Genomic DNA, 55,173 nt, shown 5'->3' with positions numbered 1-55,173 from the left:
AGCCAACAGCCTGGCAGTCAACACCGCAGCAGGCCCAAATCCGGCGAAACCCTCCGGGCCGGGTCGATTTTTGGGGCATGGCGTTGTTAGGGTTCGCTTATTTAGCCCGCTAAACCACGCTTACCCTACCTAGCCCTGCCCCAAAACTCGGCCCGGCGCGACCGGAAACAAAACGTCAACAGAGCCTAGGCTCTGTTGACATGGGATGGGTGCCTTGCGCTCACCGTGTCACAGGGGTTTCACCAATCAGCACGATATGTACACGATACGGCCCGTGCGCGCCCAGGGTGATGGTCTGCTCGATATCGCCGGTCCGCGACGGCCCGGACACCACATTGCAGGCACGCGGTAACTGGCCGTGTTCGGCGCGCAGCAAGGCAAAGCCCTCATCCATGGTCGCCACCACCCGCTCGACAGGTACCAGTGCGATATGGGTCTCCGGCAGCAGGCTGGTAGCTGCTGCGGTGCCAGCACCAGACAGCAGCATCAGGCTGCCGGTTTCAGCCAACGCGCAGAAAACCCCCGTCACGCCTACTCCATCTTCCCCTCGCGCCGGTCGGGCTTCGGCGGTCAGCCCGGCGAGGGGCCACGGCAGAGCTGCCAAACTCGGCCAGCAGACAAGCCGACGCGGCAGCCCCGCCTGGTCCAGATAACGGCAAATGGCGGCCGGTACGGCATCCCCGCTACGCACCTGATCAATCGTGGAGGACAGCGCCTCCGCCCGCTGGCAGAAGCGCTGAACCAGGTCAGCCCCGCGCAATCCCTGACTATGCGGGCCGGGTTGCCGCGCGTTTACACGGGCTTCGACCCGACTGGTATCGCCAGGGCGCCCTTGTCGCTGCCGGATTCGGGCAAGGATCGCCTCACGGGCACTCATCGACGCCCTCCTTTTCCGGTGCGTCGGGCATAGAGCTCGCGGAAAGTCTGGCCTGTTGGTGCCGGCAAGTCGCGCCCATCGGTCCAGGCTCCGGCAAAAGGCAGGTGCCGCAACTTGCCATCAACCGCCCGCCAGCCCAGCAGCCGCACCGCAATCCGGCTTGCCCAGTCGTAATAGCGAGGCCGCATAGCGAGCCAGGCCCAGGCCCGGTAGCTCCAGCGTTCTCGCCAGCTCTTTTGTCCCCGGTTCGCCTGCCGTTCACGCCAGTGACGCATCAGATCGGGCAAGGGAATCTTTACCGGGCAGACCACCGAACACTGGCCGCATAAGGTGGCGGCGTGTGGCAGTTCCGGCGCCCGTTCCAGACCCCGGTAGGCTGGCGTCAGAATCGCCCCCATCGGCCCCGGATACACCCAGCCATAAGCATGCCCACCCACCGCCTGATATACCGGGCAGTGATTCATGCAGGCGCCACAGCGAATGCAACGCAGCATGGCCTGCAGTTCGGTGCCCAGCAGGCCACTACGGCCATTGTCGAGCAGGATGATGTGCATTTCCTGAGGACCATCACTCGCTCCGGCATCCTGCCGCCCGGTGAGCAAGGAAACGTAATTGCTGATCGACTGCCCGGTGGCAGACCGGGTCAGCAGCCTAACCAGCGTGGCCGCGTCTTCCAGCGTCGGCACGACTTTCTCGATGCCGGTAATCGCCACATGGATGCGCGGCAGCGTGGTACACAGACGGCCATTGCCCTCGTTGGTCACCAGCAGGGCCGAGCCGGTCTCGGCGACCAGAAAATTGGCACCGGAGATTCCCATATCTGCCTGTAGAAACTGCGGGCGCAGCATCTGGCGCGCTTCCCGGGTCAGCCCTTCAATATCCTCACGCCAGGCGCTGCCCTGCCTGGGTACGGCGTGGTGCTGTGCAAACAGATCGGCGACTTCTTCCTTATTCTTGTGGATGATGGGCGCAACAATGTGCGAAGGCTTTTCGTTGGCGAGCTGCAGCACATACTCACCAAGATCGGTTTCGACAACCTTGACACCCGCCGCCTCAAGTGCGGGATTCAGCTCGCATTCCTCGCTGACCATCGACTTGGATTTGACCGCCAGCCGTACGCCGCCAGCCTGGGCGATGTCAACCACGATGCGGTTGGCATCGGCTGCCGATTCTGCCCAATGCACCACCGCACCTCGCCGCGTGGCTTCAGCCTCAAACCGTAGTAGCCAGGCATCAAGGTCGCTGAGTACGGTATCCCGAATTGCCTGCCCGGCCGTGCGCAGGGCTTCGAAATCGCCAAAGTCCTCAACCGCCGCTGCACGTTTGCTGACAAATTTGATCGGAATCCGCGCCAGTGAACGCTGTAGTTGTGAATTAGCCAGCGCCGCGCCGGCACGGTGGGCAAAATCATCACGCATTCGATTCATCCTGATTACCTGCCAGGATCTCGGCAAAGTGCATCACCTTGGTTGACTTGCCCAAGCGCCGCAGGCGCCCCTCCAGCTGTAGCAGGCAGCCCAGATCACCGCCGATCAGCATCTCCACCCCGCAGGATTCGATACCCTGACATTTACGGTCGGCCAGCTCGGTGGAAAGCTCGCCAAACTTGACCGCGAACGCGCCCCCAAAGCCACAGCACTGTTCAGCCCCCTCCATTTCCCTCAAGGCCAGGCCCTCGATGCCGGCCAGCAACTGCCGTGGCTGCTGCTTGACGCCCAGCTCACGCAAGCCGGAACAGGAATCGTGGTAACAGGCCGTCACCGGCAAATGCCCTTCGGCCTGGAAATGCAGGACATTCAACAGGAAGTCGGACAACTCGTAGACTTTGCCGGCAAAGGCAGAAATCGCCACGGCATGCTCGGGAAACTCCTTGAGCAGCTCGGGGTAGTGGACTTTCATCATCCCCGCACAGGAACCCGAGGGCACGACGATGTAGTCGCAATCGGCAAACTCCGCCATGACCTTGAGCGCCAGCCTTTGGGCCAGCACTCTTTCGCCACCGTTATAGGCGGGCTGACCACAGCAGGTTTGATTCGGCGGCACGATCACCAGACGGCCATCCCGCTCCAGCAGGTCAAGCGCCGCCAAAGCGATGGAAGGACGCATCAAGTCGGCCAGACAAGTGGCAAACAAGCCTATGCGCATGAAGACCCCCTGGTTGTGGGCAGTCGGAAGAATAAGAGCAGCGGAAGGAAAAAAAGGCAGGGCGACCCGGGCTGGCAAGCTTCGGAGGAGCTACGCCGTCCCCCGTGATTGGCAGGGGGTCGCCCCAATTTCGGAGTATTGGGCTGACAGCGGCCACCTGCCCAGCCTAGTAAGGCAGATACCGTAGTCACTGCGAAGTGTAGATTCTCGTGAAGTATCAACAATCCGGGTTATCCCTTACGGCATTTTGAATGTTTGACAATCTGTCATGTAAAAACCTGACAGAGACTCTGTGCAAGATTTGCATAAGCCGTTGTTTTAAATCGGCTTTCCTGCAGCGGATTTTCATGAAAAACCCGAGCAGCGCCTTATCCGCTACGATGAAAAATCCCTGTAAAAAACTATGTCATGCCTAACAGCCAATTTCTATCCGATCTTGCTGCAACTGTCGATGCACAAGGGCTGCTGACCTCGGCCGAACAGCTGCGTGTTTATGAATGCGATGGTCTGGCGGCGTACCGCCAGTTACCGCTGGCCGTCGTGCTGCCGACCACCGAGCAACAGGTGATTGCGGTACTGCGCTGCTGCCACCGTCATCAGGTAGCCGTCGTCGCCAGAGGATCAGGCACCGGGCTGTCCGGCGGTGCGCTACCGGTTGAAGGGGGCATAGTGCTGTCGCTGACGCGCATGAATGCCATCCTGAACATCAACCCGCTGGGCCGTAGCGCCAGGGTTCAGCCGGGCGTTCGTAACGCCGCGATTTCAGAAGCCGCTGCATCGCATGGCCTTTACTATGCCCCCGACCCATCCAGTCAGATCGCCTGCAGCATTGGTGGCAATGTCGCGGAAAATGCCGGTGGCGTTCATTGCCTTAAATATGGACTGACCGTCAACAACCTGCTGGCGGTCCGTGCGATCACCAGCGAAGGTGAACTGCTGATCGCTGGCGGCGAAGCGCCAGACCAGCCAGGGCTGGATCTGTTGATGGCCCTGACCGGCAGTGAGGGCCTGCTGGCAGTCATTACTGAAATCACCGTACGTCTCTTGCCCAAGCCACAGGTGGCCCAAGTGATCCTCGCCGCGTTTCCGACCGTAGGCGCTGCCGGCACCGCTGTCGCCAATCTGATCGGCCAGGGCATCATCCCGGCTGGCCTGGAGCTGATGGATCAGGCGACCACCCGCGCCGTCGAATCGTTTGTGCAGGCCGGCTATCCGACCGATGCAGCCGCCATTCTGCTCTGTGAAGCCGATGGCACCGCCGAGGAGGTCCGTGCCGACATCGAGGCCATGAGCCAGGTGCTGCGGGAAGCGGGCGCCACTGCATTGCGCGTTTCCTGCAGCGAAGCGGAGCGGCTGACTTTCTGGGCTGGTCGTAAAGCTGCCTTCCCGGCGGCAGCCAAGCTGGCGCCGGATTACTACTGCATGGATGGCACCATTCCGCGCCATCGTCTGGCCGAAGTGCTGGATGGCATTGCAGGACTGGCGGCCGAGCACGGTCTGGCCTGCATCAACGTCTTTCACGCGGGCGACGGCAACCTGCACCCGCTTATCCTGTTTGACGCGAATGAGGGCGACCAACTGCATCGCGCCGAAGCCCTGGGTGCCCGCATTCTGGAACTGTGCGTGGCCGTGGGCGGCGCCATCACGGGCGAACACGGCGTCGGCCTGGAGAAAATCAATCAGATGTGTGTGCAGTTTGGTGAAGCCGAGCTGCGGCAATTTCAGGCTTTGAAGGCCGCCTTCGACCCCGCCTTGCTCCTCAACCCCGGCAAAGCCATTCCCAGTCTGCATCGATGTGCCGAATACGGGCGGATGCATGTGCATCAGGGCCAGCTGCCATTTTCCAACCTGCCGCGCTTTTGACGATGCTCAAAACCTTACAACAACAGATTGCTGACGCTACCGCCAGCGCTCGTCCCCTGCAGATTCGAGGCGGTGGCAGCAAGGCTGCGTGGTTACGGCCCCTTGCCGGCGAGCCACTGGCGTCACTGGACATTGGCGGCTGGCGTGGCATCGTCGATTACGCACCAACCGAGCTGGTCATCACTGTCAAAGCCGGCACCCCGCTGGCCGAGCTGTATGCGGTGCTGGCCGCCGAACGACAGATGCTGGCCTGTGAATCCCCTTGCCTGAACGCACAAGCCACCGTAGGAGGAACCCTTGCCACCGCCTGGGCCGGCCCACGCCGGCCTTATGCCGGCGGCGTTCGGGATCAGGTTCTGGGCATCAGCATGATCAACGGCAACGGCGAGCTGCTGCGCTTTGGTGGCCGTGTCATGAAGAACGTCGCCGGCTTTGATGTGTCGCGGCTGATGGTGGGCAGCCACGGCAGCCTGGGCCTGATTGTCGAAGCCTCGCTGAAGGTCTGGCCCTGCCCGGCTGCAGAGCTGACCCTGCAGTTTGAAATGCACGAGGCCGACGCCATTCTGCAACTCAACCGCTGGGCCGGCCTGCCGCTGCCCCTTTCGGCCAGTCATTGGCGATCCGGCGTGCTGCATATACGGCTGTCCGGCGCCGAAGCGGCAATTCAGGCGGCACGGCGCCAGCTTGGCGGCGAGGTTTGCCAGGATGGCGCTCGACTCTGGCAAACCCTAAGCGAGGAAATCGGCCCGCCAGCCAGCCATCTGAATGCCAATCAGGATCTGTGGCGCCTGAGCCTGCCGCCCCACACCCCACCCTGGCCCGAGCTGCCCTGCATGCAGGTCGAATGGGGCGGAGGCCTACGCTGGCTAGGGTTACGGCCGGATCAATCGCACCGACTGATCACCCTCGCTTCGGCCGCCAACGGCCATGCCAGATTGTGGCAGGCGACCGACTCCGGCCCGCGCCCTGGCCAGCCCCCCTCGGCGGCCAGCCTGGCACTGCATCGGCGCATCAAATCAGCGTTTGACCCGGCCGGGATTTTCAATCCAGGCATCCTGTTCGAGGGAGTCTGAACCATGCAAACCCGACTGGCCGCGCCTTACCGCAATACCGCTGAAGGGATAGAAGCTGAAAGCATCCTGCGCAGCTGTGTGCATTGTGGATTCTGTCTGGCCACCTGCCCGACCTATCAGCTGCTGGGCAACGAGCTGGATAGCCCACGCGGGCGGATTTACCTGATCAAGCAGGTGCTGGAGGGGGCCACCCCCAGCGCACAGACCTTGCTGCATCTCGACCGCTGCCTGTCGTGCCGCGCCTGCGAAACCACCTGCCCTTCAGGCGTACGTTATGGGCGTTTGCTCGACATCGGTCGCGAGCTGGTCGCCCGGCAAACAGGCCGGCCCAGCCTGAAGCGGTGGCAGCGCCAGTTGCTGATCGCAGGCTTGCGCCGCCCGAGGCTGTTCAAGCTAGGGCTGGCCATTGGTCAGCATAGCCGCCCGATCCTGCAAGGTCTGGCGCCAGCGCTGGCCGAGAAAATACCCTTGCCTGTCGCCACGATAAACTGGCAACCGCGCAGCCATCCTCGCAAGATGATCCTGCATGAAGGCTGCGTGCAGCCGGGTCTGGCGCCATCCATCCATCTCGCCACCCGGCGCCTGCTGGATGCCTGCGGGATCGAAGCCATCAGCCCACCACCGCAGTGCTGCGGGGCGCTGGCCCATCATCTGGGCGACAGCCACTGCAGCCATGACGATATGCGACGGCTGATCGACACCGTATGGCCACTGATCGAGGCCGGTGCCGAAGCGCTTGTCTCGACGGCCTCCGGCTGCGGCGCGATGCTTGCCGACTATGCCACGCTACTCCAGGACGACCCTGCCTACGCCGACAAGGCGCGCCGCCTCCACGCACTGTTTCGCGACATCAGCGATGTCCTCCGCCAGGAACTGCCAACCCTGCAAGCCCGGCTGACCCCCAGCAGACCTGGGCCGATCGTCTTTCAGGCCCCCTGCAGCCTGCAGCACGCGCTACGCCGCAAGGGCAAAGTCGAAGCCCTGCTGACCGAGTTGGGGTACACCTTGCTGCCCGTTGCCGACGCCCACCTGTGCTGTGGCTCGGCCGGGACGTATTCGCTGCTGCAACCAGAGATCGCCACCGCCCTGCGCCGCAATAAACTCGGACATCTGCTGGCAAACCAGCCATGCTGCATTGCTACAGCCAATATCGGCTGCATGCAGCATCTGCAAGCGGCCAGCCCCATCCCGGTGCGGCATTGGGTCGAATTGGTGGCAGAAGCTCTATAATCCGGCGCATGCCAATACATCTGATACCCCAAACCTTCCCCGCCAGACGAGGCCGCCCATGAGCCGCAGCCTGTTCTGGCACGATTACGAAACCTTCGGCATCGACCCACGGCGCGCCCGACCGGCCCAGGTTGGCGGTATCCGCACCGATGAGGAACTGAATATCATCGGCGAGCCGCTGATGTGGTATTGCCAGCCGGCAGACGATTTCCTGCCTGAGCCGGAATCGTGCCTGATTACCGGTATCACCCCCTTGCAAGCGCTGCAGCATGGTGTACCCGAACCGGAATTTGCCCACCTGTTGCACCGTGAACTCTCGCAGACCGGTACCTGCGGGGTCGGTTACAACTCGATCCGCTTTGATGATGAAGTCACGCGCTTTATGCTCTGGCGCAATTTCTACGATCCTTATGGCCGCGAGTGGCAGAACGATTGCTCGCGCTGGGACTTACTCGATGTGGTTCGCGCCTGCCATGCGCTGCGGCCGGAAGGCATCGAGTGGCCACGCCATGACGACGGCAGCCCCAGCTTCCGCCTGGAACATCTGACTCAGGCCAACGGTCTGGAACACGCCCAGGCCCACGATGCCCTGTCAGACGTCATGGCCACCCTCAACGTGGCCCGCCTGCTGCGCCAGCACCAGCCACGGCTTTACGAGTTCTGCTACGGCCTGCGCAAAAAGGATGCCGTGATCGACCAGATTGATCTGGCCAATCAGCAGCCCTTCCTGCACGTCTCCGGCATGTTTCCGGCCTCGCGCGGTTGCCTCGCGCTCATGCAGCCGATCGGCTGGCACCCGGTCAATCGCAATGAATTGATCGCGTTTGATTTATCCGCCGACCCGACACCGCTGTTCGATCTGTCGATCGAGGCGATTCAACAACGCGTCTTCACCCGCAGCACCGAACTGCCGGAAGGCATGGAGCGACTGCCGATCAAGACTATCCATATCAACAAGAGCCCGATTGTGGTCCGCAACCTGAAGGCCTTGAGCGGCGAACGAGCCGAACAATGGGGGCTGGATGTAGACACCTGCCTGCAACGCAGCCGGCAATTCCTCGGACAAAGCGAAATCAGCGACAAACTGGCGCAGGTCTTCACCCGTAACCAGGAAAACACCGGCCGCAGCGATGTGGATGAAGCGCTCTACCAAGGCTTTATTTCAAAGCGCGACGATGCCCGCCGAATTCGCGTGCGTGAGCTGTCGCCGCAGATGCTGGCTACCGAGCGCTTTGGCTTTGACGACCCGCGTCTGGCCGAGCTGTTGCTGCGCTATCGCGCCCGCAACTGGCCGGATAGCCTGAATGCCGAAGAACAAACCCTCTGGCAGGAGCAACGCTACCGATGGCTGCGCGATGGCGAAGACGGCCACTTGAGTGTCGTGGACTGCCGCAACCGCATTGCCGCCCTGCGTACGCAGCATGCCGCCAACGAGGCTGCGCTAGCGATTCTGGATTCCCTTGAGCAATATCTGGATCACATTACCCAAAGTCTGGGGACTGCCAACGGGCCTCCCTTCAGGCCCTGAAGACACCACCACGAGGAGTTGATGACGAATATGAAGACCATTCTGGTAACTGGCGTGAATGGCCAAGTCGGCTGGGAGTTACAACGTAGCCTGCAGGGGTTGGGCCGTATCGTCGCCCTGAGCCGCAATGAGATGGACTTATCGAACCCAGACTCGATCCGCACGGCAGTGCGGCAGCACAACCCCGGCTTGATCATCAACCCGGCGGCCTACACGGCTGTCGATCAAGCCGAGAAAGAAGTAGAGCTGGCCCACGCAATCAACGGCATCGCCCCTGGCGTTCTGGCTGAGGAAGCCAAGCGCCTGAATGCGCCGCTGATCCACTTTTCCACCGACTATGTCTACGACGGCGACAAAGCCGGTCGCTGGCTCGAAACCGATGCCACCAACCCGCAATCCGCCTACGGCCGCAGCAAGCTGGCGGGTGAAGAGGCCATCCGTGCGGTGCAAGCCCAGCACCTGATCCTCAGAACCTCCTGGGTTTATGCCGCACGCGGTAAAAACTTCCTGCTGACGATGCTGCGCCTGGCCAAGGACAAAGACACGCTGGGGATTGTGGCCGACCAGTTTGGCGCCCCGACCTGGTGCCGCACACTGGCCGACATGACTGCCCATATCGTGGCCTCGCGGCCCGATTGGCATGAAGTAAGTGGTACCTACCACTTCACCTGTAGCGGTGAAACCTCGTGGCACGGTTTCGCCACCGCGATATTTGCCGAATCGGCAAAGCGGGGGAACAAAGTTCCGGCGACGCTTAACACCCTGACCACCGATCAATACCCGCTGCCGGCCAAGCGGCCCAAGAACTCGCGGCTATCGCTGGACAAGCTCGACCAGACTTTCGGCATCACCCCACCCAGCTGGGAGCAGGCATTGGCACTCTGCTTCGAGGACATCCGGTAACCCCCGTCGATTGCCCGATCGCAAGGTATAGCCAACAAAAAGCCCCACTTCACCGAAGTGGGGCTTTTGCAATTCAAGGAGGTCCCTCTACAGCGCCGCAACGATCTTGATCTCGACTTTATATTCCGGCATTGCCAGCTTGGACTCGACCGTGGCACGGGCTGGGGTGTGGCCTTGTGGTACCCACGCCGACCAGGCTTCGTTCATTGCATCGTAATCAGCCATATCGGCCAACCAGATCTGGGCGGTCAGGATTCGCGTCTTGTCGCTGCCCACCTCACCCAACAAGCGGTCGATCATTTCCAGAACTTCCTCGGTCTGCTGCTTGGCGCCCTGATTCAAGGTTTCCTCGGCAACCTGCCCTGCCAGATAAACCGTGTTGTTATGCACCACAATCTCACACAAACGCGGACCAACGTGATAACGCTGAATAGACATGGATTTTCTTCCCAAAAAAATGGCTTGTTATCAACCAGACATGGCAGGAGTCTTGATTGTCAGAGGTCATGGCCTCGCCGCCGCAGAGTCTGCTGTACCAACACAAAGGGCGGACCTCGGCCCGCCCTTCATTAACGAATCAACTTACCTCAGGCCACCGTGCGCAGTCTGAGTGAAAACTCCTGCAAAGCCTCAATACCACTGGCTTCGGCACGATTACACCAGTCCTGCAATTCTTTGAGCAGCTGCTCTTTCGAGGCCGACGAACGCTCCCACAGCGTCGCCAACTCCTGGCGCATCTTGTAAACCGTATCCAGAACCTTGCTGTGTGCCAGCAGCTCTTCAAGCCGTTTGCGTTCGGCCAGAGGGGTATCCTTGGCATCCTGCTTCAACCACTTGCGCATCTTGCGCTTCGGGTTGAAATCCAGCTGCGGCAGGCGAGCGTTCGACACCAGCTTGTCAATCTCGCCACTGACCGTCGCCTTCACGGTACGAGCGTATTTCGAAGCAATCTCATAGCGGTTGGCAATCACCGCCTGCAACGTCTCCAGATCGCACATCGGCTTGGGCTCGATATGCTTTACGGTCGGGGCAACCCGTCTGACCGTTGCCAGACCCAGCGTCTCCAGAATACGGATATACATCCAGCCAATATCGAACTCCCACCACTTGTTCGACAGCTTGGCCGAAGTACCGAAGGTGTGGTGGTTGTTATGCAACTCCTCACCACCAATCAAAATCCCCCAGGGTACGATATTGGTCGAAGCATCCTGACACTCGAAATTACGGTAACCCCAGTAGTGACCAATGCCGTTGATGATGCCGGCCGCAGTCACCGGAATCCAGACCATCTGCACCGCCCACATCCAGATGCCGTGCACCCCGAACAGCAACAGATAGGCCACCGCCGTCACCACGACCCCCATTGCACTGTGCTTGGTATAGACGTTGCGCTCCATCCAGTCATCCGGCGTGCCATGCCCATACTTCTCCATGGTTTCCTTGTTCTTGGCTTCGGCGCGATACAGCTCCGAGCCTTCCCAGAAAACCTTCTTCAGCCCTCTTGTCTGTGGGCTGTGCGGATCTTCTTCGGTTTCGCATTTGGCATGATGCTTACGATGAATCGCCGCCCATTCCTTGGTCACCATTCCAGTTGTCAGCCAAAGCCATAAACGGAAGAAATGACTCGGAATCGGGTGTAAATCAAGCGCTCGGTGGGCTTGGTGCCGATGCAGGAAAATAGTGACCGAAGCAATGGTGATGTGGGTCAGGAAAAGAATAGCGATGATGGCTCCCCACCAGGGAAGATCGGTAATTCCAAATAGCCAGGAAGACATGTTTGTTAACCTTTGGTGTGTGGTGAAGTTATGTTTGTACCGCGAATTCTACGCCAAATAACTCAATCCGGTTTGTACAAAATCAAATCCCCCGCTCCCCACCCAGTATCCTTACATCCCGCTTGGGTGACGGAATCTCTATCCCCTGCTCCCCAAAAGCCTTCCAGATTTTCAAGTTGATTGCCGATTTGATTCCCGCCGTGCCATTTTCAGGATCACCAATCCAGAAACATAGTTCCAGCTCAATTCCATTCTCAGCGAATTTGGCGAAATTCACCTGAGGGGGAGGATCAATCAAAACCCGTGCCTCACCCACGCAAGCCTCCTGAATAATTGCCATGGCATGCTCGACATCGGTATCTCCTGCCACGGTTACATTCAGGGTAATACGTAAATTTCGGTCATGGTAAGACTGGTTGACCACGGTTCCTGTAATCAACGCCTCATTGGGGATAATTACCTCAGTTCCATCCGACGATTTCAACACCGTATATCGGGCAGTAATATTTGAAATCTGGCCCTGCCGATTATCAATCGTCACCACATCACCAATACGAACTGCCCGGTCAATTAAAATAATAAAACCCGACACATAATTACTGGCAACCTTTTGCAAACCAAAACCCAGACCAACACCTAACGCACCACCAAACACCGACAAAACGGTCGGGTCAATTCCCACGATCGGCAAGGCCACCACCGCTGCCAAAACTACCAGAATGGTCCTGATCACTTTGGTCACAACAACCCTGGCGCTCAAATCCACGCCGTCGGCTTTCATCACCTGCCGCTCAATCAGTTTGCCCAGCCACAAGGCCGCCAGCACCGCAATCGCAATTGAGGTCGCACCATTCAGGATCATCAAAACGGAAATTCGCTGCTTTCCGACATGCAGATCGACCTCATCCAATCCATCCAGAATGGTCGGCAATAAACCCGTAATATGCGAAGCCACAACCCCCCAAATCAAATAAGCAGCAAATCGCTCGAATTTACCCACCCAATGTGATTGGGCAAAAACATAGCGAACACAGTAAATCACACAGCGAATCGCCACCAGCGCCTCAGCAAGGCTCGATGCAAGATGCAGGATATTCTGGCTTTTATGGGCGCCCATAAAAACCGTCGCCAGCTGAATTCCTATATAAAACAAGAGTGGCGTCAATACCCGCGACAAACCCTCAGACCCGAATCGCCACGAAGCCTGCCGCAAGCCGATTCTTGGCCGTAAACTACGGGCAATCAAATAACTAAATCCAGCACACAATAATACAATGACTACCTGTTGCCAGACTTCAGTCCGAATCACCCCTAAAGTCTGGAATTCGTCATATAGATCAACCAACAAATTCGACTGCTTTTGCATGAATTGTACTCTCGAATTCAGCTACGGATTTTCTTAATCGTAGCCGTCGTGGATGTATTGAACAAAAATGGAATCGAATGCACCTTCCCGCCCCAGGCAATCACCTCAGCACTTCCGACAATATCCTGTACTTTCCAATCGCCGCCTTTTACCAGAATCTGTGGCTTGATCGTCAAAATTAACTCCAGTGGCGTATCCTGATCAAACCAGGTAACCAGATCCACCGACGCCAGCGCAGCCATTACTGCAGCACGGTTCTCTGTACTATTAATAGGCCGGTCATCGCCTTTTCCCAAACGTCTGACCGAGGCATCGGTATTCACGGCCACAATTAAAGACTTCCCCAGCGTTTTTGCCTGAGCCAGATAAGAAACGTGGCCACGATGCAAAATATCAAAACAGCCATTGGTAAAAACAATTGGTTGCGGCAATTGTGCCACCTTTTGGGCCAATAATTCCGGCGGGCAGAGTTTTGATTCAAAATCTGGTTTTAAATAATCCATTTCAACAAATCCTTTCCTGAATAAAACAGTCACTCTTAAAAATCCAGGCCAACCCGCAACGTTTTCCGAACAACGCCACAACAGAGCCCAGCCACATTGATCACATGACTGGCATTTTAATGACCAAAGGTCACATCATTACTGCTCAATTGCAGCGCCGATAGCAGGTTTATGGCTTGGTAATTCAGCGTACGCAAAAGATCCCGTAGCGGGAAGGCATGGCCGCGACAAATGAAGTACAAGAAACGCAGGAAAGGATTGCGATGGCACACCATCACTCAGCAATGCCGGGCCGCGACCCAGCTCGGGCCACGCAAGACGCGCAGCCAGCCAGAAAGAGAACGTGAGCAGGCAATCCACGAGGAAAAACCCTTGGCAACAACGTCAGCAAAAGGGAATAACAAGAGAGAAGCGCGACCAGTAAGAACACCAATCCGCAGACGTAGATCATCGACCAAAACCAAAGCCGACAATTTCAAAGCAGGAAAGAAAAAAGCCGCTGAAAATCAGCGGCTTTTCTCAGGTATGTGGCGGAAAGGGCGGGATTCGAACCCGCGGTAGGGTATTACCCTACACACGCTTTCCAGGCGTGCGACTTAAACCACTCATCCACCTTTCCGAAGAGGGAAGATTATAGCGCGGTAATTTCTCACAATGCAAGCCCTCTGGCATGACCTTTGCCATGCTGCGTTGCGGCAACAGTGTGCATCGGTTAGATTAAGCCTTCGGCCGCTGGTTGTTACGACCTTGAGCGGCGCGATTTTTTACCCGTTGAATCATTATTTTCGCCATTTAAACCCTTTCTCGCCGGAGTCAGACATGCCTTGCCCCGTACTCGCTGTGCCATCCCCGTTGCTATTGACGGCGCTTGCCGCCCGCACCTGGATCGCCCGAGCCGCGACGGCGGCCATCTAAATTCTCTTCTGATTGCCGTTTTCGGCACCCGGCGCGCCAGTTACTCCTATTCGCAAATACTGGCGCGAAACGTTCTACCCCGTTTCGAGTAAATCACTATGCAACCTATTCTCAAGTCTTCCAAGCTTCTCAACGTCTGCTACGACATCCGTGGCCCTGTGCTGGCACGCGCCAAGCAGATGGAGGATGAAGGCCATCGCATCATCAAACTGAATATCGGCAACCCGCAACCCTTTGGCTTTGATGCCCCGGAAGAGCTGATCCTTGATGTCATCCACAATCTGCCGGCAGCTTCGGGCTACTGTGATTCGAAGGGCCTGTTTGCCGCTCGCAAGGCTGTCATGCACTACTCGCAGCAAAAGCACATCAAGGGCGTGACGCTGGAAGATATATATATTGGCAATGGTGTATCCGAGCTGATCGTGATGTCGATGAATGCGCTATTGAATAATGGCGATGAGGTGCTGGTGCCTGCTCCAGACTATCCGTTGTGGACAGCGGCAGTGTCTTTGTCCGGAGGCACCGCCCGCCACTACCGCTGCGATGAGGAAAGCGGTTGGATGCCGGATCTTGACGATATGCGTGGCAAGATCGGCCCCAACACCCGCGCCATTGTGGTGATCAACCCGAATAATCCAACAGGGGCGCTCTATCCCGAGTCGATCCTGAAAGAAATTGTCGAGATTGCCCGTCAGCACCAGTTGATCATTTATGCCGATGAAATCTACGACAAAGTGCTGTATGACGGCGCCAAGCATACCTCGATTGCCGCGTTGGCCGACGACGTCATGGTGGTGACTTTCAACGGACTTTCGAAGAATTACCGTGCCTGTGGCTACCGTGCCGGCTGGATGATCCTGTCTGGCGAAAAGCGGCACGCCCAGGACTATATCGAGGGGCTGAATATGCTGGCCTCGATGCGCCTTTGCGCCAATGTGCCCGCACAGTTCGCCATCCAGACGGCCTTGGGTGGTTATCAGAGTATTGATGATCTGGTTGCGCCAGGCGGACGCCTGGCCCGGCAGCGTGATATGGCCTGGGAGATGCTGACGGCGATTCCCGGCGTCAGCTGCGTCAAGCCGCAGGGTGCGCTATATCTATTCCCGCGACTTGACCCAAAGATCTACCCGATTGCTGACGATCAGCAGTTCATTCTGGAGCTGTTGCTGGAAGAAAAAGTCTTGCTGGTTCAGGGTAGCGGCTTTAACTGGAGCCAACCGGACCACTTCCGGGTGGTCTTCCTGCCGCACGAGGAAGATCTGAAAGAAGCGCTCACCCGCATTACCCGCTTCCTTGAAACCTATCGCCGCCGGCACGGACACCACCAATGAACCTTCCACTGCAGATCATTCCGCTCACCGACCGCCAGCGCCAGCTGGTTGCTGCCGAGTGGCTACCACGAGCAGAAGCCGTGCATCGCGAGCTGCGGCCGCAATTACCGGCTGACTATACTGCAGCGTTAGCAGGCATCGTGGCGGATGGTGGCGAGCTTGTCATCGCAGCATGCGAAGACACCGTGCTGGGGATTGCGCTTTTCCACTGCTATCGCAATACCTGTGATGGCGTATTTTTTTATGTCGATGATCTTGTCACCACGTCCGCCCAGCGCTCAACAGGCGTTGGTCGGGCGCTGCTGGACTGGCTGGAAAACGAGGCCAGGCAACGCGGCGCGCGGTCATTCCATCTCGACTCGGGCACACACCGGCTCGACGCTCATCGGTTTTATTTCAGACAGCGTCTGGCAGTTACTGCCTTCCACTTTTCGAAATCATTGGATCAACCGTCATGAAACCTATCAATGTAGGCTTACTGGGCCTGGGCACTGTAGGCGGTGGCGTCGCCAAGGTCTTGGCCCGCAATGCGGAAGAGATCAGCCGGAGAGCCGGCCGGGCGATTGAGGTCAAAATTGCTGCCGTACGCGATCTAGACAAAGCACGCGCCACTGCGCCTGCGGGCTTGGCGCTGACGACTGACCCTTACGCCGTGGTCGATCATCCTGATATCGACATCGTTGTCGAGCTGATCGGGGGAACCTCCATCGCACGGGACCTCGTCCTGCGCGCCATTGCCAATGGCAAACATGTCGTCACTGCAAACAAGGCGCTATTGGCCATTCACGGCAACGAGGTGTTTGCCGACGCGCAGAAGCAGGGTGTGATGGTGGCATTTGAGGCTGCAGTGGCAGGTGGCATTCCCATCATCAAGGCTTTGCGCGAAGGCCTGAGTGCCAACCGGATTGAGTGGATTGCCGGCATCATCAATGGCACCTCCAACTACATCCTGTCGGAAATGCGCGATCGTGGCGCGGAATTCGGTACGGTACTGGCAGAAGCCCAGAAGCTGGGATACGCCGAAGCAGACCCGACTTTCGATATTGAGGGCGTTGATGCGGCCCATAAGCTGACGATTCTGGCTGCGCTGGCATTCGGCATTCCGATGCAGTTCGACAAAGCCTATCTGGAAGGCATTTCGAAGCTGACGCAGGAAGACATCGGCTACGCCGAGCAGCTGGGTTACCGCATCAAATTGCTGGGTATCACCAAGCGCAAGGCGGATGGCATTGAGCTGCGGGTACACCCCACCCTGGTTCCCGAGCGGCAGATCATCGCCAACGTCAATGGCGTGATGAATGCCGTGATGATCAAGGGCGATGCCGTCGGGCAAACCCTTTACTCCGGTCGCGGAGCAGGGGCCGAGCCGACGGCATCGGCCGTGGTGGCCGATCTGGTTGACGTCACCCGTCTTCTGACAGCCGACCCTGAGCATCGGGTGCCGCATCTGGCATTCCAGCCAGACCGGCTCGCCGATCTGAAAATCCTGCCGATCGAAGAAGTCGAAACCAGCTACTACCTGCGCTTGCGCGCGCATGATCGACCCGGCGTGATGGCTGACATCACACGTATTCTGGCCGACCTCAGTATTTCGATTGACGCGATGATGCAAAAGGAACCCGCCGAAGGCGAACAGATCGTCGATATCATCATCCTGACTCATCAGGCGGTTGAGCGCTCGGTCGATACCGCCATCATGCTGATCGAATCTTTGCCGACCATCGCCGGCAAGATCACCAAGCTCAGGCTGGAAAACCTCAACAAGTAAGCTGCCATGTCGATTGATTTTCGTCTTGCCAACCAGACCGATCTGCCCGCGATTGTTGCGATCTACAACTCGACCATCGCCTCACGCATGGTGACGGCAGATCTGACCCCCGTCAGCGTCGAATCACGCCAGGCGTGGTTTGACGCCCACCAGCCGCAACGTCATCCGCTCTGGGTGATGCTGGAGCATGGCAAGATCATCGGCTGGCTCAGCCTCTCCGCGTTTTATGGCCGTCCGGCCTACGATGCAACGGTCGAGATCAGTGTCTATCTGGCCGAGTCCGTGCGGGGCCGGGGACTGGGTCAGCTAGCTATCGACTATGCAGTCGCTGCCTCGCCGGCATTGGGCATCCGCACCCTGCTGGGCTTCATCTTTGCCCACAATCAACCCAGCATGCGGCTGTTTACCCGCTGCGGCTTCGCTCAATGGGGTCTACTACCGGACGTGGCGGAGCTGGATGGTCAGGAACGGTCTCTGGTCATTCTGGGACGCAGGCTGCAGTTGTCTTAAGGCGCACAAACAAGACGCCTGCCACACCAGATCGCGGTTGCGCCTGAAAGGAAACTCGATGCAATACATCAGCACCCGTGGCGGCATGCCACCCAAATCTTTCACCGATATTCTGCTGGGCGGCCTGGCACCGGATGGCGGGCTGGTTGTACCAGACCGGTATCCAACCATCGACCTCGCCACCCTGGAAGGCTGGCGCGGCCACACCTACCCCCAACTGGCCTTCGAAATCATTTCACGCTTTGCCACCGATATTCCGGCCGCCGACCTTGGCCGGATCATTGATTGCACCTACACCCGCCAGGCATTTGGCAGCGACGACATCACCCCGATAACCGAACTGGAACCCGGTCTGCATCTGCTGGGCCTCTCCAATGGCCCCACACTGGCCTTCAAGGATGTCGCCATGCAGTTGCTGGGCAATCTGTTTGAGTACGTGCTCGAACAGCGAGGGGAACAGATCAACATTATCGGCGCCACATCCGGCGATACCGGCTCGGCTGCGGAATACGCCATGCGGGGCAAGCATGGCGTGCGGGTATTCATGCTATCGCCCCACGGCAAGATGAGCCCGTTCCAGCGTGCGCAGATGTTCAGCCTGACCGACAGCAATATCTACAACCTGGCCGTCGAGGGCATGTTCGATGACTGCCAGGACATCGTCAAAACCATTTCAGCCGACGCCGGGTTCAAATCGCGCTACAAGATTGGTGCCGTCAACTCGATCAACTGGGGCCGGGTGGTGGCTCAGGTGGTCTATTACTTCCGCGCCTATCTCGCCGTCGTCAAGCGGATCGGCGACAAGGTGTCGTTCGTTGTGCCCTCGGGCAATTTCGGCAATATCTGTGCCGGCCATATCGCCCGCCAGATGGGCCTGCCAATTGGTCGTTTGATCGTCGCCACCAACGAAAACGATGTATTGGACGAATTTTTCCGCACCGGCCACTACAAGGTACGACAGGAAGCCAAGCCCACCTCCAGCCCGTCCATGGATATCTCGAAAGCCTCGAATCTGGAACGATTCATTTTCGATCTGGTAGGCCGCGATGCCAACGAACTGGCAAGGCTCTGGCGTGAGCTTGACCAAACAGGCGGCTTTGATCTGAGCCAGACGCACTACTTTGACAAGATGGATGAGCATTACGGATTTGATTCGGGCCGATCAACTCACGAAGACCGGATCAACACCATCCAGCTGGCCAAGCAGCGCTTTGGCATCGTCATCGACCCGCACACTGCAGATGGTGTAAAGGTGGCGTTGGAACGGCGACAGGCCGGCGAAACCGTGGTCTGCCTGGAAACCGCCTTACCGGTAAAATTCGAGTCCACCATTATCGAAGCCCTGGGTGAAGCCCCGCCCCGCCCTGCCGGCTTTGATACGCTGGAGAGCCAGCCACAGCGCTTTACCCAGATGCCCAACGACGCCGAAGCAGTGAAACAGTTTGTGGTGAATGCCATCAACGCCTGAAGCCGGTTCTGCTGGCAATAAAACAAACAAGGACAGCCAATGCTGTCCTTGTTTGTTTGAAAAGCCCTTCGATGCGCTGCCAAATTATGGGCGGCAGTCCATTTCATTCGGCGACTCGATATGCTGGCGAGAGCTATCACCAATATATTCAACAGGCGTGCTCCAGGCCCCATTCGTCTGGCAGGTTGTGCGGCTCCAGATGTGGTCAGTCACCTTATCGCAGATGTAGTAAACCACACCATTTCTGATCTGCCGGTTAATAAATCCGCCAATGGCAGGCGGGCGTCTGACGCCGGTATCCCAAGCGCGTCGGTGACCCGCAGTGTAGGTTTGCCCGTTATAACTGCAGGATTTGGGGTCAGTTACCACTACCGGTGGCCACGTTGTGGTCGGATCAGGCCGGCAGTAACCTTCAAGGTGTTGGTTGGTGAACTCGGATGACTTGGCAAATTCAGCAGCCAGCTGCGCAATCGTCAATTCATTCGCAACCAATTTGGGGTACCAGTAAGTGTAGCCCTCAAGATCCCAGTTACGATTGAAAACTGCCCGATATGCCTTCATCAACTGCGCATCAAGCGAGAAGTATTTGTCGGTGAATTCTTTGGAGCTGAAGAAACTCGCAGCCAGGTCAGCCGCCTGCTGCTGGGTGCAGACCTGATTATTCAACGCATTGAGGTAGTACTGCATCCCCTCGGCATCAGCAGCCCGGTCCAGCACCTGACTATATAAACGCTCCAGATAAGCCTTCTGCCCACTGGTAACCGCCGCCTCCGCCTGCAATGCCAGCCCCGCCATGGCCAGAGTGGCCGCGCACATCATCCGAAATTTCATATTTAGTCCGTTAATTCTCAGGCTCTGCTGACCCATTTTTCGGTCGCCAAACAGATCAACAAAACCTATTTAGTTTATCAATTTTCTTGTCCACCCATCACTCGGGGGAGGTGTATGCTAGCACGGACAATCCGGCTGCTCTACAAACAACCAAAGGCGATTTTTCAGTCTTTTGACCTAAGTCATACCGATGCAACTCATTCACCATATTCAATAGTCATTGAAAATAATTAAACCATTGAATATCAACAATCTTTGCGACTGAGTTGTACTACTGAATTTGCCAGAACCACCGGGCAAAAGCCGTCTGAACCCCCGCAGAGGATGACGTTACGGGAGCCATCCTGTTCAAGGTGGCCTGGACTCTGAACGCTGAAGACGAAAGTGGAATACGCATGACACAGCCCTGCAATCGCACACGCGCCAACCAACCTTGACCAGACTTTGCCGCGAATCGCGGTAAGTCGTTATCGCTATCTGGCTGGAGGGAAAATTCCCAGCCCATCCCTCACATCATTGGTAGTGGCTTCCCACCCAGCGCCTGCTGCAAGTAGCGCCTGGGCTTGAGAGGGGGTGATGACAGAAATAGCCAGTGGCCCTTCAGCCGGGTAGTAAGCGGTGCGGCAGGGCAGATACCAAGGGCCTCCCTCTTCTTTGCAGCGAGGGAACTGCGCCGTCGCAAACCGTCCGGGTTCCGGCACACCGTCAAACAGATTGCTGCGCGCCCATAAATTTGCGTCGTTCGGGTCAATATAAATCCAAGGATCAGTAACACGCTGGGCCGTATTGGCCAGAAAGGCATTCTGCTCAACTAAAACCCGCGAATGAGAAGAAGCGGCTGCGCCATAAATAGACCAGCCTTGATACAGGTTATTGAATACATGCGCGTAGCCATTTTCGACCCGAGGTGAGCGCTGGCGGACATGGTCGAAATGATTCCGGTAGTAACTCACCGCCACACCAAATGGTGTATCCATTGTCCGACCTTGAATAATTGCCTTATTGGCATTCAAAAAGAGATTCGCCGAAACCGTGGCATAGCTGCGATGATGGATATTTGCATTGGTAAAGGCAATGCATTCATCCCCACACTCCTGAAAAGTCGAGCGATTAATCCAGATCTGGTCGAAATACTTTTCGGCAGTAGCATCAAGATTCACGGCTGTAATAATGTCCGCAAAACACTGCGCATCGAGCAAGGGGCTTTCCACGCCAAAATCGGGCGGGGTTCCCATATATTCCTTCCGGAAATCAAGATGCGTCAGCACTACCTGATTCACCGCATGCAGCCGAATAATGGGGCCAAGCATGCGCGATGGATGAGTCTTGGCCGTGCATTCATACACCTTGCCGATTTTTTCCCATTTTTCCACATCGTCCCACCGGTACTGGCGACGGATGGATACTTTCGATCCGCGACCATCCACCGTCGTCTGGCTATTGATATTCAGCGGCTTTTCAAGGTAAATCGGCACCTCTCTATCTGCCGGAAAAACCACCGGGTCAAACAATATCCATCTTGGCCCAGCTTGCTTTTCTATCGCATGACGCAAAGTGCCTTCCACTGGCTCCCATCTTCCCGGCCGAATTTCCTGCATCGCGTCGTCGCCACGCGTAACCAGATAAATATCCCCGCCAATGCCGCCCCGGGTATTGCGTCCAAATCCATGCAGAGATTCAAATAATTGACTATTGACAACAGACTGCTCAATGACACCCGCCATGACGCAAGGTGCCAGCATTCCAAGCCATCCGATTAAAATAAATGTGTATTTAGACATTCTGCCAAACAGACTTTCCATTCCATTTCCTTTTATTGAATGGCACGATTTCTCGATATTCCAGCTGGAATCCATTATCTGCGTTACGAATGACCAGACAATTTAATTATCAGGCGACGCAGTCTCTGGAAACTCGGCCACAACACGCATGCCAAAATCCTGCTTTAATCTGTTTGCGCCATACCAGGGCGTTAATTGTGGTTTCTGGCCGGTAAAATGCGCCATTGCCAAAGAAAACAGGGGATGAGGGCGAAATTTCAGCGCGAAGCCCTTGCGATCCAGGCCCGCGCCTTGCGCAGCCAGAGCCGCTACTTCCTGTTCCAGCAGGCGCAATTGCTGATGCAAACGCGCCTCCGTTGCCAGCACCTCGGTCAAATCCACACCGGCCTGTGCCAAGGCCGCCTTGACGTCATCCAGCTTCTGCTCCAGCGCCAGTATGGCGACATCACGTTCACGCAAGACCGAGCTGGCGCCGTGGCGACGCAAATACCAGGGGCACTTCACTTTCAGCATGTCGCCATTTTGAAACTGGATCACAAAGCCTTCGCTGTCAGCCATTTCCGGTAGCGCATCCAGCGCCATGCGCAAAGTCCAGGCATCGAAACGAGGCGCCAGGGGAATGGCATACTCGGCGATCCAGTCATGCACCGGGTGCTGCGGGTTCAGCATCAGGTATTCGCCGCTCAGATTGTCCCGGACATGCAGCAGGCGTAAATCCACCTTGTCAGGTGGAATAACGATGGGTAAATCCGGGTGCTGTAATTCAAATACTGCGGTCATCCCCTGGCTCGCTGCCAGCTGCGCAAACTGTTGCAGGCGCTGATTTTCTGATTTCGCCAAAAATGTTTCGGTGTAGCTCACCACCGGGGACGAAAATGACTTCATTGAGCGCCACAGGAGTTTGTCGTCTACCCAGGCAGTCGCGACCATGCTGCCGTCGATTTTCTCGAAAATACATGCGATATCGTCGCGCGCCATCAGCTTTTCCAGGCTGTAGGCTGGAAATTCACCCAGATTGAAAAACTTATGCAAAGGGCGCGACACCAAGGCACCGGTGCGATCGAACACAATGCCGCGACATTCCAGCGCCGCAGCCGTGTCGAAAGTCTGCTCATCATAGGCTTCATAGCAAACCACCGTCAGGCCATCCGCCTGTTGCTGCACGCGGATTTCCTTTTTCTCGGAAATAAAGGGTAAAACATCGTTGATATGTTGAATCTTATTAAACATTTTTCTTACCAAATCGTGAGCACCGTTGCAGCTCAGGCGTAGAAACCCATTACAGACCACTTTAAAAATCAGTGCTTTAGCCTGGGCTGAATGATGGGGAGTTTATCCCCATCCAAGATAAGCAGGGCAAGCAATCAACCGTTTGTACGCGCTGATAGCCAAGCCCTGCCCGTCAGGCATTGGACCGATGCACTATCAGAATAAGGGGGAGGAGCAGGTAGCGCCTGTCATGGCAGGCATCGGTGCAGGCACAGCCCTTCAGGCCACGGGGCGTAACTGGGTGAGAATGCGAATGGCCTCGTTTTTTTCCACCCAGTCACCATCCAGCAGCATGTGTTCAAGCAGGTCGATGGCCGCATCGCGCTGACCACCGTTGAGCAGGAGACGCGCTTCGCGCAGACGAGGGCGATTGATGGTTTCGGGAGACTCCGCCAACGCCAGCTCTATCGACGCCGGCACGAAGCCGCCCGGCATCTGTGGCTTGGCCGCCTGCGGGACGGGATCGGGAAAGTCCAGCTCCGGAATCTCCGGCACGCTTTCGCTCAGCGGTCGCGGTGCTTCGGTCAGCGCTGGCAACGGGCTGGGTGGTTCGAATTCCAGTGCAAAAGATGAGTCCCCCGGAGCGCCGCCCGGCACGGTCATGGCAATTTCGATCGGTTGTACTGCCTCATCAGCCAATGGCAGTGGTTTGTCGGCCAGAGGAAATTCCTCATTCGACGCCAGCGCCGGACGTACCCATTCCAGTTGCTCATCTGCGGGTCGCGCATCCGCCAGGGCCGTCTCACCTGCAGGCAAGCCCGTCGGTTGAGAAGGCGCATACAGGGGGTCTTCCGGATCCAGCTGTTCGCCCATGATCCGCACGCGCTCCCACAGGCTGGCGCTAGAATAGTGGGCCCGATAAGCCTGCGCCAGGCGCCGGAATTCAGCGCTCATATTGTTGTCACGGAACAAGGTGAAGAGCTGCATCCACAGCACCACCTTGCTGGGGAAGGTGGCAATTTCGTCGCGCAGCAATTCGATCGCCTGATCATGCAGACCGGCCTCGACCAGCATCGCCGCTTCTTCGGCCACGTTCTGGGGCTGCACCACGTCCAGATCGTTGTCGTGACTGCCGTCGTCTTCAGCCTCATCCTCCGGCTGCACACGCGGCGCTTGGGATGCCACCATTTCTTTGGCATCGACCTTGATGGTACGGCTATGCGGTTCATCAGCCGGAGGGGGACGACGGCTTGGCTTGTGCGGTTTTTCCAGCAGCAGGTCCAGCTCTTCGAGCCCATCCCGGCGCGAGGCTTTGGCTTGGGTAGGTTTGCCAGGGAACAGTTGCTCGGCCGTCACGCTCGGTTCACGCCGCCGCCGACGCTCGTAGATCCACAGGGCCGCCATGATCGTGCTGAGGGCTAGCAGCCCGTACAGCAGAGTGTTGGATCGATGACTGGCGGTGGGCGCGCTGGCAGGATTGGCTTGCAAAGCATTCTGCCGGGCCACTTCCATTGCCAGGAATTTCACCTGCTGTTCAAGCTGCCAGGTGCGATGCTTGAGTTCGAGCAGCTCGGCGGTGCGATCGTCGGCATCAATCAGCAACAGCTTTTCGCGCAGCTTGAGGCGTTGATCTTCGGTGATCTTTTCAGGCGGCCACTTGAGGCCCGTGGTTGGCAATTTCAGCTGCAGCGGGTCACCAGACCCCATATTGCTGTCGCCGCCTTCACTCAGAATCAACCGCGCCCCCGCCTCTGACTTCTGCCCCCCATTGGGTTGGGATGCTTTAGGCAACACCGTGGGCAGCGTCATTTTCAGTGGCGGCATTACCTGCGTTTTGCCACTACTCGCAACCGATGGCTCGGGCGGCAATGAGGCCACGATATTGGCCACTTGTTGACGGTCGGGGAGTTGTAGGGTCTGCCCGGCCGGCAGCGGCGTATTTGCCTGAAATTGCGGGTAAGCACCAAGCAGCGCCTGCAACACCGCCTGCCGGCGCCTTTTGTTGTGGTAGACCTGCCGCGACAGCTTGTCGAAGGTCTCCCCTCCCACGGTGACAAGGGTATCGCCAGGCCGAGGGCGGGGCGGCACCACCGGTACAGCCGCGCTCGCAGCAAGCGCCGGTTGCCGGTTTTCCGGCACCGTGGCAACACGCACGACCGGGCTTTCCCCCCCGGCGTTATCGCTGTGAGGGGCCGGATCCAGCAAGGCCGAGTAATCGCGACTGACTACCGTGGCGTTATCGCAGGACAGACGAAGTGAAAAGCGGAGGATCGGTTCATTGAGGCTGGCGTCGCCGACAATCTGCACATGCCCGGCAGATTTGCCCTGCCGATGGTAGATAAGGCGAGCCCGCCGCAAAGCGAACACCGCCTCGTCATCGCCCTCAGCCGGGCGCAGCTTGAAACAGGCAGATTCGATGGCGTCATCGACCTCCCCCTTGACCGGCACCATGGCGTCAAAGCGTTCCCCCAAATGCGAACGCAACTGCAACTCACCCAGCACAGCGGCGTCTGCCATGCCGGCAAGCAGAGCAATCGCCAGGACCAGCGGTCGGCGCGGCCAATTCGGGAAGGCATTGTGGTGAAAGCGAATCAAAGGGCAACAATCCAAAGAGTCTGTCTGGCTTCCGAATCGGTCAGCTTCCATAGCCCAACCCGAGCGAACCTCCCAAACCCGGTATCCGCCGCAACACTGCACGCCCCCAGCAGAATTTCTCTTCACGTATCAGGCATCTGCCGCATCGAAATTCTTCTGGCGCACCTTGTCTTGCTCAGAAAATCGCGGTTTTTCGGGATTCGCTATCCGGCCCATCCAAGCAGATCATGCTTTTCTTAAACAGAACCGCTTACCTCAGGTAAACGGCCCCCTCCCTTCGTTCATAGCCGACTTTGCCGCCATTTGCTGAATAAATACGCACCCTGTTGCGAATTTCCGACTGGCGATTGGTTCTCCGGGCATGGGGGCACGGATTGGTATCGCGCAGTTAAAAATTCAACGCATCCCCATTTCGCAGACCCGATTTTTTCCATGCAGCAAGGCCGGCCTTGCCTTGCCAAAAAACTGTCATCTATCGCCAAAGTGCCGGTAATACAAGGGCCGTAGAGTGCGCCAGCTTTTGCGGCAGGCCGCACCCCTCCAAATGGACAATATAAGAGTAATTACTCTTTTAAGTAATTGCTCTAGACGAACAAACCGAGGTTGACTACACTCGCCAGCGCTCGGAACAGCGTCGCCCGGTTTGATCAGCCATGCCGCAGTCGCCCCTTCACGAGCCCCGATAACGAGAGGAGAAACGAAATGAAGCAATTGAGCAGATCCGCCCTGGCGCTAGCCGTGCTTTCCACGCTATGTGCCAGCGGTGCCCAGGCATTTACCCAGGAAACCCATCGCCGCATCGCAATGGATGCCGTGACTTTCATGAAGGCCAACCCAGGCAGCACCAATTACAACAAGCTGGTTGCCGGGCTGACTCGTGCGGGATACACGGTGGAGCAATTCGCCCAGGCCATCGGGCAAGGAGCTTACGATGTGGATGACTTCGCCGACACCTATCTGTGCGGCGCCACCACGGGTGATTGCCAGATGGCGCCGGTGTGGGGGCTGGGTGCCAGCATCGTCAAGTACACGTCCTACTTCCACTTCCAGAACCATACAGCCGGCCCGGACGTCCACGGCAATGACATCGGCGGCTACAACTATCACAAGCTGACGGTATGGGGCGACATCGACAAGATGGCCGCCGGCTGGCTGTATGGCGACCATATGGATGACGGTGCTGGCGGCATGAAGGGCTGGTTTGGCGATGGTTCGAAGTACAACACCTATGGCATTACCGAGGCGCACTATCGCTTGGGTGGCAAGTCCACGCCCGATATGTATGCCGATTTCGAGAAGATGCCCTTCCAGCCTATCGACAACCTGGCGCAATACTGGTGGCAGCAGTTCCTGGCCCAACCCACGGCACAGACGCTGGGCTTTGTCATGCACTCCACCGATCTGCTGCAACCCCACCACACCTGGACCACCTCGGCCAAAAATCACTCGGGCTGGGAAAGCTGGGTCAACGACTACTACTACAGCGAGGGTTTCAACGATCAGGCACTGGTCAAGGCGGCAATGACCAGCTTCACCCCGCTCGCCCCTAACGCCGTCGATATTCGGCCGTTACTGACCCAGGGTGGTGCGTTCTCCTACAGCCAGGGCGGCATTGTGCTGTCCTCCACCGACCATAACGACCGCAAGGTGGTTGCCCGCAAAGTGGTGCCGCACGCCATCGCCATGGTGGTCCACCTGCTCAACCGCGCAGCGGAGCGCTTCTAAACCATGCGCCGCCCATTGATAGTTGCGGCTGTCAGCTTGCTGGCAGCCGTGGGCGGTCAGGCTGCCGTGCGCTACGACCTCGCCGCGAATGGCGTGGTGGCCACCATTGATGGCGAGCCGATGTCTGCGGCCAGCCTGGGCGTGCTGCACAAAATTGCTGCCCGCCGTGACATCCGCACCCCCTTGTCAAAAGTGCTGGCCTCGGTCATCGACAACCGGCTGCTTGGCGACTATGCGCGCCAGAATTTCCGGGCGGATCAGCTATACCCCTCCACACACGTTGGCTTTCCGTTCGACGTGCAGATTGAAGATCAGCTGGTCGCCACGCTGCGGCGGGTATACGGACGTGAGATTGAAACGGCCTTGGCTGCCGAGCCAACCGGCTCGCTGACAGGCACCATCACCCGACCATTCAGTCTCAAGCGCGAAATCCTCGCTGGCATCGTGCAAAGCCCTGGCGGCCTGCAACTGAGCGATCAGCTGAGCCAGGCCCAGGAACAGCAAGCCAGGGCCACTGAATTGCTGCGCTACCGGTTTGGCGATGAAAAGGAAGCGTCGCTAAGCCTGTGGGACGTCTACCGTCGCTTGAATGTGCAGGCCCGGCAGGCGGTACGGGGCCTGGATCTGGCACAACTTGAGCAATTCACGCGGGAGGCACTTTCGGCCCGCTATGTGCAGTATTGGGTCCGTCAGAACAGTGGACTGAGCCCATCCGACCTCAGGCAGCTGCGTCGCTACATCGAAGATCGCAGCCGGCGGGGTGAATATCTGCGGCTGGTCGGGCTCGAAGCGGACATGCACTACGACAGTGCCCACATCAAGCAGCTGGCGGCCGAAGTCACGCCCGCCGAGATCCGTGCCTACTACGATGCCAACAAGCCGGAATTCCGGCGCATCGAGAAAGTCCGCGCCCGCCATCTGCACGTCGCCGATGAAACGACGGCCCAGAAGCTGTACGAAGCGCTGAATGCCGGCGCAGACTTTGGCGGACTGGCCAAACAGCATTCGCTGGCCAGTGACCGCGACACGGGTGGCGATCTGGGCTGGATCACCCATCGAGAAGGATTGAACTGGTTGGAGCAAACGGCGTACGCCTTGCCGCAAGGCTTGGGCAAGCCAATCCGACGGCCGCAGTTGCCCGGAATGGCCGACGGCTGGGAGATCGTATTGGTCGAGGAAAAAGTCGAAGGCTATCAGGCACCGGAAAGCGAATCGGTACGCTATGTTGCCTCGCAGGCCATCGCCCGCAAGAAAGCACTCGGCCAGTTCAAGACCTTGCGCGAGCAGCTTTATAAAACCGCCGATATCCGCCTCAACCCGACCTACATCAGCGGCAAGCTCGACACGCCCTGAATCAACAACCTGATCCGGCCACGCCGCATTCCGGCGTAGCCGGAGCCCGTTTCGGAATCCCCTGCATGAAACCCGTCTATCGCATAGTGGGCGTCCTGTTGGTCGTTGGTGGTGGAGTCCTGGGCTGGCGGATGCTGGCAGATCGCCCGGATGCAGCCATGCCAATGACACCTGCCGCCAGCGCCCCTCCGATGCCCCTCCCCTCCGCAAAGACCGATTGGCCGGCCGTTGCGTCCAGCCCCGCCAGCCAAGACAGCCCGTTACTGCCGCTCGACCGCCCCGAACTGGCCGCCCATACCCTGGCCGCCGCTCGGGAGCAGGGCGATAGCCGCAGCCCGCCAATTCTGCGAAGCGAAGCTTTGCCCGGCCCGACCGAAGCCGAGCTCGCCGACCCCAAGCAATACGCGCAATATGAAACCCGCCAGCACGAACGTCTGGTCAGCAACTACATAAAAGCCGCCAATCAGGCCCTACCCGGCCTGCGCAAAGACATCGCGCGCGCCCGGGCGGAGGGCATGGCCGAAGCAGACATCGCTGTCGGCATCGAAAAGTCCCGCCGCATCGCCGCCATGCAAAAGGAGTTGATGGAGAAATACCCGCATCTGGTAACACGGGATGACTGACCGGCCATTGCCGGTCAGTCGATCAGGCTGCGATCAAGGCAGCGGCGTGCCTACATCGCCGTCACGCACCGGCCAGGGCAGGAATCTCACTCCACTATTCCCCGGCTTGTAGGCCTCGAACCCTGGGTGGGCGAGCATAGCGAAATACATGTAGTACGCCGAATTCGGGAAGCTCGCTGGCCCCTCGTTTTCGTACCATACCCCATCGGCGAACGCAAAATGCGTCCGCATCGGGTGATCCGCTCTCAGCCCGTCCAGTGTTACGAACCAGAGATGGAGCAGCTCGTTTGTTTTGGCGTAAGGCCCCTTGGCACAGTCTTGTGCGCTGACCCAGATCGGGTCACAAACATTCGGGTTCAGTCGTGGCAGGCGCCAACCTGCAACGCCATTCACCTGAAAGCCGGCCACCAACCCCTTGGCGTCCTGCCAGTTTCGATACGCCGGCCCCGGCATCCACAAACTGGGGTTATACAACCAGGTGATATTGAGCTGCGTGTCGTAATAGGCGTCGACCACCCCGTCGCCATTCAGATCACGCTTTTGCAGGCTCCAGCTGGCAGTGCCTGCTGCCAGCGCCGGACTGGTGGCGAGTGTCATGCCCAAGCCGACGAGGCCCGCCAGCACAGCGCCGATCAGTTTCTTTGATTTATGCATTGTGTTGCCCTCCAATTTGAAATAGCTCCAGATGGAGCCCAAGGAGGGTAACAATCGGGGTGCCCGTCCTCTACCCACAAACGGACAGGTTTTGCGGCCCAAGCCTCATTGCGCTGACAACAACCTCGCAAAAAATACGTCTTTCAGCGTATAAAATCCCCCGCTGGTCGCCAGTAGCGCGGCGATTGCTCACGCCAAACGGTGATTTGCGGCCCCTCGCGCCGGAAGTCGATACGCACGGCACCATCCAGATCGGTACGGTAGACCTCGACCTGTTTGTCGCGATAGCGGCCAATAATGTCGGCCTTGGGATGACCGAAGCGGTTGAGATATCCCGCCGTGGCAATCGCCCAGCGCGGTTGCACCGCCGCGATGAATTCCGGAATCGACGAAGTGCGGCTGCCGTGATGCGGCATGATCAGCAGATCTGCGCGCAAAGCAGTGGCCGATTGGTCGAGCAACCAGAGTTCCCCTTCGCGTTCGAGATCGGCAGGGATCAGCACGCTGCCGGCTGCACTGTCGATCTTGAGCACACAACTGAGGGCGTTGTCATTTTTCACCGGCTGCGTATACAGCGCGACCGGAGGATGCAGGATACGAAAGGTCACGCCTTCCCATTGCCAGAACTGGCCAGCTTCGCATTGTCGATAGGCTCGCCCTTGCCGTAGCGGGTGATCTGCCGGTAAAGAACCGGTCAGTAGATCGACACCGACACTCTCCACCACTGTCGGCGCCCCTCCCACATGGTCACTATCGTTGTGACTCAGCATCAGGCTATCGAGGCGCCGGATGCCTGCTGCGGCCAGTACGCCAGGCAGCACCCGGCTCCCACCCCCCAGTGCTCCGGTATCAAACAGCATCTGATGTCGCCCGGTCTCGATCAGCACCGCCAAACCCTGCCCCACATCCAGCACCGTCAGTCGGAATTCACCAGGTTGCATGGCAGGCTTTGGCAAGGCAAACAGCGGCAGCAGGCCCAGCGGAGCCAGCCATTTCGCAGGCAGGCCACGGGGCGCCAGCCATAGCCCAACCGCCAAGGAAGCCGGCAGCAAGGTCCAGACCGGCGGAGAGGGCAGCGACACCACCGCCTGCGGCCAGCTGGCCAACCACGTCACGCCGAGGAAGGTGTAGTCGAGAATCTGATGCGCCAGACGCCAAAGCCAGCCGCTGGGATCAAGACAACCTGCCAGCGCAATCGGCGTAGCCAGAGAACCAATCAGCGGAATTGCCACGGCATTGGCCAGCGGCGACAGCACGGGCAGCTGCTGGAAGTACAGCACCAGCAAAGGTGCCGAACCCAGCGTAGCCGCCCACTGCGCCCCGCCCCAGGCTGCCAGCTTGCCATGCCAGCCACCGGGCTCGCCGACCCGGCCGGCAAAGGCATAGAGCAATACCCCCACGGTGAGATACGACAACCAGAACCCCACCGATAGCACGGCCCAAGGGTCGATCAGGGTGGTGAGTGCCAGCGCAAAGCACCAGACGGTGGAAACCGCCAACCGTCTCCCGCAGGAAAGCGCCAGCGCGGCCGCCATCAGCATCCACAAGGTTCGCTGAGTCGGCACGGCAGCCCCAGCCAACAAGGTATACAGAATGGCCGTTGCCACACCCGCAATCAGGCCAAATTGCCTTGCCGGCAAACGACTGGTCAACCGTGGGCTTTGCCGGGCCAGCCAAGCGACCAGCCAGCCGGACAAAGTCGCCAGCAAGGTGACATGCAGGCCGGAAATACTCACCAGATGCGTCAGTCCCAGGCTGCGGAATAACTGCCATTGCTCCGGTGCAATACCGCTCTGGTCACCCATGATCAGCGCCTTCACCACCCCACGCCACGGCTTGCCCGCCAGTTCGCTGTCAATACGGGTGGCCAGCTGTTGTCGCACCCGGTCGATGCTGGTGAAGAAGCCCGGCGCGAACGGCTGAATCAGCTGATTGTCGCTGCGGTGACGGACCGTCCCGGTCGCGCCGATCCGGTTTGCCAGCAACCATGCTTCAAAGTCAAAACCACCGGGGTTCAGATTACCGTGCGGTCGCTTCAGGCGGACGGTGAGCTGCCAGCGTTGTGCGGGCAGGTAATGGGCGCCTTTGGCGTAGTCGCTCAGCAGAAGACGCGCTGGCACCTGCGCCTGATCTGTCGCCACCGAATCGACCTTCAACACAAAGCGCGGGCCATAGGGCGTGGCTTCCACCAGGCCATCCACCACGCCAGTCAGCTGGATGTCCTGCAGCTCCCACGCCGCTGGCAGCGGGTACGCCAGACGCCAGTCCGCACGCAGATTGGCATAGCTGAAGCCAGCAAACAGTGCGAGCAGCGCCAGGCAGGCCAGCCGGTGCACGCCACGGCTACGCCAGACCAGCAGCGCTGCAAGAACCACAACACCCAAACAGGAAAAATGCGAATAAAGCTGTGGCTGCCGTTGCAGCAGCCAGATTCCAGCAACCCAGGCGACGACGGCGATGCGCATGGCACGGCCCTCGTCGCCCGGTCAGCCTTGCCAGCCTGAGGCTGGCTTGCCGGCAAACATGGCGCCGACCCGATCAGGCCGTGCCGCCGACAGTGAGCCCACCGTCGATGCGTAAAGTCGGCTGACCGACCCCAACGGGCACGCTCTGGCCATCCTTGCCACAGGTTCCTACGCCGGGATCAAGCTCCAGATCGTTGCCGATCATGGTGACGCGAGTCAGAACATCAGGACCGTTACCGATCAGCGTCGCGCCTTTTACCGGGTAGGTGATCTTGCCATCTTCAATCATGTAAGCCTCAGAAGCCGAGAATACAAACTTGCCGTTGGTAATATCGACCTGGCCTCCGGCAAAGTTGACGGCATAGAGACCGTGCTTGACCGAGGCAATGATTTCTTCGGGCGTCTTATCGCCAGCCAGCATCACCGTGTTGGTCATGCGCGGCATCGGCAGATGGGCAAACGATTCGCGGCGACCATTACCGGTCACCTGTGTCTGCATCAGACGCGCATTCAGGTTGTCCTGCAGGTAACCACGCAGGATGCCGTCTTCGATCAGTACGGTACGATTGGTCGGATTGCCCTCGTCATCGACATTCAGCGATCCGCGACGATCCGGCAGGGTGCCGTCATCCACCACCGTCACCCCCGGTGCGGCCACCGCCTGACCAACCCGGCCGGAAAAGGCCGAACTTCCCTTGCGGTTGAAATCCCCCTCCAGTCCGTGGCCGATGGCCTCATGCAAGAGAATGCCGGGCCAGCCATTGCCCAGCACCACCGTCATCTCACCTGCCGGGGCCGGACGGGCCTCCAGATTGACCAGAGCCTGTCTGACCGCTTCACGGGCGTACGACTCCAGCACCGCATCGGTAAAGTAGCTGTAGTCAAAGCGCCCCCCACCGCCAAAGTGTGCCTGCTCGCGTCGGCCATCCTGCTCGACGATCACAGTGACACTGAGCCGGACCAGCGGCCGGACATCGGCGGCGCGGTGGCCGTCGTGACGGGCGATATAGACGACTTCATACTCGCCGGCCAGCCCGGCCATCACCTGAATCACCCGGCTATCCTGCGCCCGGGCAAAGCGCTCCAGGCGCTCCAGCAGGGCCACTTTTTCTGCCGCCTGCAAGCTGCCGATCGGATCTGTCGCCGGGTACAGCAAACGGCCTTCGCCGTGACGTCCCACCATGGTGCGGCCCGCACCGCCCTGGCGACCAATCGCTCTGGTGGCCTCGGCAGCCTGACGTAGTGCTGGCAGGCTGATTTCGTCGGAATAGGCAAATGCCGTACGGTCCCCCGAAATGGCGCGCACCCCAACGCCTTGGTCGATATTGAAACTACCCGCCTTGACGATGCCTTCTTCCAGGCTCCAGCCCTCTGAGCGGCTGTATTGAAAATAAAGATCGGCGTAATCGATTTCGTGACGCATGATCTCGCCGAATACCTGCTCCAGGCTGCTCTCGCCCAATTGATAGGGTGTTAGCAGGTACTGGTCGGCGGTCTCTCTGAGAATGGTTTGACTTGTCATTATTTCTATATCCAGTGTCATGAAAGGTGCGGCAGAGGCACCCTCAATTCTGTAAAAACCGGGCGTGATGGACGCTTATCTACCTGAAGCCAGCTCCAGGCGCATTCACACCTCAGCGAAGTTAGATGGCGGCCGGCTGCGGTAGTACACGGTGGTCCAGCGCCGGTAGGCTCTTTCGCAGGCGCGCCTGATACTCGGGGTTAATACTGGCAATCACCACACCCGAACCCCGTTCCAGGCGGTCCAGCACCACACCCCAGGGGTCGATGACCATGCTGTCGCCGTGAGTCTCGCGGCCATTGAGGTGATAGCCGCCCTGATTCGGCGCGAGAACATAGGCCAGATTCTCGATGGCGCGAGCCCGCAGCAGTGTCTCCCAGTGCGCCTTGCCCGTGGTGGCGGTAAAAGCCGCCGGCACCACGATGATATCGATGGGCTGCATCGCCCGGTACAGCTCGGGGAAACGCAGGTCGTAACAGATCGACAAGCCAACCCGGCCAAACGGTGTCTCGACCACGACAATCTTGTCACCTGGACTGATGGTCGCGGACTCTTGATACTGCTCGGTTCCCATATTGAAGCCAAACAGGTGGATCTTGTCGTAACGCGCCACCAGCTTGCCCCGATCGTCGTACACCAGACAGGAATTCTTGACCCGTCCCGGCTCTTCGGCCACGAGCGGCACCGAGCCGGCAATCAGCCAGATCTTGTGCTTCTTGGCGGTCTTGGCCAGAAAACGCTGGATCGGCCCCTTGCCCTCTTCCTCCCGGACGTCGATCTTGTCCGTATCCTTCATGCCCATAATGGCAAAGTACTCAGGCAGCGCAACCAGCTTGGCTCCCTGCTTGGCAGCCATTTCAACCAGGCGTTCCGCTTCGGCCAGATTCGAACTGATGCTGGGCCCAGACGCCATCTGAATCGCAGCGATCCGTACATTGCCCGATACTTTCGCCAGCGCTTTCCGGTTTTTCTCGCCTGTTACGCCTTTGGTTGCCATGCCTGCTCCTTTTTATGTGATGTGATGCGTATGGTGATGGCGCGGTTGAAACATCAGGGGGTCGATTCCACAACCTCGAACCGCAACGGCTCGCCGGGCTTGCCCTGTCCCTGCAGCACCACCCGTTTGCCTTCGAGGCCGGTCGAGGTCAGCCAGTCGCGCAGTTCCTCTGCCTGAGTCTGCGATTCCCGATCCGGCGGATGAATCAACCGGGCAGTGAGCTGTTGGTTTCGCGCAAGCTGCCGCATGCATGGAGCCAGGCCGGACTCCTTGACCACCCGCTGCATGCTGCGCACGCGGTCCCAGAATTCCAACGGCACTTCACAGACCGGCGCAGCCAGTGCGGCCTGGCCTGCCAGACTCATCCACAGCAACCAATGCCTCATGGCGCCCCCTCTACGGGTTTATCAGCAACCGCCGGCTTGTCGGCTTCTTTCGGCTTGTCGGCGTTCAACTCAACCGTTTCACCCGATCCAACCCTGACGATCTTGGGGTCTTCCCATTTGCCAGTGATCTCGTATTCATAAGCCACCAGCTGGCCAATCGGGTCTTTCAATACTTTTTGCAGCAGGAATGCCGTGACACCGACAATCGGATTAGCCAGGGCTACACCGGCTGCCAGCGCTACGCTGTCGCTGAGCGTTGGCACGATGCGCACGGTTAGCTTCTGGGTTTCCTTGCCCATGTCGGCCTCCCCCCGAAACAGGATCTGCGCGGCCGGGCCGATGATCACCAGGTTATCCGTGGCGATCACGCCCTTTGAAATCTTACTATCGCCGGAAATCTTGTCGAAAGCGAAGCCCTCGCTGAAGACATCGCGAAAATCCAGGGTGATGCGACGTGGCAGCGACTGCAGGCTCAGAATGCCCAGCAGCCGGCCAACGCCAGGCTCGATCTTCGAGAACTGTCCCGGCCCCACGGCAATCCGGGCACTTCCGCTCATGCTGGCAAAGTCAGGCGATAGCGGCGAGCCGTTCCAGCTGACCTCTCCGGCCAATGAACCACTACCACGCCGCATGGCTTCGGGATAGCCAAAGCGCTCCAGCAGCTTGCCAATATTCGACGAATCAACATTGACCTTCACGCTGGTGCGGCTGTCATTGCCGGCCACGCGCCAGACGCCATCCATATCGAGCCGGCCTTCCGGATTGGCGATGCTCAGCTTCTCGATATGCCAATTCTCTCTTTGCTGCTGCGCCTTGACCTCCAGCCGGCCCAGCTTGCGATCCCGGTATTGGAAATCCTCCACCGTCACATCCATCGCCGGCAATTGCTCGGGTTCTTCGTTGCTGACCGCCGCTGCTGCCGACCCCGCCACCTGCGGCAGCGGCATATGCAGGGCGCTGAGCTTGGCCACCAGCTTCCCCCGTCCCTGCCCGTTCCAGTGGATATTGCCCGTTGCCTCTTTGCTGGCGACCTGCATCTGCCAGCCGCCACTTGCCGGGGTTGCCCGCAGCCACAGCTGATTCAGCTGCTTGCCAAAGACTTGCAGCTTGCCAAGTTTAAGATCTACGCCGCTGACGGGCGGCGTGGCAACTCCGCCACCCGACCCGGCACTTTCAGGCAGCCGGCCAACAAAGTCGTGCCAGACATCGGCATTCAACTGAGGCAAGCTGCCATTGACCCAAAGACCTTGCCGCCGCGCAGCCAGCTGGGTAGGCCCCAGATTGATCTGACCACGCTCGATCTGCATGTCCTTGCCACTGCCTCGCAGATAGAGGTCGGCCCCCACCAGCTTGTCGTAGGCCACCTGCCAGTGATCCGCCTCTCCCTGAGCCATATTCAGCTGAATGCGTAGCGGAATGCTGTCGCTCGCTTCCTTGCCCAATGGCGCCGGCGCCGCCAGCGCCACGCCTTGCAGCGATGAATCGATGCTGACGCTGGTGCCCTGGCTACGCACTTCCAGATCGGCTTTGTAGTCCGTGACGCCGCGAATCAGTTCAGCCTGTGGCAAGGCATAGCGCCGAGCCGCCAGATTGGCATCGACCTTACCGGTCGCCGCAATCCTGACGGTGCCATCGCTATCGGTACCCACATTCAGCACGCTGCTTCCACCCAGGATCTGCGCTGTACCCCCCTTGAGCTGCAAAGCCTTTTCGGTAAAGCTCAGCTCGCCGCGCGCCTGCTCAAGCTTGGGAATCTGCGGCCCGAAATCGATCGCGTTCCGCTCGTAGGCAAAACGCCCCTGCACCTTGGTGGCATCAGCATTGATCAGCGGGATGTCGAGTTTCAGACGCAGATTGCCCTCGCCTTGCGCGCTGGCATGGTCCAGAAACCCTTCCATCGCCTCGTTGATCGGGCTTTCACGCACATAGCGTAGAAAGTCATTGGTCGGACCGCTGGCTTCGCCTTCGATCTGAATCGAATCGCTATGCTCCAGGCTCTGGATGGTCGATCTCACCTTGCCCAGGCGGGCACCGAACACCTGGCCGGAATGGGTGTCGATCTGCATCAGATTGCCGTGGAACAGCAAATCGCCGCCGACATTGCTGATGCGGGGCCACCCCTTGCCGTAATCCAGCTCCACGCCGCTGGCTTTGGCATCGACCCGGAAGATCCCGTTCTTGTCACCATCAAACGGAAACGCTTCCAGCGGGCCGGTCAGTTTGAACTTGGCGTCATGCGCGTGGCCAGTCAGCAGCGAGGTGCGCAGCCACTCGACCGTATCGGGTGCTACCGAATTGGGGATGTATTTATAAACCTTGCTGGCTTCTGCCTTCGGAACCAGCGCATCCAGATCCAGCCACCCTGCGCCTTGCCCTTCGTAGCGATAGGTGGCTTTGGCACTCAGGCTCATGTGGTCATTGGCCAGCGCCAGCTTCGGCACGGTGACTTCAACTTTTTCCTTGGCGCGACTCCACTGCGCTTCAGCCAGTAATTCGGTGAATTCGAGGGGTTCCAGAAACAGTTTGGTAGTCAGGCGGAGATGCTTGCTCTTGAGTTTGACGGCCCCCCCACTTTCGGTAACGCTGGCTTCGCCATCCAGCAATCCGACAGAAGGAATAGGCTCCGGGGCATCCAGCCCCAAGCCTGAAAACGCAAAACTGGCCTGATAGTGACGAGGTTCGCGCCAATCGCCTTCCCAGTGCGCGCCAAAGCTATCGATGCTGCCATGCGGCCGCAGGCTGGACAGGCTTTTGCGGACGTCCGCCGGTAGCGGCAAACCTCCCATCAAGCCCGACACAGCCGGTAAGGTGAATTTGGTCAACCCGAGTTCACCACCGCCAGACGGGTGCAACTGCAGGCGCCCTCCCGCCTCTGACAGAATGCTGCCGCCCTGAGCGGTCGTCAGTTTGAGGTGGGACAGCTCAAGCTCCCGGCTCTGCTCACTCTGGCGCCACCTGGCCTGACCGCTGATCTCAGAAAACGCCAACAGCTCCAGATCGGGTGCCAGTCGGCTCGATACGTTATTCAGTGCCAGCGTGGAATCCAGCTCGTTAAGCTGGGCCTTGGCAAACGCGCCGGTCAGTTTGATACGACCTCGACCACTCTGCACGTCGATCGGGTAGCTGATCCAGGCACGCCAGGGTGCCAGGTTGACGTTCTGTACTTCGAGCGTCGCCTTGCCAGACCAGTCATTCAGTTGCTTGACGTCATGCCCATGCAACTCGCCGGATGCCGTGAGCGTGCCCGCCAGTTCGGCCGGAGGGGTGACTTGGAGTTCAAATTGATGACGACCAAACAGGAAGTTGTCCAGTTCGAAATTAACCCCTGCCAGCACCAGCGGCGCCGCTTGTCGCTTCTCGTCACGCCAGATCAGCGTGGCATTCTGGATGCTGACACTGTGCTGTTTGAGTAGCCAATTGGCCATGCTGCCGTCGGATGGGCCGTCGTCCAGAGGCAGGCCGGCCACAAACAGGCGCCCCTCCGCATTGCGTGAAAACTCCAGCGTTGGCCCATGGGCGGTCAGCGTGTCAAAACGCAGCGCCCCCCACAGTAATGGCCACCAGAGCAAAGTGGCCTCGGCCTGCTTCAAGGTCAGCGCAGAATGGCCAGACTTCGTGAGCAGCGAAAAGCCATCAATCTCGACATAGGGCCGCACCCCTCGCCAGCCGCCACGCATATGGGCAATCTCGACCTTTCGGCCAACCGCTTCGCTGATTTCTGCGGCAATGCGTGGTCGATAGCTGTCGAGCCTCGGAAAGATCCAGAACTGCAGGACACTCACCACGACGACCATCAGCGTCAGGCAGGCAATGGCTGCCCATTTCAGCGCGGCGTAGTGCCAGTAGATAAAGCGGACCAAGCGGTTCCAGCTACGTCTGATCAAACTTGGGCCTAACGCTTGGCTCATTCGGAATAAGTCGTGTAAACGGGATGAAAAAGGCAGGGAAGCACCGCACAAGCGATGTGGCAGGGTCTTCGAAAAGTCTCTTCGCAAAGAACTTCTGACGTCGCCAGAACCGGTAAGGCATTCTGGCAAGCCCATCTTGCCCTGATTTGACCTGACTTGGCGGCAGGCAGCTTGGCTCTGTTGACCATTTCATCCCAGAACCAGCAGCGAGACGTCGGCAGAGCCAAAGGCTATTGTAACGTATCGTTGTAGAGAACCGCGTCCAGGCGGCTTGCCAGCCGCCGGCATACGACGCCTATGCAACGAATTCCTCTCGCGACGGCCCCGGCCATGCCAGATGACCGTCCCAACATCAACCCAATAGAGCCCGAATCAGTCCCCCAGTTCCCCGGAGTTGCCATGTCTCATTCCCTCGCCCCCGCTCTGGCTCACAGCCGCTACCTGCAACGCCTGTTCGCCCAGAACCCGACGCTGGCTGACACCACCCTCAGCCAGATGTCACGCCCATTCCTGCGTGCTGAAATGGACGAATGGTTAAGCCAGCGCCCATCTCAAGACGAAGCCGGGTTGAAAGTCAGCCTGCGCCTGCTGCGCCAGGCTGTCATGGCCAGATTGATCGGTCGCGAGCTGGCCGGGTTATCGGATCTATACGAGGTCATGGCAACAACCAGTGATCTGGCGGAAGCTGCCATTGCCGCCTGTCTCAAACTGCTGGACCAGCCGCACGAGCGTTATGGTCAACCCATCGGAGCGGACAGCGGCACCACGCAACGCCTGATCGTTGTTGGCATGGGCAAATTGGGCGGACGCGAACTCAACGTATCGTCCGATATCGACCTGATCTTCGTTTACCCGGAAGACGGCGAAACCGACGGCCCGCGCCCTGTTTCGAACCATGAGTATTTCTCGCGCATCGGCAAGCAGCTGATTGCCCTGCTGCACGATCCGACACTGGATGGCTTCGTGTTCCGGGTGGATATGCGACTACGCCCGTATGGAGATTCCGGACCATTGGTGTCATCGTTTGCCGCGCTTGAAAACTATTTCTATACCCAGGGTCGTGAATGGGAGCGCTACGCCTGGATCAAGGGCCGGCCCTTATCTGGCGACCAAGAAGGACTGATGCAGATCGTCCGGCCATTCATTTATCGAAAATATCTGGATTACGGCGCCTATGGCTCGATGCGAGACCTGCACGCACAGATTCAGCGAGAAGTAATCCGGCGTGATCTGGCCGACAACATCAAGCTTGGGCCGGGAGGAATCCGCGAAGTCGAGTTCATCGCCCAAGTCTTTCAACTGATTCGAGGTGGACGCAATCGCGCGCTGCAGGTGCGCCCCACCCAGCCTGTGCTGGCCGAGCTGGCCGAGCAAGGGCTGATCGGGCAAGAGATGCGTCAGGAACTCAATGCGGCCTACGTCTTTCTGCGGAACCTGGAACACCGCCTGCAATATCTGGACGACGCTCAGACCCAAACCTTGCCTGGCAACGACGAAGACCGGCAACGCATTGCCCACAGCATGGGCTGCTCCAGCTGGCAGGATTGCCTTGGCGCGCTTGATCAACATCGTTCGCGCGTCTCTCGCTATTTCGAGCAGGTGTTCATGCTGCCTCAGGCGGATGGCGAATCGGTGCATCCGCTGACCGGCCTCTGGCTGGATATCCAGACCACTGACCACGCCACACACCGCCTCAAGCAGCTTGGCTACGCCGAGTCAGCCGAAATGCAACGCCAATTGGCCGCGATTGCCAGCAGTCATCGCTACCAGACACTGGGCGACAAAAGCCGCCGCAAGATCGACGCACTCATCCCCCCGCTGATCGAAGTCGCAGCCAGCTTCAGCAACCCGGATGCCACACTGACCCGCATCCTGCGCTTCCTCGAAACCATCAGCCGACGCGAAGCGTATCTGGCCTTGCTGACCGAGCACCCACAGACCCTGCGCCGTCTGGCCAGCCTCTACAGTGCCAGCCCTTGGGTATCGGACTACCTGAATACCCATCCTATCCTGCTGGATGAACTTCTCGACGCCAGAATTCTCTATTCAGCACCCGACTGGCCAAAACTGGCCGCGAACCTCCGTAGCGAACTCGAAGCTCACGCGGGCGATGCAGAAGCGCAGATGGATTTGCTGCGCCACTTCCAGCACACCCAGATATTCCGTCTGGTTGCTCAGGATCTGGCAGAACACTACACCGTCGAAGCCTTGTCCGATCAGCTATCAGCGCTGGCAGACCTGATGCTTACGCTCAGCATCGAACGTTGCTGGGCTGAGCTTCCCAGCAAGCATCGAGAACATCCGAACTTCGCGATCATTGGTTACGGCAAGTTAGGCGGCAAGGAACTTGGCTATGGCTCTGATTTAGACTTGATCTTTATCTACGACGACACCGCCCCCGAAGCAGCCGAGCAGTACGCAAGACTAGCCAAACGGATTAACAACTGGCTCACAACCGCCACCCCCGCCGGTCAACTGTATGACATCGATCTGCGGCTACGTCCAAACGGCGCATCCGGATTATTGGTCAGCAGCATTGAAGCCTTCTCTCACTACCAGCAGAAGGAGGCTTGGGTATGGGAGCATCAAGCATTAACCCGAGCTCGTTATGCGGCCGGAGATGTAAATGTTGGTGAACGATTTGAAACAATCCGGCGCGAGGTCCTGATGCAGAAACGCGACCCCGAGCAGCTGGCAGCCGAAGTGTTGTCGATGCGCAACAGAATGCTAGCGACGCATCCACCGCATCCCACCGACATAAAGCATGTCAGAGGCGGAATCGTGGACGTCGAATTCATTGTGCAGTATCTGGTGCTGGCCCACGCAGAAGCGGCGCCAGATCTGACGCGCAATAGCGGTAACATCGCGTTGCTGGGTACCGCCGTAGATCATGGCCTGATTCCCGCCAAGCTTGGTTTAGAGGGACAAACGGCGTATAGGGAATTTCGTCGTATTCAGCACACACAGAGGCTGGACGGTACATCTGTTGTATTGACCACGCAGCCAGTTATCGCCGGGCTACTCCATTCGGTGCAGGAACTCTGGCTGCATGTATTTGGTCAGGATGCACTACATGGATAAACTCTTTCAGGATATGACAAGTCTGTTTGAAGTCATTTTGAAAGTCCAACTTGCTTTTGAAGTGTGACATAATGAAGTAATATTAGCGCCCGCTAAAACAGTAGCTTACGTGTATCGACAGCTGTAGTTCTTCAAAATGGCTAAGCCAATCATTTCAAGCTTTTACAATTCAAAAGCCAGAATCTGTTTGTCATAGCTTGAATGGTGTTCTACGATGACGCTCACAATGACAAATAACTGTAGGTGACACCAAAGACCGGGTGTCGCTGACAACGCGGGCATAAGTTTCAAACTGAGGGATCGACTGATGAAATTGTTCGAGAAAGTACTGAACCCTAGAGACATCCGCAGAAGGTTGGGACTAAACCAACAAGAATTCTGGACGAAGATCGGGGTAACGCAGAGCGGCGGCTCGCGCTATGAGAGCGGCCGTAACATGCCAAAACCTGTGCGCGAGCTATTACGGCTCGTTCACGTAGAGCAACTCGATTTGACCCGCGTAAAGCGGGAAGACTTCGAGATTATCGACTATTTGCGCGATAACCATCCTGACCTCTACAAGAGCCTGCAAAAGGCGGTAAAGGCCCGCATGGAAGCCGCCAAAGCACAAGCAGCTCAGAATCCGCCCGCCCAGCACGAAGCCGGGCAAGACTAAGCTCAGGGCGATAGCCGCACGGCAAGGCCCAGCGATTCGATGCGCTGGGCCAAGCTTCTCATCCAGGCTTCTGGCGCCCGCCCCAGCCTTGGTGCTTCCGGTTGCGTTGAAGCTCGCGCCAAACCATAGAGCAATACCCCCTCCAGTTTTCCTCCTGCTACTTTGGCTGCTTGCACTAGCTCCAGGTAATCAGTGATTTCCTGCTCTGAGGGTAGCCATCCATCCAGCTCGAACATACAGGTCTGCACCCATGTGCGGCAGACTTGCGAGGCGGCAATCAGATGCCGGAGTACAGCGGAACGCGTCAATGCCACCTGATTGACCACAGACAACGTCCCGTCCGGTACCCGGTCAAGCTTGTACCAGACCTCCCCGTTCAGATTAGACATTTCAGACAACGAAGCTTGAATCACCGGCTTGTGTAACTGGCTGCCATTGGTAATCAACACGGTCTTTACCGATTCATCCAGCCCAAAACTTGCCCGCGATGCTGCAATTATCCGAATGACATCCGAAAACTCATGACTGGTTGTCGGTTCGCCATTACCCGACAACGCAATGTCATTGAACCGCCGCACACCTTCGGGCACATGACGTTGCATGAAGTCACCATGCAGCAAGGCCTGCAGAGCGGAATGCAGCTCATGCTGCAGCAATTCGAGATCAATTGCAGGTGCGTTTCCTCTCACAAGGTCAGGCACCTGGCAATAGATACAACGCCAATTACAGGCATTGTTAGGGTTCAGATTGATACCCAGAGATACCCCGCCTGCCCGTCGCGATACCACGGGATACACATATCGCAAGCCGGCAATATCACGGCGATGATCATTGACATCCAGTGTTTCAGTTACAAGTTGAATCGTTTCAGCCACTCTCTACCCATTCTGCCCTGTCTGCCGCCGAAAACCGCTACAGAATCCCGGTAGCGGCGATGATCCATGCATCAGCCGCACCTTGATAATCCTGAGTCCAGCAGTTTTTCAGCGATTACTTCGGTTCAGCAGGACTGGCACTGGTGCATGCCGGACGACGCCTTCGGCAACGCTTCCCAGCAGCAGATGGTCCAGGCCAGTCCAACCATGTGTGCCCATCACAATGATGTCTGCGCGCCAGAGCTTGGCTTCATCAATGATAGCCTGAGAGGTTTGCCCTCCCCATATCTCCAGCAAGCCCATATCTGGCTCAATGCCAGACTCTCTGACAATAGCCGCTGCCGCGTCCAGTATTTTCTGGCCGCTTTGGCGCAAGCTGGTTTGCAATTCACCCACATCAACGAACTCGGCACCTCCCCAGGAGAACTGCGCGAGGTCGATGACATGCACCAAACGGATAGTGGCATGTTGCTCCTGACAGAATCTTACCGCCTCTCCCAATGACTGCCGCGATGTATGACTATCATCGACAGGAACCAAAATACGCTGGTACATGGCAAACCTCCTGATTAATGCCGCTTGAGCACTGCAGGGCCTTTCAAACCGCCACAAAAATTCTGCGCAGCGTCAAACCGGACAAGCACTGAAATCCATTCGTTTTTGATCTCGCGCGCCCAACTCATCATCGTAACTCTCCTGTATAGCTCAGCTCAGACAACCAAGAGCCCAATACCCTGTCCGACAAGATGAGCCTGCGGCGATGACTCTGGGTAGGCGCCTGTTCAGTCTGCCACGCTGAGCCCCCACATCGTTTGGCTTGGATCAAGCACACAAACCGTCCGTTCCCGATACAAATCGCCTTTCTGCATGACGCATTCTCCCGAAAGCCACCGCGTTGCCAAGCCAGAGAGGCCGGCATACACTCGCCAGTTCCGTTAACTGTCTCGTTCGCAGCATGGCCCGGTTGAAACTAGTAATGCCCGATAGCTACCCATTTCGTACCGAGATGGAGATCCAGATCGGCCTGATCAACTATGGCGGGCACTTGGGCAATGACTCAGCCCTTACGCTGGTCCACGAAGCCAGAATGCGCTTCCTGCGGGCTCTTGGTTTTTCCGAGCTCGATATTGCCGGCAAGGGGATCATCCTGGCGGATGCCGCGCTGGTTTTCAAAGCCGAAGCCTTCTGGGGCGAGAAGTTGTCGGTAGGGGTTGCAGCCATCGATTTCAACAAGTACGGTTGCGATCTCTACTATTGCTTCGAGAGTCTGGAAAGACAGCGCGAAGTGCTCCATGCCAAGACTGGCTTGGTGTTCTTCGACTATACCGTGCGAAAACCTGTGGGAGTGCCGCCCGAATTTTCGGCGGCCTTGAACGCCTATACCCAGGAAAGTGATCCAAACTAGGAGTCAGTGCATGAAAAAATATGCCCAGAATAGCCCCGAAGCTGCTGCCAGATTGCTGGTCATGCTGATGGTCAGCGACGGCAATATGGATCCGCGAGAACTCGACGAAATCGAGCACCTGCACATCTATGAAGCGCTGAACATCTCGCGCAAGCAGTTCATTCAGGTCTTGCATGACTATTGCAATGATCTGTCAGATGAAGCAGATGAAAGCGGCCAGATTCACCTGATTGACCGACAGCGCATTGATGATCTACTCGATACCGTGGTCGATCCGAAACTAAGGTTGTTGGTTGCCACGCTGGCGCTGGATCTGTGCAAGGCAGATGAAGATATTTCCGACGCCGAAATGGCCATCTATGCCCATATGCTGGATCGCTGGCATCTCACGCTCGATGATATCGAAGCCACTTTTGCCCGCTGAGAACGCAAACAGCCCGATACGAGAATCATGAACCGGGCCCTGCCGCCCGTTCATGATCTTGGCTCACACGCAACCGCTACCATACTGGCCGAAACGCGCCGCGCTGGATGAGCGGGGCCGACCTCTTCATCGGCCGTTGCCGCTCCCCCCCCTGCTCCGTACAATCGGCAGCCTGACTAACGCAGGTAGCCATCATCATGTCGTCTCCCCGTTTTGCAGGCAGTGACCGTTACGTCGCGACCGCCGATCTCACCATGGCCGTCAACGCCGCCATGACTTTGCAACGCCCCTTGCTGATCAAGGGTGAACCCGGTACCGGCAAGACCATGCTGGCCGAGGAAGTCGCCGCCAGCCTGGGTCTGCCGCTGATTCAGTGGCATATCAAATCTACCACCAAGGCTCAGCAGGGCTTGTATGAATACGACGCGGTATCACGCCTGCGTGATTCGCAGCTCGGTGATCCCCGCGTCTCGGACATCAGTCAATACATCGTCAGGGGCAAGCTATGGGAAGCCTTTGAATCAGAACAACAAGCCGTTCTGCTGATTGATGAAATCGACAAAGCGGACATCGAATTCCCTAACGACCTGCTACGCGAGCTGGACCGGATGGAGTTCTATGTCTATGAAACCCGCCAGACAGTCAGTGCTCACCACCGGCCCGTCATCATCATCACCAGCAATAACGAGAAGGAGCTACCCGATGCCTTTTTGCGGCGCTGCTTCTTCCACTACATTCGCTTCCCCGATAAAGCCACCATGCGCGACATCGTGGCCGTCCACTACCCCAAGCTCAAGGAAGAGCTGCTTCAGGAGGCCATGGATCTATTCTTCGCGATTCGCGAGCTACCCGGCCTGAAGAAAAAGCCATCGACTTCTGAGCTGCTCGATTGGCTCAAGCTGCTGCTGGCCGAAGATGTGCCACCCGAAGTACTGCGCAACGCCGCCAGCGATGCGGCGTTGCCGCCACTATCGGGCGCCTTGTTTAAAAACGAGCAGGATCTCTCACTGTTCGAGCGACTGGTCAAGATGGTCAAGGCCCGCCAGCACTGATCACGCCCCTCCCCATCCAAACTGGCTGCTCCAGGTTCTGTTGACGTTGGGTTCACAGTCGCAAACCTAACGTCAATAGAACCAGGCTGCCGGCACTCTTTGACAAGCCCCCTCATGACCAGCCCGACTCTGGCGACCTTGCGTCGTTATGCCATCAGCCGCAGTTTGTTTACCCCTACAACACTCCCCGAAGCCATCCAGCGCCTGGGTTTTGTTCAAGCAGACCCGATTCGGGCGCCGGCACGCGCCCAGGATCTGATCTTGCGGCTACGGGTAAAAAACTACCGCGATGGCGATCTGGAACGACGCTATCCCAAACTGGATGTCGAAGAAGACGTGCTGGTCAACTATGGCTTTTTGCCCAGACAGCACCAGCAATGGCTGCATCCAAGGCAATTTGAGGGCAATACGCGGGCCGAACACCACGCGCCGGAGCTGGCGGAGGCCGTGCTCTCGCACGTACTTGAACACGGTCCGACTCATCCACGCGACCTCGAAGCCAAGTTAGGCAGCCAGACCTATGCCAACTATTGGGGCGGGCGCTCCAATGCCACAACTGGCCTGCTCGACAGCCTGCACTATCGTGGTCAGCTGCGGGTGGTAAGGCGCGACAAAGGCACGCGCGTCTACGGTCCTGCCAAGCTCGCGCATCTGGCGGAACTCGGCCTGAGTCCGGAACAGCAATTGGCTGGCGCAGCCCGTTTGATTCTGGCGCTCTACGCCCCACTGCCCGAGGCGAGTTTCAAGCAGTTGCTGCAAATGCTGCGCTATGGCGCCCCCCCAATTGCGCCACTTGCTGAAGAGCAAGTCAGACTGGGTCAGGCGCTGGCAGGACGAGGGCTGGTTGGCAATGATCGAATTGGAAGGGACTCGCTGGTTGCTGCCACAAGCAGAGGATATGGCAGGCAGCATCCGGCAGCAGGTCAGGCTATTAGCCCCATTTGACCCCATCGTCTGGGACCGCCGGCGCTTTGCCCTGTTCTGGGGCTGGGACTACCGACTGGAAGCCTATACGCCGCCCGAGAAGCGGCAGTTTGGCTACTACGCATTACCCGTGCTGTGGGCAGATCAGGTCATTGGCTGGGCGAATCTCAAACAGAACGCAGGACGACTGGATGCGCAACTCGGGCATGCACAGACAATCAAGCGGCAGGCCAACTTCGAGCAGGCTTTGGGAGTCGAACTTGAGCGCTTTGCCCGGTTTCTTGAACTTGAAGGCGTCGGCAAGGTCGAGATGGCATAGGCCATCGGAAAAGAGGAAGAGATGAATAAAGTGACCGCCCTCGGATTGGCCGTGTTGACGGTGAGTGCAACGGGGTTTGCCGCTGCAGACAGCGAACCTATGCAGAACGCCGCGCCGGTCTACCATCCGCACCGCCCGCCCGTCTATCGTCCACCCTACAAGCCAGAGCCCCTACCTCCAACCCAGCAGGAGCTGGAATTGCGGGCACGCCAGGACATCTACCTGCGCACGCAAATCGAACGGGCAGCTGCGGACGGACGACTGAAGTCCATTGAGGCACAAACCGCCGATCAGACTGATCCCAACAAGTCGCGACCACAAAAGCCCGGCACACCGGTAGAGATCACGCCACGTTAGACCAGCACTTGTCCTCGCTAACCCTGATCGCTGCGGCAGCTCGATAAACCTCACCGATCATCAAAATGGCTGGGCCGCTGAGATTCCAGCCGGCCACATCTGCCAATTCTGCCAGCGTCAGCTGCCACTGGCGGGATGTTGGCAAGGAAGCATTCTCCACAATCATCAGCGGCCGATCAGCACGCATGCCCCCAGCCAGCAGCGCCGCCGCCACTTCCGCCGCCTGTTTCACGCCCATATAGAGCACGGCCGTATCGGCCGCGACCACTGGCGCGACCCAGTCAGCCGGACTTTCACCCTGCCCCACCCGCGCCGTGGCAAACAGAACATTGCGGGCCAAACCACGGCTAGTCAGCGAAACCCCGGCATCTGCACTGGCTGCCAAAGCGGCGGTCACTCCGGGTACGACTTCGCAGACCACGCCGGCAGCCGTCAACTCGGCCAGCTCTTCCTGCGCCCGGCCGAACAGCATGGGGTCGCCCCCCTTCAGGCGGACAACGCAGGCATGCTTGCGGGCGGCATCCACCAACATTTTGTTGATGAAGCGTTGCTGCGTCGAAGCCTGATCGCAGCGCTTTCCCACTGCAATCTGCTCGGCCTGCGGGCAATAGGTCAGCATCTCGGGCTGGACCAATGCGTCATAAAATACGATGTCGGCCTGCGCCAACAGTCGCATGCCGCGCACGGTGATCAGATCCGCCGCACCGGGACCCGCACCAACCAGATACACTTTGCCAAGTGACGAAGCTGTCATGCCCGGATCTCCTCATGCATCAAGCAATCCCCGCGAATGCGACGAATACCGGCACTCACCTCAACGTCTCCGGAACAAAGGCGCAGGCTGATCCACGCTGTTCTGATACGCGTCATCAAAGTCATCCAAGCCCTTGGCCGCTTCTTCAACGTCTTTGTCCGCACGTATTTCGAAGGCGTCGAAACCACAGCGTCGCAGGTAGTTCAAGGTATCTTTGAAGACGTCTCCGACCGCCCGCAGTTCACCCGTAAATCCATAACGCTCCCGCAGCAGGCGACCAATGCTGAAACCCCGTCCATCGGTAAAGGCTGGGAAGTCAACGGCAATGATGGCCAGCCTGACTGCATCCGCCCCCAATGCCTCGGGCTCGTCGTCCGGGGCAAACCAGATACCGACATCATCACGCTCAAGCAATTCGTCACGACGCTCCAGCCATTGTTTGAGCGGCAGCAAGGTGTGGCCTGGCACGGCATCATCGCCAGCTTCTGCGACCCGTATCCAGTGATTCGCAACGATTTCACGATGTCCGCTCGCCCGATCGAGCCGGATAATGTGGGGATGCTTACCCATGCGCACGCTCCTTCTGATACACGCGGGCCTTGAAAGGCTCAATGCCCAGGCGGTCAAACACATCGATGAAGCGTTCGTCAGCTAGACGTTGCTCGACATAGACATCAATGATTTGTTTAATCACTGCCGGAACATCATCCTGCGCGAAGCTTGGTCCGATAACCTTACCCAGACTCGCCGCGTGCCCCTGACGCCCACCCAGCGATATCTGATACCACTCCGAACCGCTTTTATCGACGCCCAGAATACCGATGTGACCAACATGATGGTGGCCGCAGGAATTCATGCAGCCTGAGATATTGAGGTCGATCTCGCCCAGATCAAACAGGTAATCTTCCTCGTCGAAAATGCGCTGAACACCCTCTGCAATCGGGATGGACTTGGCATTGGCCAGATCGCAGAAGTCCCCCCCTGGACAACAGACGATGTCGGTAATCAACCCAATATTCGGTGTGGCAAAACCCAGCTTTTTCGCCGCATCCCAGACTGCCGCCAGATCGCTTTGACGAACATCGGCCAGAATCAGGTTTTGCTCATGGCTGACACGGACTTCCCCGAATGCATAACGGTCGGCCAGATCAGCCACGCCATCAAGCTGATCTGCCGTGGCATCGCCCGGTGCAATACCGGTGCTCTTGAGCGACAGGGTAACTGCGGCATACCCCGGTTGCTTATGCGCAAACACATTGCGCTGTACCCAGCGGGCAAACGCCTTGTTCTCGGCTTTCAGCTGCAGAAAACCTGCGTCATCCCCGGCCAGGCGTTCATAGGCGGGTGCGGTAAAGAAAGCGGATACGCGGTCGATTTCGGTCTGAGTAAGCGTCATCGGCCCATCTTGCAGATGCTGCCATTCCGCCTCGACCTTGGCGGCGAAGGCTTCTGGTGTCATGGCCTTGACCAGAATCTTGATACGGGCCTTGTACTTGTTATCCCGGCGCCCATAGCGGTTGTACACCCGCAGGATGGCATCGAGATAGCTGAGCAGATGCCAGCGTGGCAGGTATTCGCGAATCACCGAACCCACCATCGGCGTGCGCCCGAGGCCGCCCCCGACAATCACCTTGAACCCGATTTCTCCCTGCGCATCGGTCACCATATGCAAGCCGATGTCATGTACCCAGCTGGCAGCCCGGTCTTCCACCGAGCCACTGACGGCAATCTTGAACTTTCGCGGCAAGTGCGCAAATTCGGGATGAAAGGTGGACCACTGGCGAATCAATTCACACCAGGGGCGCGGATCAATCAATTCGTCGTGAGCAACACCTGCGAATTGATCGGTGGTGGTATTGCGAACGCAATTCCCCGAAGTCTGGATCGCATGCATCTGCACCGTGGCCAGCTCCGCCAGAATCTCTGGCACGTCTTCCAGCTTCGGCCAGTTGTACTGGATGTTCTGACGGGTCGTGAAATGGCCATAGCCCCGGTCGTATTTGCGCGCAATCTCAGCGAGTTTGCGGACCTGGTCACTGCGCAAATGGCCGTAGGGAATCGCCACCCGCAACATCGGTGCATGGCGCTGGATATACAGGCCATTTTGCAGGCGCAGGGGGCGGAATTCTTCGCCGGTCAATTCGCCGGCCAGAAAGCGGCGAGTCTGGTCGCGAAATTGCGCCACGCGTTGGTCAACGATCTTCTGATCGTAATCATCATATTGATACATCTGCATCCCTCTTTACGGGTTGCATGGCCAAAGCAGAAGCCTGCGCCATGCGAGAGCACCGACTATATCAATCAGGCTATATGAAAAAAACGAATATTTCTCTATATGAGACTTGCAGTTTCTTTATATACGCCCACGTCAATCTAACAATCGACTGGCGGTAACATGCTTGCGCAATGCTGCGACGTGCCAAGTTTTCACAATCCGGAAACGCTATAATGCGGCGCTTTCCCAGGCACTGCTAACCCTCTTTTAGGGATCGCGTTTCGCCGGAAAGCCGCCTGGAGCAAGGCACAGGGCACGCCGCATAGTCATTCGATGCAAGCGTTCTGTCACGCGGCGCCAGGCCGTTTTCCGACGAAACGCGATCCAAAAACAAAACGTCAACAGCGCCTGGACAAGAATACGGGCCAGACAACCGCCATCCATTGGTGATGACGTAGAAAGTCCGGCCCTCAGACCACACCGGCAGCGACGGTCACCCACGCCGCAGAGCCTTTTTTGTACCTGTCGCAACGAGACACACCATGAACAAACGCGATTCGATAGCCCCACAGCCTATCCTCCTGCGCGACTACGTCGTGCCGGCTTTTCTGCTCGACCGTGTTGACCTGACCTTTGAGCTGGACGAAACCTCCACACGCGTCAGCTCACGCCTGGTATTGCACCGCAATCCAGACCACCCGGTCTCCGATGCCGACCTGGTTCTGGACGGCCACGAACTGATGCTTGAATCGGTGTTGCTCGATGGCGAGCCGATGTCCACCGACCGCTACGATGTGGATGATGAGTCGCTGACCATCAAAGGTTTGGGCGAGTCGGCCATTCTGGAAATCACCACCCGTATCGAGCCCCAGAAAAACACCAGCCTGATGGGTTTGTACAAATCGAACGGTAACTTCTTCACCCAGTGCGAGGCCGAAGGCTTCCGCAAGATCACCTACTACCTCGACCGGCCCGATGTCATGACCCGGTTTACCACCACCATCATTGCCGATCGCAGCAAGTACCCGGTACTGCTGTCGAATGGCAACCGGGTTGGTGAAGGTCAGTACGATCGCAACCGCCATTGGGTCAAGTGGGTCGATCCTTTCAAGAAGCCCTCTTATCTGTTTGCACTGGTTGCTGGCAAACTCTCCTGCCTGCAAGACAGCTTCACCACCCGTTCCGGTCGAAAAGTGGCACTGGAAATCTATGTCGAGCCGCAGGACCTGGAGAAATGCCATCACGCGATGGAGTCGGTAAAGCGCTCGATGAAGTGGGATGAAGACGTCTACGGCCTCGAATACGACCTCGACAGCTACATGATCGTCGCCGTCAGCGACTTCAATATGGGCGCGATGGAAAACAAGGGCCTCAACATCTTCAACACCAAATACGTGCTGGCCCGCCCTGAAACCGCGACCGATGCCGACTATATGGGGGTCGAGGCCGTGATTGCCCACGAATACTTCCACAACTGGACCGGCAACCGCGTCACCTGCCGCGACTGGTTCCAGCTGTCGCTGAAAGAGGGCTTGACCGTCTTCCGTGATCAGGAATTCACCGCCGACATGACTTCGCGTGCGGTCAAGCGCATCGACGACGTACGCACCCTGCGAACTGCCCAGTTCGCAGAAGATGCCAGCCCGATGGCCCACCCGGTCCGCCCAGACTCTTATATCGAGATCAATAACTTCTACACGGTCACGATTTATGAGAAGGGTGCCGAAGTTGTACGCATGTATCACACACTGCTTGGCGCCGAAGGCTACCGCAAGGGGATCGACCTCTACTTCAAGCGCCACGATGGTCAGGCCGTCACCTGCGATGACTTCGCCGCCGCGATGGGTGATGCCAATGGCTTCGACTTCACCCAGTTCAAGCGCTGGTACAGCCAGGCCGGCACCCCGGTGGTCAAAGTCGTCAGCCAGTTTGATGCTGCGAATCAAACCTACACACTGGACATCAGCCAGACCTGCCCACCGACCCCCGGCCAGCCGGAAAAACTGCCATTCCACATCCCGATCGCACTGGGCTTGCTGGATGCCGCAGGCGCAGAAATTCCACTGCAATTGGCAGGCGAAGCCAGCCTGCAGGGCACAACCCGCGTGCTGCAGTTGACCGAAGCCAGCCAGCGTTTTGTCTTTACCGGTATCTCGGCACAGCCCACCCCTTCACTGCTGCGCGGTTTTTCGGCACCGGTGAAGCTGGACTACCCGTGGACCCGCCAGGAACTCGCCTTCCTGATGGCGCATGACAGCGATTCATTCTGCCGCTGGGAAGCCTCGCACACCCTGATCCGCGAAGTGCTGCTGGAACTGATCGCTGCAGCCCGAGCAAGCGAAACCTTGAGCCTGCCAGGCGAGCTGGTTGATGCCATGCGCCGCGCCCTGCTGGACGAAGCCGCAGACCCGGCCCTGATCGCGCTGATGTTCACGCTGCCTGCCGAAACCTATCTTGCCGATCAGGTCGATGAAATCCATCCCGATGCCATCCGCACGGCACGCGAGTACTTGCGAGTCGCGCTGGCCAAGGCACTGCGCAGCGAGTTCAAGCACACCTATGCACGCTTCTGTGGCGCCACGCAGGCGTATCGCTATGCGGCAGTCGATATTGCCAAGCGGGCCCTCAAGAACGTGTGCCTGGGTTATCTGACCAGTCTGGATGAGCCTGCATTCATTGAGCTGGCTCAGACCCAATTCCAGCAAGCCAACAACATGACGGACAGCCAAGCCGCGCTGGCAGCTCTGGTGGAGCTTCCGCAAGGCGCCACGGCGTTGGCCGACTTCGCCAACCGCTGGCAAGACGATCCGCTGGTGATGAACAAGTGGTTTACGCTGCAAGCCATGGACAAGCGGGCCGACGCGCTCGACCGGGTACGGGCCCTGCAACAACACCCGGCCTTCCAGATCACCAATCCGAACAAGGTTTACGCCTTGCTGGCAACATTCTGCTCATCCAATCTCGCAGGTTTCCACCGTGCGGATGGCGCCGGCTATGCATTCGCGGCTGAGCAGATTCTGGTTCTGGACAAGCTGAATCCACAGGTTGCCTCGCGCCTGGCCCGCAGCTTCAACCGCTGGAAGAAACTGGAGCCCACACGCCGGGCCCAGGCTAAAACTGCGCTGGAAAAGCTGGCTGCGCACGCCGATTTGTCCCGCGACGTCTTCGAAATCATCTCAAAGAACCTGGCCTGATCCAGGTGTATCAGGCAATGGGCCACTCGCCCATTGCCTGAAAATTCCCGGAGGCGCGGATTGCGTCATGGCGACCGTACAACGGCCCATTTCACTGCGCCAACGGACCTCCTCGTCACAACAAATAATGCGTCGCCAAGGTCATAGCTGGCCTGGGCTCCGTTGATGTTTTGTTTCCGGTCGCGCGGGGCCCGGCCCGGAGGGTTTCGCCGGATTTGGGCCTGCTGCGGTGTTGACTGCCAGGCTGTTGGATTGCATAGCAAGCCGTATAGCCTGTGCGCCCAAATGGAAAACGCTTGCTTAGCCCACTAAGCGGCGCGTTGTTCTCCTAGCATCTGGCCCAAATTCGACGAAACGCGATCCGAAAACAAAATGGCAACAGAGCCTAGATGGTGTCGTCACGAGTTAGGATTTAGTCGAATAAGAGTATTTTGCGATTTATAAGGATTGACATGAGCAGCACCCACCGGCATGACATCATGCGACACCACTTGGGCCTTGCTGTCCCCTCATCTTCCGGGCCAGGCAGGTCAGTGGGGAGGCGTAGCCAAAGACAACCGATTGTTTATCAATGCTGTGTTCTGGATTCTGCGCACTGGAGCCCCCTGGCGAGA

At 58.2% G+C, this 55,173-nt stretch carries 45 protein-coding genes, 1 tRNA gene and 1 pseudogene; 24 read left to right on the top strand and 23 right to left on the bottom strand.

Features of this window, described 5'->3' with window-relative positions:
- Positions 1 to 220: 220 nt before the first annotated feature.
- Genes PZA18_RS18980 through PZA18_RS18970 form a run of 3 tightly spaced genes read right to left on the bottom strand, consistent with a single transcriptional unit; the run spans position 221 to position 3,022 of the window.
- The gene (locus PZA18_RS18980) at positions 221 to 877 is read right to left on the bottom strand and encodes a LutC/YkgG family protein (protein WP_284102447.1); all 657 of its coding nucleotides are present in this window, start codon (positions 875 to 877) and stop codon (positions 221 to 223) included.
- Positions 874 to 2,295, bottom strand: coding sequence for a LutB/LldF family L-lactate oxidation iron-sulfur protein (locus tag PZA18_RS18975; protein ID WP_284102446.1), 1,422 nt, complete (start codon positions 2,293 to 2,295; stop codon positions 874 to 876). Before PZA18_RS18975 ends, PZA18_RS18980 begins: the two co-directional genes overlap by 4 nt.
- The gene (locus PZA18_RS18970; protein WP_284102445.1) at positions 2,288 to 3,022 is read right to left on the bottom strand and encodes a (Fe-S)-binding protein; all 735 of its coding nucleotides are present in this window, start codon (positions 3,020 to 3,022) and stop codon (positions 2,288 to 2,290) included. Before PZA18_RS18970 ends, PZA18_RS18975 begins: the two co-directional genes overlap by 8 nt.
- A gap of 408 nt (positions 3,023 to 3,430) precedes the next feature.
- On the opposite strand from PZA18_RS18970, the gene PZA18_RS18965 reads away from it, so the two are divergent.
- Genes PZA18_RS18965 through rfbD form a run of 5 tightly spaced genes read left to right on the top strand, consistent with a single transcriptional unit; the run spans position 3,431 to position 9,619 of the window.
- A complete protein-coding gene (locus PZA18_RS18965; RefSeq protein ID WP_284102444.1) occupies positions 3,431 to 4,885 on the top strand; it encodes an FAD-linked oxidase C-terminal domain-containing protein in 1,455 nt (484 codons plus the stop codon).
- 2 nt (positions 4,886 to 4,887) lie between these two features.
- Entirely contained in the window at positions 4,888 to 5,958 is a 1,071-nt protein-coding gene (gene glcE / locus PZA18_RS18960; RefSeq protein ID WP_284102443.1) for a glycolate oxidase subunit GlcE, read from the top strand.
- A 3-nt stretch (positions 5,959 to 5,961) separates the two neighbouring features.
- Complete coding sequence (glcF, locus tag PZA18_RS18955) at positions 5,962 to 7,188, top strand: glycolate oxidase subunit GlcF (RefSeq protein WP_284102442.1); 1,227 nt, start codon at positions 5,962 to 5,964, stop codon at positions 7,186 to 7,188.
- Between the two features lie 58 nt (positions 7,189 to 7,246).
- The gene (sbcB, locus tag PZA18_RS18950) at positions 7,247 to 8,716 is read left to right on the top strand and encodes an exodeoxyribonuclease I (RefSeq protein WP_284102441.1); all 1,470 of its coding nucleotides are present in this window, start codon (positions 7,247 to 7,249) and stop codon (positions 8,714 to 8,716) included.
- Positions 8,717 to 8,737: 21 nt separating this feature from the next.
- Entirely contained in the window at positions 8,738 to 9,619 is an 882-nt protein-coding gene (gene rfbD / locus PZA18_RS18945; protein WP_284102440.1) for a dTDP-4-dehydrorhamnose reductase, read from the top strand.
- 87 nt (positions 9,620 to 9,706) lie between these two features.
- On the opposite strand, the gene PZA18_RS18940 is transcribed toward rfbD, so the two are convergent.
- From PZA18_RS18940 to rfaE2, 4 genes are all read right to left on the bottom strand, one after another.
- Positions 9,707 to 10,057, bottom strand: coding sequence for a RidA family protein (locus PZA18_RS18940; protein WP_284102439.1), 351 nt, complete (start codon positions 10,055 to 10,057; stop codon positions 9,707 to 9,709).
- A 149-nt stretch (positions 10,058 to 10,206) separates the two neighbouring features.
- Positions 10,207 to 11,394 carry a DesA family fatty acid desaturase gene (locus PZA18_RS18935; RefSeq protein ID WP_284102438.1) on the bottom strand — a complete coding sequence of 396 codons (1,188 nt, stop codon included), beginning with the start codon at positions 11,392 to 11,394 and terminating at the stop codon, positions 10,207 to 10,209.
- Between the two features lie 82 nt (positions 11,395 to 11,476).
- The gene (locus PZA18_RS18930) at positions 11,477 to 12,760 is read right to left on the bottom strand and encodes a mechanosensitive ion channel family protein (protein ID WP_284102437.1); all 1,284 of its coding nucleotides are present in this window, start codon (positions 12,758 to 12,760) and stop codon (positions 11,477 to 11,479) included.
- 17 nt (positions 12,761 to 12,777) lie between these two features.
- Positions 12,778 to 13,263 carry a D-glycero-beta-D-manno-heptose 1-phosphate adenylyltransferase gene (gene rfaE2 / locus PZA18_RS18925; protein ID WP_284102448.1) on the bottom strand — a complete coding sequence of 162 codons (486 nt, stop codon included), beginning with the start codon at positions 13,261 to 13,263 and terminating at the stop codon, positions 12,778 to 12,780.
- A gap of 231 nt (positions 13,264 to 13,494) precedes the next feature.
- Between rfaE2 and PZA18_RS18920 the strand changes: the two genes are divergently transcribed.
- The gene (locus PZA18_RS18920) at positions 13,495 to 13,824 is read left to right on the top strand and encodes a hypothetical protein (RefSeq protein ID WP_284102436.1); all 330 of its coding nucleotides are present in this window, start codon (positions 13,495 to 13,497) and stop codon (positions 13,822 to 13,824) included.
- Here the strand turns inward: PZA18_RS18920 and PZA18_RS18915 are convergent.
- Positions 13,792 to 13,882: transfer RNA gene (locus PZA18_RS18915), tRNA-Ser, on the bottom strand. The two genes, PZA18_RS18920 and PZA18_RS18915, sit on opposite strands and share 33 nt — an antisense overlap.
- A 394-nt stretch (positions 13,883 to 14,276) precedes the next feature.
- Here PZA18_RS18915 and PZA18_RS18910 point away from each other — a divergent pair.
- The 5 genes from PZA18_RS18910 to thrC are packed head-to-tail and all read left to right on the top strand — an operon-like array spanning position 14,277 to position 19,255.
- Positions 14,277 to 15,509 (top strand): pyridoxal phosphate-dependent aminotransferase, encoded by a 1,233-nt coding sequence (locus PZA18_RS18910; protein ID WP_284102435.1) that lies wholly within the window; start codon positions 14,277 to 14,279, stop codon positions 15,507 to 15,509.
- Entirely contained in the window at positions 15,506 to 15,967 is a 462-nt protein-coding gene (locus PZA18_RS18905) for a GNAT family N-acetyltransferase (RefSeq protein ID WP_284102434.1), read from the top strand. Before PZA18_RS18910 ends, PZA18_RS18905 begins: the two co-directional genes overlap by 4 nt.
- Positions 15,964 to 17,277 carry a homoserine dehydrogenase gene (locus tag PZA18_RS18900; protein ID WP_284102433.1) on the top strand — a complete coding sequence of 438 codons (1,314 nt, stop codon included), beginning with the start codon at positions 15,964 to 15,966 and terminating at the stop codon, positions 17,275 to 17,277. The genes PZA18_RS18905 and PZA18_RS18900 overlap by 4 nt, the downstream gene beginning before the upstream one ends.
- A gap of 6 nt (positions 17,278 to 17,283) precedes the next feature.
- Positions 17,284 to 17,787: a GNAT family N-acetyltransferase gene (locus tag PZA18_RS18895; RefSeq protein ID WP_284102432.1), complete on the top strand. Its 504-nt coding sequence runs from the start codon at positions 17,284 to 17,286 to the stop codon at positions 17,785 to 17,787.
- 58 nt (positions 17,788 to 17,845) lie between these two features.
- Positions 17,846 to 19,255: a threonine synthase gene (gene thrC / locus PZA18_RS18890; protein ID WP_284102431.1), complete on the top strand. Its 1,410-nt coding sequence runs from the start codon at positions 17,846 to 17,848 to the stop codon at positions 19,253 to 19,255.
- 84 nt (positions 19,256 to 19,339) lie between these two features.
- Here thrC and PZA18_RS18885 read toward each other — a convergent pair whose 3' ends face one another.
- From PZA18_RS18885 to PZA18_RS18870, 4 genes are all read right to left on the bottom strand, one after another.
- Positions 19,340 to 20,086: a DUF4214 domain-containing protein gene (locus PZA18_RS18885; protein WP_284102430.1), complete on the bottom strand. Its 747-nt coding sequence runs from the start codon at positions 20,084 to 20,086 to the stop codon at positions 19,340 to 19,342.
- A 473-nt stretch (positions 20,087 to 20,559) separates the two neighbouring features.
- Complete coding sequence (locus tag PZA18_RS18880) at positions 20,560 to 21,888, bottom strand: pectate lyase family protein (protein WP_284102429.1); 1,329 nt, start codon at positions 21,886 to 21,888, stop codon at positions 20,560 to 20,562.
- Positions 21,889 to 21,969: 81 nt separating this feature from the next.
- A complete protein-coding gene (locus tag PZA18_RS18875; RefSeq protein ID WP_284102428.1) occupies positions 21,970 to 23,097 on the bottom strand; it encodes a T4 RnlA family RNA ligase in 1,128 nt (375 codons plus the stop codon).
- 258 nt (positions 23,098 to 23,355) lie between these two features.
- A complete protein-coding gene (locus tag PZA18_RS18870; protein WP_284102427.1) occupies positions 23,356 to 25,671 on the bottom strand; it encodes a type IV pilus assembly protein FimV in 2,316 nt (771 codons plus the stop codon).
- 702 nt (positions 25,672 to 26,373) lie between these two features.
- Here PZA18_RS18870 and PZA18_RS18865 point away from each other — a divergent pair.
- The 3 genes from PZA18_RS18865 to PZA18_RS18855 all read left to right on the top strand — a co-directional run bounded on the left by PZA18_RS18865 (position 26,374) and on the right by PZA18_RS18855 (position 29,372).
- Positions 26,374 to 27,396: a phospholipase C/P1 nuclease family protein gene (locus PZA18_RS18865; RefSeq protein WP_284102426.1), complete on the top strand. Its 1,023-nt coding sequence runs from the start codon at positions 26,374 to 26,376 to the stop codon at positions 27,394 to 27,396.
- 3 nt (positions 27,397 to 27,399) lie between these two features.
- Positions 27,400 to 28,749, top strand: coding sequence for a peptidylprolyl isomerase (locus PZA18_RS18860; RefSeq protein WP_284102425.1), 1,350 nt, complete (start codon positions 27,400 to 27,402; stop codon positions 28,747 to 28,749).
- 65 nt (positions 28,750 to 28,814) lie between these two features.
- Positions 28,815 to 29,372, top strand: a complete 558-nt coding sequence (locus PZA18_RS18855) for a hypothetical protein (protein WP_284102424.1) — start codon at positions 28,815 to 28,817, stop codon at positions 29,370 to 29,372.
- A gap of 33 nt (positions 29,373 to 29,405) precedes the next feature.
- Here the strand turns inward: PZA18_RS18855 and PZA18_RS18850 are convergent, their stop codons facing one another.
- From PZA18_RS18850 to PZA18_RS18825, 6 genes are all read right to left on the bottom strand, one after another.
- Positions 29,406 to 30,026 carry a hypothetical protein gene (locus PZA18_RS18850; protein ID WP_284102423.1) on the bottom strand — a complete coding sequence of 207 codons (621 nt, stop codon included), beginning with the start codon at positions 30,024 to 30,026 and terminating at the stop codon, positions 29,406 to 29,408.
- A gap of 143 nt (positions 30,027 to 30,169) precedes the next feature.
- Positions 30,170 to 32,491, bottom strand: a complete 2,322-nt coding sequence (locus PZA18_RS18845; RefSeq protein ID WP_284102422.1) for a DNA internalization-related competence protein ComEC/Rec2 — start codon at positions 32,489 to 32,491, stop codon at positions 30,170 to 30,172.
- Positions 32,492 to 32,564: 73 nt separating this feature from the next.
- Positions 32,565 to 34,013 (bottom strand): metalloprotease TldD, encoded by a 1,449-nt coding sequence (gene tldD / locus PZA18_RS18840; RefSeq protein ID WP_284102421.1) that lies wholly within the window; start codon positions 34,011 to 34,013, stop codon positions 32,565 to 32,567.
- Between the two features lie 121 nt (positions 34,014 to 34,134).
- Entirely contained in the window at positions 34,135 to 35,010 is an 876-nt protein-coding gene (locus PZA18_RS18835; protein ID WP_284102420.1) for a carbon-nitrogen hydrolase family protein, read from the bottom strand.
- 53 nt (positions 35,011 to 35,063) lie between these two features.
- A complete protein-coding gene (locus PZA18_RS18830) occupies positions 35,064 to 35,396 on the bottom strand; it encodes a hypothetical protein (protein WP_284102419.1) in 333 nt (110 codons plus the stop codon).
- The gene (locus tag PZA18_RS18825) at positions 35,393 to 39,304 is read right to left on the bottom strand and encodes a YhdP family protein (RefSeq protein WP_284102418.1); all 3,912 of its coding nucleotides are present in this window, start codon (positions 39,302 to 39,304) and stop codon (positions 35,393 to 35,395) included. Before PZA18_RS18825 ends, PZA18_RS18830 begins: the two co-directional genes overlap by 4 nt.
- A gap of 399 nt (positions 39,305 to 39,703) precedes the next feature.
- Between PZA18_RS18825 and glnE the strand changes: the two genes are divergently transcribed.
- A complete protein-coding gene (glnE, locus tag PZA18_RS18820) occupies positions 39,704 to 42,385 on the top strand; it encodes a bifunctional [glutamate--ammonia ligase]-adenylyl-L-tyrosine phosphorylase/[glutamate--ammonia-ligase] adenylyltransferase (RefSeq protein ID WP_284102417.1) in 2,682 nt (893 codons plus the stop codon).
- Between the two features lie 307 nt (positions 42,386 to 42,692).
- Entirely contained in the window at positions 42,693 to 43,040 is a 348-nt protein-coding gene (locus PZA18_RS18815; RefSeq protein ID WP_284102416.1) for a helix-turn-helix domain-containing protein, read from the top strand.
- A 2-nt stretch (positions 43,041 to 43,042) separates the two neighbouring features.
- Here PZA18_RS18815 and PZA18_RS18810 read toward each other — a convergent pair whose 3' ends face one another.
- Together PZA18_RS18810 and PZA18_RS18805 are read right to left on the bottom strand one after the other, a co-directional pair.
- Positions 43,043 to 43,729 (bottom strand): hypothetical protein, encoded by a 687-nt coding sequence (locus PZA18_RS18810; protein ID WP_284102415.1) that lies wholly within the window; start codon positions 43,727 to 43,729, stop codon positions 43,043 to 43,045.
- A 294-nt stretch (positions 43,730 to 44,023) separates the two neighbouring features.
- Complete coding sequence (locus PZA18_RS18805; RefSeq protein WP_284102414.1) at positions 44,024 to 44,470, bottom strand: universal stress protein; 447 nt, start codon at positions 44,468 to 44,470, stop codon at positions 44,024 to 44,026.
- A 421-nt stretch (positions 44,471 to 44,891) separates the two neighbouring features.
- On the opposite strand from PZA18_RS18805, the gene PZA18_RS18800 reads away from it, so the two are divergent.
- The 6 genes from PZA18_RS18800 to PZA18_RS18775 all read left to right on the top strand — a co-directional run bounded on the left by PZA18_RS18800 (position 44,892) and on the right by PZA18_RS18775 (position 48,396).
- Complete coding sequence (locus tag PZA18_RS18800) at positions 44,892 to 45,320, top strand: acyl-CoA thioesterase (protein ID WP_284102413.1); 429 nt, start codon at positions 44,892 to 44,894, stop codon at positions 45,318 to 45,320.
- Between the two features lie 10 nt (positions 45,321 to 45,330).
- Positions 45,331 to 45,744, top strand: coding sequence for a tellurite resistance TerB family protein (locus PZA18_RS18795; protein ID WP_284102412.1), 414 nt, complete (start codon positions 45,331 to 45,333; stop codon positions 45,742 to 45,744).
- Between the two features lie 197 nt (positions 45,745 to 45,941).
- The gene (locus PZA18_RS18790; protein ID WP_284102411.1) at positions 45,942 to 46,796 is read left to right on the top strand and encodes an AAA family ATPase; all 855 of its coding nucleotides are present in this window, start codon (positions 45,942 to 45,944) and stop codon (positions 46,794 to 46,796) included.
- A gap of 114 nt (positions 46,797 to 46,910) precedes the next feature.
- On the top strand, positions 46,911 to 47,741 hold the full coding sequence (locus PZA18_RS18785) for a DNA glycosylase AlkZ-like family protein (protein ID WP_284102410.1): 831 nt from the start codon (positions 46,911 to 46,913) through the stop codon (positions 47,739 to 47,741).
- Positions 47,647 to 48,039 carry a DNA glycosylase AlkZ-like family protein gene (locus PZA18_RS18780; protein ID WP_284102409.1) on the top strand — a complete coding sequence of 131 codons (393 nt, stop codon included), beginning with the start codon at positions 47,647 to 47,649 and terminating at the stop codon, positions 48,037 to 48,039. The genes PZA18_RS18785 and PZA18_RS18780 overlap by 95 nt, the downstream gene beginning before the upstream one ends.
- A 21-nt stretch (positions 48,040 to 48,060) precedes the next feature.
- Positions 48,061 to 48,396, top strand: a complete 336-nt coding sequence (locus PZA18_RS18775) for a hypothetical protein (RefSeq protein ID WP_284102408.1) — start codon at positions 48,061 to 48,063, stop codon at positions 48,394 to 48,396.
- On the opposite strand, the gene cobA is transcribed toward PZA18_RS18775, so the two are convergent.
- Genes cobA through PZA18_RS18760 form a run of 3 tightly spaced genes read right to left on the bottom strand, consistent with a single transcriptional unit; the run spans position 48,383 to position 51,380 of the window.
- On the bottom strand, positions 48,383 to 49,150 hold the full coding sequence (gene cobA / locus PZA18_RS18770) for a uroporphyrinogen-III C-methyltransferase (RefSeq protein WP_284102407.1): 768 nt from the start codon (positions 49,148 to 49,150) through the stop codon (positions 48,383 to 48,385). The genes PZA18_RS18775 and cobA overlap by 14 nt on opposite strands.
- Positions 49,151 to 49,210: 60 nt before the next feature.
- Positions 49,211 to 49,720: a DUF934 domain-containing protein gene (locus PZA18_RS18765; protein WP_284102406.1), complete on the bottom strand. Its 510-nt coding sequence runs from the start codon at positions 49,718 to 49,720 to the stop codon at positions 49,211 to 49,213.
- The gene (locus tag PZA18_RS18760) at positions 49,713 to 51,380 is read right to left on the bottom strand and encodes a nitrite/sulfite reductase (protein ID WP_284102405.1); all 1,668 of its coding nucleotides are present in this window, start codon (positions 51,378 to 51,380) and stop codon (positions 49,713 to 49,715) included. The genes PZA18_RS18765 and PZA18_RS18760 overlap by 8 nt, the downstream gene beginning before the upstream one ends.
- Positions 51,381 to 51,907: 527 nt before the next feature.
- Between PZA18_RS18760 and pepN the strand changes: the two genes are divergently transcribed.
- On the top strand, positions 51,908 to 54,559 hold the full coding sequence (pepN, locus tag PZA18_RS18755; RefSeq protein WP_284102404.1) for an aminopeptidase N: 2,652 nt from the start codon (positions 51,908 to 51,910) through the stop codon (positions 54,557 to 54,559).
- Between the two features lie 452 nt (positions 54,560 to 55,011).
- Positions 55,012 to 55,173, top strand: a pseudogene (locus PZA18_RS18750) (transposase); the annotation flags it as partial.

This window comes from Parachitinimonas caeni, assembly GCF_030129945.1.
Taxonomy (GTDB): Bacteria; Pseudomonadota; Gammaproteobacteria; order Burkholderiales; family Chitinimonadaceae; genus Parachitinimonas; species Parachitinimonas caeni.
This window is presented reverse-complemented; position numbering and strand designations above follow the sequence as displayed.

Excerpts from the sequence above, each read along its gene's own strand:
- glcF (WP_284102442.1), top strand. The coding sequence starts at position 5,962 with ATGCAAACCCGACTGGCCGCGCCTTACCGCAATACCGCTGAAGGGATA.
- PZA18_RS18940 (WP_284102439.1), bottom strand. The coding sequence starts at position 10,057 with ATGTCTATTCAGCGTTATCACGTTGGTCCGCGTTTGTGTGAGATTGTG.
- PZA18_RS18965 (WP_284102444.1), top strand. The coding sequence starts at position 3,431 with ATGCCTAACAGCCAATTTCTATCCGATCTTGCTGCAACTGTCGATGCA.
- PZA18_RS18795 (WP_284102412.1), top strand. The coding sequence starts at position 45,331 with ATGAAAAAATATGCCCAGAATAGCCCCGAAGCTGCTGCCAGATTGCTG.
- PZA18_RS18885 (WP_284102430.1), bottom strand. The coding sequence starts at position 20,086 with ATGAAATTTCGGATGATGTGCGCGGCCACTCTGGCCATGGCGGGGCTG.
- PZA18_RS18780 (WP_284102409.1), top strand. The coding sequence starts at position 47,647 with ATGATCGAATTGGAAGGGACTCGCTGGTTGCTGCCACAAGCAGAGGAT.
- rfaE2 (WP_284102448.1), bottom strand. The coding sequence starts at position 13,263 with ATGGATTATTTAAAACCAGATTTTGAATCAAAACTCTGCCCGCCGGAA.
- glnE (WP_284102417.1), top strand. The coding sequence starts at position 39,704 with ATGTCTCATTCCCTCGCCCCCGCTCTGGCTCACAGCCGCTACCTGCAA.
- PZA18_RS18900 (WP_284102433.1), top strand. The coding sequence starts at position 15,964 with ATGAAACCTATCAATGTAGGCTTACTGGGCCTGGGCACTGTAGGCGGT.
- PZA18_RS18845 (WP_284102422.1), bottom strand. The coding sequence starts at position 32,491 with ATGCGCATCGCCGTCGTCGCCTGGGTTGCTGGAATCTGGCTGCTGCAA.
- PZA18_RS18860 (WP_284102425.1), top strand. The coding sequence starts at position 27,400 with ATGCGCCGCCCATTGATAGTTGCGGCTGTCAGCTTGCTGGCAGCCGTG.
- PZA18_RS18775 (WP_284102408.1), top strand. The coding sequence starts at position 48,061 with ATGAATAAAGTGACCGCCCTCGGATTGGCCGTGTTGACGGTGAGTGCA.
- PZA18_RS18805 (WP_284102414.1), bottom strand. The coding sequence starts at position 44,470 with ATGTACCAGCGTATTTTGGTTCCTGTCGATGATAGTCATACATCGCGG.
- sbcB (WP_284102441.1), top strand. The coding sequence starts at position 7,247 with ATGAGCCGCAGCCTGTTCTGGCACGATTACGAAACCTTCGGCATCGAC.
- glcE (WP_284102443.1), top strand. The coding sequence starts at position 4,888 with ATGCTCAAAACCTTACAACAACAGATTGCTGACGCTACCGCCAGCGCT.
- PZA18_RS18905 (WP_284102434.1), top strand. The coding sequence starts at position 15,506 with ATGAACCTTCCACTGCAGATCATTCCGCTCACCGACCGCCAGCGCCAG.
- tldD (WP_284102421.1), bottom strand. The coding sequence starts at position 34,013 with ATGACAAGTCAAACCATTCTCAGAGAGACCGCCGACCAGTACCTGCTA.
- PZA18_RS18800 (WP_284102413.1), top strand. The coding sequence starts at position 44,892 with ATGCCCGATAGCTACCCATTTCGTACCGAGATGGAGATCCAGATCGGC.
- PZA18_RS18895 (WP_284102432.1), top strand. The coding sequence starts at position 17,284 with ATGTCGATTGATTTTCGTCTTGCCAACCAGACCGATCTGCCCGCGATT.
- rfbD (WP_284102440.1), top strand. The coding sequence starts at position 8,738 with ATGACGAATATGAAGACCATTCTGGTAACTGGCGTGAATGGCCAAGTC.
- thrC (WP_284102431.1), top strand. The coding sequence starts at position 17,846 with ATGCAATACATCAGCACCCGTGGCGGCATGCCACCCAAATCTTTCACC.
- PZA18_RS18875 (WP_284102428.1), bottom strand. The coding sequence starts at position 23,097 with ATGTTTAATAAGATTCAACATATCAACGATGTTTTACCCTTTATTTCC.
- PZA18_RS18855 (WP_284102424.1), top strand. The coding sequence starts at position 28,815 with ATGAAACCCGTCTATCGCATAGTGGGCGTCCTGTTGGTCGTTGGTGGT.
- PZA18_RS18765 (WP_284102406.1), bottom strand. The coding sequence starts at position 49,720 with ATGGGTAAGCATCCCCACATTATCCGGCTCGATCGGGCGAGCGGACAT.
- cobA (WP_284102407.1), bottom strand. The coding sequence starts at position 49,150 with ATGACAGCTTCGTCACTTGGCAAAGTGTATCTGGTTGGTGCGGGTCCC.
- PZA18_RS18910 (WP_284102435.1), top strand. The coding sequence starts at position 14,277 with ATGCAACCTATTCTCAAGTCTTCCAAGCTTCTCAACGTCTGCTACGAC.
- PZA18_RS18865 (WP_284102426.1), top strand. The coding sequence starts at position 26,374 with ATGAAGCAATTGAGCAGATCCGCCCTGGCGCTAGCCGTGCTTTCCACG.
- PZA18_RS18930 (WP_284102437.1), bottom strand. The coding sequence starts at position 12,760 with ATGCAAAAGCAGTCGAATTTGTTGGTTGATCTATATGACGAATTCCAG.
- PZA18_RS18975 (WP_284102446.1), bottom strand. The coding sequence starts at position 2,295 with ATGCGTGATGATTTTGCCCACCGTGCCGGCGCGGCGCTGGCTAATTCA.
- PZA18_RS18760 (WP_284102405.1), bottom strand. The coding sequence starts at position 51,380 with ATGTATCAATATGATGATTACGATCAGAAGATCGTTGACCAACGCGTG.
- PZA18_RS18850 (WP_284102423.1), bottom strand. The coding sequence starts at position 30,026 with ATGCATAAATCAAAGAAACTGATCGGCGCTGTGCTGGCGGGCCTCGTC.
- pepN (WP_284102404.1), top strand. The coding sequence starts at position 51,908 with ATGAACAAACGCGATTCGATAGCCCCACAGCCTATCCTCCTGCGCGAC.
- PZA18_RS18835 (WP_284102420.1), bottom strand. The coding sequence starts at position 35,010 with ATGGCAACCAAAGGCGTAACAGGCGAGAAAAACCGGAAAGCGCTGGCG.
- PZA18_RS18830 (WP_284102419.1), bottom strand. The coding sequence starts at position 35,396 with ATGAGGCATTGGTTGCTGTGGATGAGTCTGGCAGGCCAGGCCGCACTG.
- PZA18_RS18815 (WP_284102416.1), top strand. The coding sequence starts at position 42,693 with ATGAAATTGTTCGAGAAAGTACTGAACCCTAGAGACATCCGCAGAAGG.
- PZA18_RS18790 (WP_284102411.1), top strand. The coding sequence starts at position 45,942 with ATGTCGTCTCCCCGTTTTGCAGGCAGTGACCGTTACGTCGCGACCGCC.
- PZA18_RS18880 (WP_284102429.1), bottom strand. The coding sequence starts at position 21,888 with ATGGAAAGTCTGTTTGGCAGAATGTCTAAATACACATTTATTTTAATC.
- PZA18_RS18980 (WP_284102447.1), bottom strand. The coding sequence starts at position 877 with ATGAGTGCCCGTGAGGCGATCCTTGCCCGAATCCGGCAGCGACAAGGG.
- PZA18_RS18935 (WP_284102438.1), bottom strand. The coding sequence starts at position 11,394 with ATGTCTTCCTGGCTATTTGGAATTACCGATCTTCCCTGGTGGGGAGCC.
- PZA18_RS18970 (WP_284102445.1), bottom strand. The coding sequence starts at position 3,022 with ATGCGCATAGGCTTGTTTGCCACTTGTCTGGCCGACTTGATGCGTCCT.
- PZA18_RS18785 (WP_284102410.1), top strand. The coding sequence starts at position 46,911 with ATGACCAGCCCGACTCTGGCGACCTTGCGTCGTTATGCCATCAGCCGC.
- PZA18_RS18920 (WP_284102436.1), top strand. The coding sequence starts at position 13,495 with ATGAAGTACAAGAAACGCAGGAAAGGATTGCGATGGCACACCATCACT.
- PZA18_RS18825 (WP_284102418.1), bottom strand. The coding sequence starts at position 39,304 with ATGAGCCAAGCGTTAGGCCCAAGTTTGATCAGACGTAGCTGGAACCGC.